Origin of the sequence: Streptomyces sp. NPDC005925 (genome assembly GCF_040638805.1) — a bacterium.
In the GTDB taxonomy this organism is placed as follows: Bacteria; Actinomycetota; Actinomycetes; order Streptomycetales; family Streptomycetaceae; genus Streptomyces.
In genome coordinates this window covers 172897-229615 of record NZ_JBEXVL010000003.1, presented here as the reverse complement: position 1 = coordinate 229615, position 56719 = coordinate 172897, and the positions used below count along the sequence as shown (strand labels likewise).

General features: G+C 72.2%; 47 protein-coding genes, 4 tRNA genes and 4 pseudogenes (2 of these 55 running past the window's edge). 20 read left to right on the top strand and 35 right to left on the bottom strand.

What is annotated here, in order from left to right:
* Positions 1-205, bottom strand: partial view of an SEC-C domain-containing protein gene (locus tag ABZ354_RS06270; RefSeq protein WP_358653509.1) — the beginning only. It extends 806 nt beyond the left edge of the window; only the first 205 of its 1011 coding nucleotides appear in the window; the start codon lies at positions 203-205; its stop codon lies beyond the left edge, outside the window.
* A gap of 359 nt (positions 206-564) precedes the next feature.
* Between ABZ354_RS06270 and ABZ354_RS06265 the strand changes: the two genes are divergently transcribed.
* Together ABZ354_RS06265 and ABZ354_RS06260 are read left to right on the top strand one after the other, a co-directional pair.
* Complete coding sequence (locus ABZ354_RS06265; RefSeq protein WP_358653507.1) at positions 565-795, top strand: hypothetical protein; 231 nt, start codon at positions 565-567, stop codon at positions 793-795.
* Between the two features lie 201 nt (positions 796-996).
* Positions 997-1857, top strand: a complete 861-nt coding sequence (locus ABZ354_RS06260) for a fumarylacetoacetate hydrolase family protein (RefSeq protein ID WP_358653505.1) — start codon at positions 997-999, stop codon at positions 1855-1857.
* A 29-nt stretch (positions 1858-1886) separates the two neighbouring features.
* Here the strand turns inward: ABZ354_RS06260 and ABZ354_RS06255 are convergent, their stop codons facing one another.
* From ABZ354_RS06255 to ABZ354_RS06245, 3 genes are all read right to left on the bottom strand, one after another.
* Complete coding sequence (locus ABZ354_RS06255; RefSeq protein ID WP_358653503.1) at positions 1887-2855, bottom strand: LLM class F420-dependent oxidoreductase; 969 nt, start codon at positions 2853-2855, stop codon at positions 1887-1889.
* A gap of 193 nt (positions 2856-3048) precedes the next feature.
* Positions 3049-3552 carry a heme-degrading domain-containing protein gene (locus ABZ354_RS06250; protein WP_358653501.1) on the bottom strand — a complete coding sequence of 168 codons (504 nt, stop codon included), beginning with the start codon at positions 3550-3552 and terminating at the stop codon, positions 3049-3051.
* A complete protein-coding gene (locus ABZ354_RS06245) occupies positions 3549-4658 on the bottom strand; it encodes a Gfo/Idh/MocA family oxidoreductase (protein ID WP_358653499.1) in 1110 nt (369 codons plus the stop codon). Before ABZ354_RS06245 ends, ABZ354_RS06250 begins: the two co-directional genes overlap by 4 nt.
* A 55-nt stretch (positions 4659-4713) precedes the next feature.
* Between ABZ354_RS06245 and ABZ354_RS06240 the strand changes: the two genes are divergently transcribed.
* The 6 genes from ABZ354_RS06240 to ABZ354_RS06215 all read left to right on the top strand — a co-directional run bounded on the left by ABZ354_RS06240 (position 4714) and on the right by ABZ354_RS06215 (position 10681).
* Positions 4714-5814: an ROK family transcriptional regulator gene (locus ABZ354_RS06240; protein ID WP_358653497.1), complete on the top strand. Its 1101-nt coding sequence runs from the start codon at positions 4714-4716 to the stop codon at positions 5812-5814.
* A gap of 346 nt (positions 5815-6160) precedes the next feature.
* Complete coding sequence (locus ABZ354_RS06235) at positions 6161-7012, top strand: hypothetical protein (protein WP_358653495.1); 852 nt, start codon at positions 6161-6163, stop codon at positions 7010-7012.
* A gap of 164 nt (positions 7013-7176) precedes the next feature.
* Positions 7177-7956 carry an HAD-IIA family hydrolase gene (locus ABZ354_RS06230; protein ID WP_358653493.1) on the top strand — a complete coding sequence of 260 codons (780 nt, stop codon included), beginning with the start codon at positions 7177-7179 and terminating at the stop codon, positions 7954-7956.
* Positions 7957-8100: 144 nt separating this feature from the next.
* Positions 8101-8871: a hypothetical protein gene (locus ABZ354_RS06225; RefSeq protein WP_358653491.1), complete on the top strand. Its 771-nt coding sequence runs from the start codon at positions 8101-8103 to the stop codon at positions 8869-8871.
* Positions 8872-8873: 2 nt separating this feature from the next.
* Positions 8874-9545, top strand: coding sequence for a class F sortase (locus ABZ354_RS06220; protein ID WP_358653489.1), 672 nt, complete (start codon positions 8874-8876; stop codon positions 9543-9545).
* Between the two features lie 101 nt (positions 9546-9646).
* Positions 9647-10681 carry a glycoside hydrolase family 6 protein gene (locus tag ABZ354_RS06215; RefSeq protein ID WP_358653487.1) on the top strand — a complete coding sequence of 345 codons (1035 nt, stop codon included), beginning with the start codon at positions 9647-9649 and terminating at the stop codon, positions 10679-10681.
* 42 nt (positions 10682-10723) lie between these two features.
* Here the strand turns inward: ABZ354_RS06215 and ABZ354_RS06210 are convergent, their stop codons facing one another.
* From ABZ354_RS06210 to ABZ354_RS06200, 3 genes are all read right to left on the bottom strand, one after another.
* Positions 10724-12661 carry a kelch motif-containing protein gene (locus ABZ354_RS06210; protein WP_358653485.1) on the bottom strand — a complete coding sequence of 646 codons (1938 nt, stop codon included), beginning with the start codon at positions 12659-12661 and terminating at the stop codon, positions 10724-10726.
* Positions 12658-14685 carry a cellulose synthase catalytic subunit gene (locus ABZ354_RS06205; protein ID WP_358653483.1) on the bottom strand — a complete coding sequence of 676 codons (2028 nt, stop codon included), beginning with the start codon at positions 14683-14685 and terminating at the stop codon, positions 12658-12660. Before ABZ354_RS06205 ends, ABZ354_RS06210 begins: the two co-directional genes overlap by 4 nt.
* Before the next feature lie 536 nt (positions 14686-15221).
* Positions 15222-15295, bottom strand: a tRNA-Lys gene (locus ABZ354_RS06200).
* A 577-nt stretch (positions 15296-15872) separates the two neighbouring features.
* On the opposite strand from ABZ354_RS06200, the pseudogene ABZ354_RS06195 reads away from it, so the two are divergent.
* From ABZ354_RS06195 to ABZ354_RS06185, 3 genes and pseudogenes are all read left to right on the top strand, one after another.
* Positions 15873-16031 (top strand): annotated as a pseudogene (locus ABZ354_RS06195) (peptidoglycan-binding protein); the annotation flags it as partial.
* Positions 16032-16104: 73 nt separating this feature from the next.
* Positions 16105-17220: an SPFH domain-containing protein gene (locus tag ABZ354_RS06190; RefSeq protein ID WP_358653481.1), complete on the top strand. Its 1116-nt coding sequence runs from the start codon at positions 16105-16107 to the stop codon at positions 17218-17220.
* Positions 17221-17314: 94 nt separating this feature from the next.
* Positions 17315-17920, top strand: coding sequence for a lytic polysaccharide monooxygenase (locus ABZ354_RS06185; protein ID WP_358653479.1), 606 nt, complete (start codon positions 17315-17317; stop codon positions 17918-17920).
* 187 nt (positions 17921-18107) lie between these two features.
* Here the strand turns inward: ABZ354_RS06185 and ABZ354_RS06180 are convergent.
* The 8 genes and pseudogenes from ABZ354_RS06180 to ABZ354_RS06145 all read right to left on the bottom strand — a co-directional run bounded on the left by ABZ354_RS06180 (position 18108) and on the right by ABZ354_RS06145 (position 25233).
* Positions 18108-18181 (bottom strand) — tRNA-Lys (locus tag ABZ354_RS06180).
* Between the two features lie 144 nt (positions 18182-18325).
* Positions 18326-18574 (bottom strand): annotated as a pseudogene (locus ABZ354_RS06175) (IclR family transcriptional regulator); the annotation flags it as partial.
* A 361-nt stretch (positions 18575-18935) separates the two neighbouring features.
* Positions 18936-19712 carry an ectoine/hydroxyectoine ABC transporter ATP-binding protein EhuA gene (gene ehuA, locus ABZ354_RS06170; RefSeq protein ID WP_358653477.1) on the bottom strand — a complete coding sequence of 259 codons (777 nt, stop codon included), beginning with the start codon at positions 19710-19712 and terminating at the stop codon, positions 18936-18938.
* A 10-nt stretch (positions 19713-19722) separates the two neighbouring features.
* On the bottom strand, positions 19723-20373 hold the full coding sequence (gene ehuD, locus ABZ354_RS06165) for an ectoine/hydroxyectoine ABC transporter permease subunit EhuD (RefSeq protein ID WP_358653475.1): 651 nt from the start codon (positions 20371-20373) through the stop codon (positions 19723-19725).
* The gene (gene ehuC / locus ABZ354_RS06160) at positions 20370-21071 is read right to left on the bottom strand and encodes an ectoine/hydroxyectoine ABC transporter permease subunit EhuC (RefSeq protein WP_358653473.1); all 702 of its coding nucleotides are present in this window, start codon (positions 21069-21071) and stop codon (positions 20370-20372) included. The genes ehuD and ehuC overlap by 4 nt, the downstream gene beginning before the upstream one ends.
* Positions 21071-21991: an ectoine/hydroxyectoine ABC transporter substrate-binding protein EhuB gene (gene ehuB, locus ABZ354_RS06155; protein ID WP_358653471.1), complete on the bottom strand. Its 921-nt coding sequence runs from the start codon at positions 21989-21991 to the stop codon at positions 21071-21073. Before ehuB ends, ehuC begins: the two co-directional genes overlap by 1 nt.
* A 312-nt stretch (positions 21992-22303) precedes the next feature.
* Positions 22304-23035: a decarboxylase gene (locus ABZ354_RS06150; protein ID WP_358653469.1), complete on the bottom strand. Its 732-nt coding sequence runs from the start codon at positions 23033-23035 to the stop codon at positions 22304-22306.
* Positions 23036-23397: 362 nt separating this feature from the next.
* Complete coding sequence (locus ABZ354_RS06145; RefSeq protein ID WP_358653467.1) at positions 23398-25233, bottom strand: EAL domain-containing protein; 1836 nt, start codon at positions 25231-25233, stop codon at positions 23398-23400.
* Positions 25234-25525: 292 nt separating this feature from the next.
* On the opposite strand from ABZ354_RS06145, the gene ABZ354_RS06140 reads away from it, so the two are divergent.
* Entirely contained in the window at positions 25526-26875 is a 1350-nt protein-coding gene (locus ABZ354_RS06140) for a M6 family metalloprotease domain-containing protein (RefSeq protein WP_358653465.1), read from the top strand.
* Positions 26876-26904: 29 nt separating this feature from the next.
* Here ABZ354_RS06140 and ABZ354_RS06135 read toward each other — a convergent pair whose 3' ends face one another.
* On the bottom strand, positions 26905-27717 hold the full coding sequence (locus tag ABZ354_RS06135; RefSeq protein WP_358653463.1) for a uracil-DNA glycosylase family protein: 813 nt from the start codon (positions 27715-27717) through the stop codon (positions 26905-26907).
* Positions 27718-27850: 133 nt separating this feature from the next.
* Here ABZ354_RS06135 and ABZ354_RS06130 point away from each other — a divergent pair, with 133 nt between their 5' ends.
* Together ABZ354_RS06130 and ABZ354_RS06125 are read left to right on the top strand one after the other, a co-directional pair.
* Complete coding sequence (locus ABZ354_RS06130; RefSeq protein WP_358653462.1) at positions 27851-29488, top strand: amidohydrolase family protein; 1638 nt, start codon at positions 27851-27853, stop codon at positions 29486-29488.
* 213 nt (positions 29489-29701) lie between these two features.
* Complete coding sequence (locus tag ABZ354_RS06125; RefSeq protein WP_358653460.1) at positions 29702-32689, top strand: hypothetical protein; 2988 nt, start codon at positions 29702-29704, stop codon at positions 32687-32689.
* A gap of 240 nt (positions 32690-32929) precedes the next feature.
* Here ABZ354_RS06125 and ABZ354_RS06120 read toward each other — a convergent pair.
* The 7 genes from ABZ354_RS06120 to ABZ354_RS06090 all read right to left on the bottom strand — a co-directional run bounded on the left by ABZ354_RS06120 (position 32930) and on the right by ABZ354_RS06090 (position 39293).
* Positions 32930-33006: transfer RNA gene (locus tag ABZ354_RS06120), tRNA-Lys, on the bottom strand.
* Positions 32997-33599 carry a hypothetical protein gene (locus ABZ354_RS06115; protein ID WP_358653458.1) on the bottom strand — a complete coding sequence of 201 codons (603 nt, stop codon included), beginning with the start codon at positions 33597-33599 and terminating at the stop codon, positions 32997-32999. The genes ABZ354_RS06120 and ABZ354_RS06115 overlap by 10 nt, the downstream gene beginning before the upstream one ends.
* 119 nt (positions 33600-33718) lie before the next feature.
* Positions 33719-34084 (bottom strand): hypothetical protein, encoded by a 366-nt coding sequence (locus ABZ354_RS06110; protein WP_358653456.1) that lies wholly within the window; start codon positions 34082-34084, stop codon positions 33719-33721.
* A 140-nt stretch (positions 34085-34224) separates the two neighbouring features.
* Positions 34225-35565 carry an AAA family ATPase gene (locus tag ABZ354_RS06105; RefSeq protein ID WP_358653454.1) on the bottom strand — a complete coding sequence of 447 codons (1341 nt, stop codon included), beginning with the start codon at positions 35563-35565 and terminating at the stop codon, positions 34225-34227.
* The gene (locus ABZ354_RS06100; RefSeq protein WP_358653453.1) at positions 35562-37193 is read right to left on the bottom strand and encodes a hypothetical protein; all 1632 of its coding nucleotides are present in this window, start codon (positions 37191-37193) and stop codon (positions 35562-35564) included. Before ABZ354_RS06100 ends, ABZ354_RS06105 begins: the two co-directional genes overlap by 4 nt.
* Entirely contained in the window at positions 37184-38353 is a 1170-nt protein-coding gene (locus tag ABZ354_RS06095; protein ID WP_358653451.1) for a hypothetical protein, read from the bottom strand. The genes ABZ354_RS06100 and ABZ354_RS06095 overlap by 10 nt, the downstream gene beginning before the upstream one ends.
* Positions 38304-39293 (bottom strand): phosphatase PAP2 family protein, encoded by a 990-nt coding sequence (locus ABZ354_RS06090; protein ID WP_358653449.1) that lies wholly within the window; start codon positions 39291-39293, stop codon positions 38304-38306. Before ABZ354_RS06090 ends, ABZ354_RS06095 begins: the two co-directional genes overlap by 50 nt.
* A 189-nt stretch (positions 39294-39482) precedes the next feature.
* Here ABZ354_RS06090 and ABZ354_RS06085 point away from each other — a divergent pair, with 189 nt between their 5' ends.
* Complete coding sequence (locus tag ABZ354_RS06085; protein ID WP_358653447.1) at positions 39483-40076, top strand: histidine phosphatase family protein; 594 nt, start codon at positions 39483-39485, stop codon at positions 40074-40076.
* Between the two features lie 36 nt (positions 40077-40112).
* Here ABZ354_RS06085 and ABZ354_RS06080 read toward each other — a convergent pair whose 3' ends face one another.
* A complete protein-coding gene (locus ABZ354_RS06080; protein WP_358653445.1) occupies positions 40113-41603 on the bottom strand; it encodes a hypothetical protein in 1491 nt (496 codons plus the stop codon).
* 296 nt (positions 41604-41899) lie between these two features.
* On the opposite strand from ABZ354_RS06080, the gene ABZ354_RS06075 reads away from it, so the two are divergent.
* Positions 41900-42337 (top strand): hypothetical protein, encoded by a 438-nt coding sequence (locus tag ABZ354_RS06075; RefSeq protein WP_358653443.1) that lies wholly within the window; start codon positions 41900-41902, stop codon positions 42335-42337.
* A gap of 96 nt (positions 42338-42433) precedes the next feature.
* Positions 42434-43303 (top strand): fused MFS/spermidine synthase, encoded by an 870-nt coding sequence (locus ABZ354_RS06070; RefSeq protein ID WP_358653441.1) that lies wholly within the window; start codon positions 42434-42436, stop codon positions 43301-43303.
* A gap of 45 nt (positions 43304-43348) precedes the next feature.
* Here the strand turns inward: ABZ354_RS06070 and ABZ354_RS06065 are convergent, their stop codons facing one another.
* From ABZ354_RS06065 to ABZ354_RS06045, 5 genes are all read right to left on the bottom strand, one after another.
* Complete coding sequence (locus tag ABZ354_RS06065; protein WP_358653770.1) at positions 43349-43528, bottom strand: hypothetical protein; 180 nt, start codon at positions 43526-43528, stop codon at positions 43349-43351.
* A 99-nt stretch (positions 43529-43627) separates the two neighbouring features.
* The gene (locus tag ABZ354_RS06060) at positions 43628-45112 is read right to left on the bottom strand and encodes a GH1 family beta-glucosidase (protein ID WP_358653439.1); all 1485 of its coding nucleotides are present in this window, start codon (positions 45110-45112) and stop codon (positions 43628-43630) included.
* Positions 45113-45219: 107 nt separating this feature from the next.
* Positions 45220-46128, bottom strand: coding sequence for a carbohydrate ABC transporter permease (locus ABZ354_RS06055; RefSeq protein ID WP_358653437.1), 909 nt, complete (start codon positions 46126-46128; stop codon positions 45220-45222).
* Between the two features lie 12 nt (positions 46129-46140).
* Positions 46141-47172 carry a sugar ABC transporter permease gene (locus tag ABZ354_RS06050; protein WP_358653435.1) on the bottom strand — a complete coding sequence of 344 codons (1032 nt, stop codon included), beginning with the start codon at positions 47170-47172 and terminating at the stop codon, positions 46141-46143.
* Between the two features lie 5 nt (positions 47173-47177).
* Positions 47178-48497: an extracellular solute-binding protein gene (locus tag ABZ354_RS06045; RefSeq protein WP_358653433.1), complete on the bottom strand. Its 1320-nt coding sequence runs from the start codon at positions 48495-48497 to the stop codon at positions 47178-47180.
* A 385-nt stretch (positions 48498-48882) separates the two neighbouring features.
* Here ABZ354_RS06045 and ABZ354_RS06040 point away from each other — a divergent pair, with 385 nt between their 5' ends.
* Positions 48883-49938 carry a LacI family DNA-binding transcriptional regulator gene (locus ABZ354_RS06040; protein WP_358653431.1) on the top strand — a complete coding sequence of 352 codons (1056 nt, stop codon included), beginning with the start codon at positions 48883-48885 and terminating at the stop codon, positions 49936-49938.
* Between the two features lie 213 nt (positions 49939-50151).
* Here ABZ354_RS06040 and ABZ354_RS06035 read toward each other — a convergent pair.
* The 4 genes and pseudogenes from ABZ354_RS06035 to ABZ354_RS06020 all read right to left on the bottom strand — a co-directional run.
* A tRNA-His gene (locus ABZ354_RS06035) sits at positions 50152-50224 on the bottom strand.
* 114 nt (positions 50225-50338) lie between these two features.
* Positions 50339-50941, bottom strand: coding sequence for an oligoribonuclease (gene orn, locus ABZ354_RS06030; protein WP_358653429.1), 603 nt, complete (start codon positions 50939-50941; stop codon positions 50339-50341).
* A 136-nt stretch (positions 50942-51077) separates the two neighbouring features.
* Positions 51078-52353, bottom strand: a pseudogene (locus tag ABZ354_RS06025) (helix-turn-helix domain-containing protein).
* Between the two features lie 423 nt (positions 52354-52776).
* Positions 52777-53013 (bottom strand): annotated as a pseudogene (locus ABZ354_RS06020) (hypothetical protein); the annotation flags it as partial.
* 306 nt (positions 53014-53319) lie between these two features.
* On the opposite strand from ABZ354_RS06020, the gene ABZ354_RS06015 reads away from it, so the two are divergent.
* Positions 53320-53847, top strand: a complete 528-nt coding sequence (locus ABZ354_RS06015; protein WP_358653427.1) for a universal stress protein — start codon at positions 53320-53322, stop codon at positions 53845-53847.
* 69 nt (positions 53848-53916) lie between these two features.
* On the opposite strand, the gene glmS is transcribed toward ABZ354_RS06015, so the two are convergent.
* Both glmS and ABZ354_RS06005 read right to left on the bottom strand, forming a co-directional pair.
* On the bottom strand, positions 53917-55734 hold the full coding sequence (glmS, locus tag ABZ354_RS06010; RefSeq protein ID WP_358653425.1) for a glutamine--fructose-6-phosphate transaminase (isomerizing): 1818 nt from the start codon (positions 55732-55734) through the stop codon (positions 53917-53919).
* A 13-nt stretch (positions 55735-55747) separates the two neighbouring features.
* Positions 55748-56005, bottom strand: coding sequence for a hypothetical protein (locus tag ABZ354_RS06005; protein WP_358653423.1), 258 nt, complete (start codon positions 56003-56005; stop codon positions 55748-55750).
* A gap of 179 nt (positions 56006-56184) precedes the next feature.
* On the opposite strand from ABZ354_RS06005, the gene ABZ354_RS06000 reads away from it, so the two are divergent.
* Positions 56185-56719: the beginning of a beta-N-acetylhexosaminidase gene (locus ABZ354_RS06000; protein WP_358653421.1), read on the top strand. 1037 nt of this gene lie beyond the right edge of the window; the window shows 535 of its 1572 coding nt (coding positions 1-535); its start codon is at positions 56185-56187; its stop codon lies beyond the right edge, outside the window.

Below are 56719 nucleotides of genomic sequence, written 5' to 3'. Positions count from 1 at the left end.
GGACCGGGTTCTCCAGGGTGTCCGACGACGACAGCAGGCGGTCGTAGAGCGCGGTCGCCGCCGGGCGGTCGCCGGCCAGCTCCAGGTGGGCCGCGGCCCGCAGCAGCAGGGCCTCGGCGTCCTCCGGGTGCAGGCCGACGGTTCGCTCCAGGCGGGCCGCTTCGGCGGAGTGGTCGACGTTCTCGGCAGGCGTGTCGGGGCGCATGGGTGACACCGTACTGCCGCCCGGTGACATACGTGAGGTATCCGCAGGCCGGCCGCCCTCCGCGACCGACTCGGAGACCTGCCTCCACCGCCTCGCCATCGCCTCGCCACGACGTCGTCACCGCGCTGCCACCACCCCACTGCGCCGCTCGACTGCTCCTCTGCGCTACGCCGGGTCCTCGCGACCCCGCGGCCCTGCGCTCCGCGGCCCTGCGGCTCTGAGGCCTCGCGCGACGCCGGGTCCTCGCGGCCTCGCGGGCCGCTGTTCGGCGCCGGTGCCGCCGCTGCCGCGATCACCGGCCGTCCGCCGCGACCACTGGCGGGCCGGGGCGGCGGGCGGACGCGGTCAGGGGCGGCGGGGTGTTCGGGGCCGCCGGGCTCGTCCACGTCGCGCTGTTCGTGTTCGTCGCGGTCGTCGCCGCCTTCCGGTACGGCCGCACCAGGCGGACGACGGCCGCCGCCCCGGCCGTGCCGGCGGCGGGCGGGGAGCGGATGCTGGGGCTCGGCGCGGTGGGCCGGGTGGGGCCGTCCATGTCCTCCTTCAGCCGTCGGGCTGCGCTGCCGTACCGCCGGCCGCCGCACCGTACGTGATCACCGGCGCGACGTGGAGCGCCGTCGAGCGTGCCGTGCTGTACCCGTGCGCACCGTGCCGGGGCGTGGTCCAGCCCGTGAACAGGGCGTTGCGGGCCGGACGCGTCTCTTGAAGGATCGGCCGGGTCTGCCGACGGCCGCGCCCGCCGCACCGGGTCGTACGTCGCCGGCGGGCGACCGCGATCGAGGGAGATGGTGCTCATGAAGCTGCTGCGAGTCGGTACGGCGGGGCAGGAGCGGCCCGCGCTGCTCGACGACGGGGGCACTCTGCGCGACCTGTCCGGGCTGGTACCGGACATCGACGGCGCGTTGCTCGCGGACGGCGCGGCGCTGGAGCGGATCCGCGGCGCGGCCGACGCCGGTGAGCTGCCCGTACTGGACGGCACCGGGGTGCGGACCGGGCCGCCGCTGGCGCGCATCGGCAAGATCGTGTGCATCGGGCTGAACTACCACGACCACGCCCGCGAGGCCGGCGCCGAGCCGCCCGCCGAGCCCGTGATCTTCCTGAAGGCGCCGGACACGGTGGTCGGGCCGTACGACACGGTGCTCGTGCCGCGCGGCTCGGCGAAGATTGACTGGGAGGTCGAACTCGCGGTCGTCGTCGGCCGTACGGCCCGCTGCCTAGGCTCGGCGGAGGAAGCGCTCGCGCACGTCGCCGGGTACGCGGTCGCGCACGACGTGTCCGAGCGGGAGTTCCAGATGGAGCGGGGCGGGACCTGGGACAAGGGTAAGAACTGCGAGACCTTCAACCCGCTCGGGCCGTGGCTCGTGACCGCCGACGAGGTGCCCGACCCGCAGTCTCTCGCGCTGCGGCTGTGGGTCAACGGGGAGCTGAAGCAGGACGGTACGACGGCCTCGCAGATCTTCCCCGTCGGCGAAGTCGTGCGGTACGTCAGCCGGTTCATGACGCTGTATCCGGGTGACGTCATCAACACCGGTACGCCGGCCGGGGTCGCGATGGGGCATCCGGAGCCGAAGCCCTACCTGCGGGCCGGGGACGTCGTCGAGCTGGAGGTCTCGGGGCTGGGGCGGCAGCGGCAGGAGGTGAGGGACGCGTCGTAGGGCCCGCGGCGCCTGCCGACGCCGAGGTCTCAGGCCAGGAGCGACGCCAGCCTGCGCCATTCCTCCCTCGGGAGGGACTGGCGTGAGGCCTCGTTGATCACCTGGAGCGCGACGTGGTCGGCGCCCGCCGCGTGGAACGTGGCGATGCGGTCCCGGACACGGGACTCGCCGCCCCACGCGAACACCGCGTCCACCAGGCGGTCGCTGCCGCCGCCGGTCAGGTCGTCCTCGGTGAAGCCGAGCCGCAAAAGGTTGTTCGTGTAGTTCGGCAGGGCCAGGTACAGAGCCAGCACGTCACGGGCCAGGGCGCGGGCGCGGCCCGCATCCGGGTCCAGGATCACCTTCAGCTCGGGGGCGAGCAGTGGGCCGTCGCCCAGGATGCCGCGGGCCCGCGCCGTGTGCTCGGGCGTGACCAGGTACGGGAGCGCGCCGGCCGCCCGGTCCCGGGACAGCTCCAGCGTCCTCGGGCCGAGGGCGGCCAGCGCCCGGCGGTCCGCGGGCACCCCGGCGCCGTCCAGCGCGTCGAGGTACGCGACCAGGGCCGAGTACGGGCGGCGGTACTGCTCGGCCAGCTTGGCGTGGCTCACACCCAGGCCCAGCACGAAGCGGCCCGGGTGGGTCGCCTCCAGTTCCGCGAAGGCCGCCGCGGTCGTGTCGGGGCCGTACTGCCAGATGCTCTGGATGCTGGTGCCGACGACGATGCGCGAGGTCGCGTCGAGGAGCGGGCGCGCGTTCCCGGTGGAGCTGCTGCCGCCGAGCCATACGGCGCCGAAGCCGAGGTCTTCCAGCTCGGCGACGGCGTCGGCACGCTCGGCGCGCCCCTCCGCGTCCTCGGCGCGCAGGCCGGCACTCCAGATGCCGTGGCGTCCGACCGTCTCCTTCAGGCCCGTTTCCTTCAGACCCGTTTCCTTCGGACCCGTTTCCTCCGGGCCCGTGGTGCCGGGAGTCCGGGCCGGGGTTCGGGCCGGGGTTCCTGAGGTGCCCGTGGTGCCGTTCATCGGTGCCGATCCCTCCGGTGGGGTGCAGTGCCGCCGTGTCCGGCGAGCGCCGTGTCCGGCAGCCGCCGTACGCCGTGACCGACGGTCGTCGTCCACCACGTCCCAACCGGAGGGCGGCGCCGGATAATCCCGCCGGTCCCCGTCCCTTCCCGGTCCCCGTCCCTTCCCGGTCCCCGTCCCTTCCCGGTCCCCGTCACTTCCTGTGGAGGAACCGCTCCAGTGCCTCCACGACGAGGCGGTGGTCCTCCAGCTGCGGCAGACCGGACACCGTCACCGCGCCGATCACGCCCACGTTCTCGACGGTGATCGGGAAGGAACCGCCGTGCGCCGCGTACCTGTCGGGGTCGAGCCGCGAGGACTCCTCGAACGTCGTGCCCTTGGCCCGGTACCGGGCACCGACCAGGTACGACGCGCTGCCGTAGCGTTCCACCACCCGGCGTTTGCGGGCGATCCAGGCGTCGTTGTCCGGGGTGGAGCCGGGCAGGGCGGCGTGGAAGAGCTGCTGGCCGGCGCGGTGGATGTCGACAGCCACCGGGGCCTGCCGCTCCCGGGCCGTCTCCACCAGCAGCGAGCCGAGCGCCCAGGCGTCGTCGTGGGTGAACCGCCGGAAGACCAGACGGTGTTCCTGCGCCTCCAGTTCGCCCAGGGTCGGGACGGTCTCGGTGCCGGGGCTGCGCACATCGCGGTCGCGGGTCACAGCGTCACCACCCGCTGCTCGCGGGCCGAACGGCGGGCCGCCTCCAGTACGTCGAGCGTCGCCGCGGCCTCCCCGGCGGTCACCGGGTTGGGGCCGCCGGCGCGGAGGGCGTGCGCCACGGCCGCGTAGTAGGCGGGGTAGTCGCCCGGCAGGGTCGGTTCGGCGCGTCCACCGCCGGTCGGCGGGGATTCGCCGGCGCCGACGCGGCCCCACAGCGACTCGGGCTCGGTGCCCCAGCCCTCCTCCCCGTCACGCCCCGGGCGCCGGCCCTCGCGCAGGGCGGCCTCCTGCGGGTCGAGGCCGTACTTGACGTAGCCCGCCTGTGAGCCGAGCACCCGGAAGCGCGGGCCGAGCTGCGCGGTCGTCGACGAGACGTGCAGGTGGGAGCGGACGCCACCGACGTGCGTCAGCGCGATGAACGTGTCGTCGTCCGTCTCCGCCCCCTCCCGCCGGACCACCGTCTCCGCGTACACGGACGCCACGGGGCCGAACAGGACCAGCGCCTGGTCGACGACGTGGCTGCCGAGGTCGTACAGCAGACCGCCGATCTCCGCAGGGTCGCCGGACTCGCGCCAGCCGCCCTTGAGCCGCGGGCGCCACCGCTCGAACCGCGACTCGAACCGCCATACGTCGCCCAGCCCGCCGTCGGCCAGCAGCTTGCGCAGGGTCAGGAAGTCGTTGTCCCAGCGGCGGTTCTGGAAGACCGACAGGAGCAGCCCCCGGTCCTCGGCGAGGGCGGCCAGCTCGCGCGCCTCGGCCGCCGTGCCCGCGACCGGCTTGTCCACGACGACCGGCAGACCGGCCTTCAGGGCGGTGGTGGCGAGCGGGACGTGCGTCTTGTTCGGGGACGCGACCACGATCAGGTCGAGATCGCCGGCGCGGGCGAACAGCTCGTCCGGCGACGCGGTCACGCGCACGTCCGGGAACTCGGCTCGTGCCCGCTGCTGCCGCTCGGGGTTCGAGGTGACCACCGTGTCCAGGGCCAGGCCCTCGGTGGCGGCGATCAGCGGCGCGTGGAACACGGAGCCCGCGAGGCCGTAGCCGACCAGGCCGACGCGCAGGGGGCCGCCGGGATGCCGGGGGGTGCCGGGGGGAGTACCAGTCATGCGACCACTTTGGCAACCGTGTTGCCAAAGTGCAAGCAGGGCCGAGAATGGGTGGGTGAACAGGACGAACGACGGCGGCCACCCGCTCGCCCCGCGCAGCCACAATGCCGCGCTCGTGCTCGACCTGCTGCGCGCGGCGGGCACCGGGGGCATCAGCCGGCTGGAACTGGCCGAGCGGACCGGCCTCACCCCGCAGGCCGTCAGCAAGATCACGGCGCGGCTGCGGGAGGACGGCCTGGTGGCGCGGGCCGGACAGCGGGCCTCCACGGGCGGCAAACCGCGCACGGTGCTGCGGCTGGTGCCGGACGCCGGGCACGCGGTGGGGCTGCATCTCGACCGCGACGAACTGCGGGCGGTGCTCGTGGATCTCGACGGCGCGGTGGTGGGCCGACGGCGGCGGCCACTGGACCTGGGGGGCGGGGCGGACGCCGTGGTGGGCGAGGCGGCCCGCGAGACCGAGGCGCTGACCGGCGGCGCGGGCCGGCCCCCGGTGCTCGGCGTGGGCGTCGCCCTTCCCGGGCCGCTCGATCATGTGCGGGGTGTGACGCAACGGGTGACCGGGTTCCCCGAGTGGGACGGCTTCCCCCTGCGGGACGCGCTGGCACGGCGGCTCGGGGTGCCGGCCGTCGTGGACAAGGACACCAACGCCGCGGCACTGGGGCTCGCGGCCGGGGGAGAGGGCGGGGGCGGTTCCTCCTTCGCCTACCTGCATCTCGGTACGGGGCTCGGTGCCGGTCTGGTGATCGGCGGGACCCTGCACCGGGGGGCGCGGACCGGGGCCGGGGAGTTCGGGCACCAGGTCATTCAGCTGGACGGGCCGCTGTGCGGGTGCGGGGAGCGGGGGTGCGTCGAGGCGCTGTGCCTGGCCGCCGTGGCGCGGGGCGAGACGGGGGAGGCGGCGCGGGTCCTGGGCGCCGGGGCCGCCAACCTCGTCGGACTGCTCGACATCGACCTCGTCCTGCTCGGCGGGCGGACGGTGGCGGGGGCGCCGGGGGAGTTCGTGCGGGGCGTGGGGGCGGTGCTGGAGGCCCGGGCCCGCAGGGAGGGGCGGGCGGAGGGCGCGGTGCCGGTGAGGGTCGCCGGCGGCGGGGAGTGGGGGGTCGCGGAGGGGGCGGCGCAGCTGGTGCTGGCGCCGGTGTTCGGGCGGGGGGCGTGACGCGCCGGGGGCGTGCGCGGGTTGGGGGACGTGCGCGGGCTCGGTGGCGTGACGCTCCGGGAGCGTGGGCCCCCACGCGTCACCCCCTCGCCCCACACCCCGACCCGTCCGCCGGTCCACCCCTGACCTGTCCGTCCCTGACCCGTCCGCCGGTCCGCCCTGACCTGTCCGCCGGTCCACCCCTGACCCGTCCAACGGTCCGCCCCGCCCCGTCCGGACATCCGCCCCGCCCCGAAGACGCACCGCCCACCCGGTGTACGCGCGCGTCCGCCGATCGGGCGCACCTCGGCCCGGCCCCGGAGCGGCGCCGGGCCACGACTCCCGGGGTCGGCAGACTCACCTGTTCATGCGATTGTCGACGTTTCTGCGCCTCGTTCTCGCCGCGGCCACCCTCGTCCCGCCCGTGGCCGCGGCCGTGGCCGGAACCCACGCCCCGCCGCGTGACCCCGGCGCGTCCTGCGCGGCCGACGGCCGAACCTTCCCGCTCACCACCCGCATCCACGGCGGCCCCCGGTCCTACGAGGCGGGCGGCCGCCCCGGCACCTGGTTCCTGGACCTGACGAACACCACCGGCCGGACCTGCGAGGACGTCCACCCCGTCGTCGTACTCGTCGACGCCAAGCGTGCCCTGCGCGCCTCCCAGGCACGGCTGGAGTTCTACGCCGGGGGACGCCCGCGTGCCGTACGGCTCGAAGCGACCGACCGGGACGAACTCGTCGGTGCCTTCGCCACCGGCGCCGCCCCCGGCCTCACCGTCGGCCCCCGCCAGACCCGCACCGTGACCGTCCGGCTGTCCGTCACCTCGGACGCCGTCGCGAACGACGTCACCGCCACCGCCGCCGTGGTGCAGCGCCGAGGCGACGACGGCGACTGGATCGGACAGTCCGGCGACTACCGCTTCCGCATCGTCCGCGCGGGCACGCCGCCCCTCCCCGACGCGACCGCGACCGGGACCGAGTCCCGCGACGACGGGGGCGTCGACGTCGGGCCCGACGCCAGTGGACTCCCGCCACGCGGGGACGAGTCCGCTCCGCCCACCGCCCCCGGGGTCCTGCCGGGCCGCCGGCCGCCGGCCGACGAGCTCGCCCTCACCAGCGGCACCCGCCTCTCCCGGGCCCGTACCACCCTGGCGGTCGCCGCGCTGCTCGCCGCCCTGGGCTGCACGTTCGTATACCTCCGCGGACGGCTACGGCGCTGACGCACGGCCGTGGCCGGTCCCCGGCGGGAGCCCCGGGGCCCGTCGGACTCGGTCTGATTAGGCTGGGGCACCGGCGCGCCGGTACGCCGTGGTCCCGGTGCCCGACGCCCGCCCTGTCCGTACGAAGGGACGAACGCACGCCCGCACGCCAGGAGTCGGAACACATGGCAGACCGCAAGCCCATCGCGTCGTGGCTCACCGACATGGACGGGGTGCTCATCCACGAGGGTGTGCCGATCCCCGGCGCCGACGCCTTCCTCAGGAAACTCAAGGACGCCGAACGGCCCTTCCTGGTCCTCACCAACAACTCCATCTACACGCCCCGCGACCTGCACGCCCGCCTGCGCCGCATGGGCCTGGACGTGCCGATCGAGAACATCTGGACGTCGGCGCTGGCCACCGCGCAGTTCCTGGACGACCAGCGGCCGGGCGGCTCGGCGTACGTCATCGGCGAGGCCGGGCTCACCACGGCGCTGCACGACATCGGCTACATCCTCACCGACCACGAGCCCGACTACGTGGTCCTCGGAGAGACCCGCACGTACTCCTTCGAGGCCATGACCAAGGCCGTACGGCTCATCAACGGCGGCGCCCGCTTCATCTGCACCAACCCCGACGAGACGGGCCCGTCCGCCGAGGGCCCGCTCCCGGCGACGGGCGCGGTGGCCGCCCTCATCACCAGGGCGACCGGCAGGCAGCCGTACTTCGCGGGCAAGCCGAACCCGCTGATGATGCGCACCGGCCTCAACACCATCGGCGCGCACTCCGAGTCCAGCGCGATGATCGGCGACCGGATGGACACGGACGTACTGGCCGGCATGGAGGCCGGGATGCAGACGTTCCTGGTGCTGACCGGGCTGACCCGGCCCGAACAGGTCGACGCGTTCCCGTACCGGCCCTCGGAGGTCGTGGAATCGATCGCGGACCTGGTGGACCGCGTCTGAACTCTCAGGCGGTCCTCCCGCCTCACAGCGGGCCCGCCGAAACCTGTCCCCCGGCATGCACCACCCACATGGCGCAGCCCCCGGCCCCGCCGGGATGCGGGGCCGGTCCGCCGGGAGGAACCTCCAGATATCTGGAGGTTGACGATGGGTTCTCTGAAAGTCACGTTCTGTACGGGGCTCCTGGCGGCCGCCGCTCTCACCCCGGCGGCGTCCCCGGCGTACGCGGCCTCCCCGGCCCTGGTCTCCCCGGCGCTCGCGAACGACGACGCGTCGGGTCTGACCGTGACCCCCAGGTCACCGGAGCCCGGCTCCGACGTCAGGCTCCGCGTGGCGGACTGCGCGGAACGCACCGCGATCGTCGTCTCGACGGTGTTCGTGGCGGACGTCCGGCTCACCGCCTCCGAGGGCGGACTCACCGGTGAGAGCCGCATCCGCTCCACGGTCGGGGCCGGCACCTACGACGTGCGGGTGGCCTGCGGCGGCAGCGGCCGCATCGGCACGATCACCGTCGGGAAAGCGCGCGAACGGCAGCCACGACAGCAACCCGACCCCGTACGCCCGCCGAAGCCCGAGAAGCCTCCCCAGCCCGAGAAGCCGCCCGCGCCCGAGAAGCCGCCCGGGCTCGACAAGCCGCCCAAGCCCGAGGAGCCGGCGAAAACCGAGCAGCCGGCGAAGTCCGCGGCACCCGCACACCCCGACCCCGCACGCCCCGTGCGTTCCGGTGTCCCCGCGTCCCCCGTCGCCCCCGTGGAAGCGGGCGGTGGCGGCACGGCGAGGCTCGCCGCCGCCAAGTCCCATGAGGACAGGACCGGCCCCGGCACGGTCCACGTGGTGACCGGCCTCGTCCTCGCGTCGGTCGCCGCGGGGGCTGTCGCGCTCGGCGGTGTACGCCGCCGGAGCCGCAGACCGGACTGACCATGTCCGACCACGACCACGAGCATTCCGCCGGCGGCGGCCGGCTGCTGACCGGCCTCGCCTGGGCGGTGCTGCTGCTCGCCCTGTGGCTGTGGGGCCGCGAGGCGACGGAGGTCCGGCAGGGCGCGCCCGGGACGGCCACCGGAGACATGGCGGCGGTGGGCCGCCCGCCGGGTTCCGGACTGCCCCGTGGCGCCCAGCCGTTGGCCGGAGCGCTGCCGCAACGCCTCGACATCCCCTACCTGGGCGTGCGCGCGCCGGTCGTGGCTTCCGGCATCGACAGCCGGGGCGCACTGCGAGCACCGCCGTTCGACCGCCCCGGCGTCGTCGGCTGGTACGCGGCCGGTGTCACCCCCGGCGAGGCCGGCACGGCGCTGCTGGTCGGCCACGTCGACACCGAGACCAGGCCCGCCGTCTTCTACAAGGTCAGCGCGCTGAAGCCGGGCGCGCGGATCCGCGTGGTCCGTGACGACGCCCGGGTCGCCGAGTTCACCGTCGACGACGTGCGGGTTCTCCCCCGGGACCGCTTCGACGCCCGGCAGGCGTACGGGCCGCGGAGTGCGGGGCGGGCCGAGCTGCGGCTGATCACCTGCGGCGGCGGCTTCGACCGGGCGAGCCGCAGGTACACGGCGAACGTGGTCGTCTCGGCGTACCTCACCGGCCCGGTCCGGTGACCGGGTGCCGCAGGGTACCCACGGCCCCGTGACGGTCCGGCGGACGGTGCGCGGCCGTGTGCCAGGATGGGAATTCGGGATGGTGCACCAAGGGGGAACGGATGTACGGCGGCAGGGGGGGAATCGCCACGGGCGGCACGCGGGCGGCCGCGCTGGCGCTGGGGGCGGCACTGCTGGTGGCGGGTTGTTCCGGCGGCGACAAGGGCGGGGCGCAGGACGAGACCGGCGCGGCCGGTATCACCCAGAGGCCCGCGGGAACCAGCCCGTTCTGGGTCAACCCGGACGGTACGGCGGCCCGTCAGGTCGCCGGCTACGAGAAGGCCGGCAAGCAGGCCGAGGCCGACAAGGTCCGGGAGATCGCCGAGCAGCCGGTCGCCGAGTGGGTCGGCGCGGAGCGGCCCGAGCAGGAGGCCCGCGGCTTCACCGGGGCCGCCGCGAAGGCGGGCCGTACCGCGCTCCTCGTCCTCTACAACATCCCGCACCGCGACTGCGGCCAGTACTCGCGGGGCGGCGCCGCCGACGGCAACGCCTACCGGGCCTGGACCGACGCCGTGGCCAGGGGCATCGGGGACCGCCCGGCGACGGTCGTCCTCGAACCGGACGCGGTCCTGCACCTGGTGGACGGCTGCACCCCGGGCGAGTACCACGAGGAGCGCTACGACCTCCTCAAGGACGCGGTCACCAAGCTCACGGCCCTGAAGAACACGAAGGTCTACCTGGACGCGGGCAATGCCGGCTGGGGCAACCCCGACCAGATCTTCGAGCCGCTGAAGTGGGCGGGCATCGACCGGGCCGACGGCTTCGCGGTGAACGTCTCGAACTTCTACGGCACCGACGAGTCCGTCGCGTACGGCAGGAAGCTGTCCGCGAAGGTCGGGCGCAAGCACTTCGTCGTCGACACCAGCCGCAACGGCAACGGTCCGTACACCGAGGGCGACCCGGGCGAACGCTGGTGCAACCCGCCGGGCCGGGCCCTCGGCGAGACCCCGACGACGAAGACGGCGGACCCGCTGGTCGACGCGTACCTGTGGGTCAAGCGGCCGGGCGAGTCCGACGGCGAGTGCAAGGGCGGCCCGAAGGCGGGCCAGTGGTGGCCCGCCTACGCGCTGGCACTGGCGGAGGCTTCACCGTCCTAGAGGCTCCCCGAGGGTTCCGAGGGCGCCCCGAGCAGCACACGCCTAAGGCACCCGCACCCACTGAGCCCTGCTCGGCACACCCTGCCCGTCCGTCACGAACAGCATGTACCAGCCCGACGGGACGAGGTTCCGGTTCGTCGGCACGGTGACCGTCACCTTGTCCCCGGACACCCGGAAGTCCAGCGCGACGGACCGCTGGTCGACGTCGGTGACATGGGTGGAGGCGCTGGGCCGGATCAGCCGCGCCTGCCGCACCGACGATGCCTGCGCCGAGCTGAACGTGCCCGTCCCGCCCCGCGCGACGGTCCGCGGCCCGCCGGACAGCGACGGCCGCTGCCCCCGGTAGAGGTACGGCGGCGTGTAGATCTCGATGCGCTGGTCGAACTCGCCCGGCTTGGTGTCGGCCTCGTCCGCGTACAGCGGGTCGGAGCCGAAGAACATCACGCGCCCGTCGGGCAGCAGCACGGACCCGGAGTGGTAGTTGCGGCCCACCAGCGGATCGGCGACGCGCTCGAACGCGTTCCGCTTCGTGTCGTACAGCCGCGCCTGAAGGATGTCGGAGCCGCCGCGGCCCCGGTAGTCCTCCGAGCCGCCGGACACCAGCACCGAGTCGTCGGGCAGCACCGACACCTGCGGGTAGCGGGTGCCCTTCTCCAGCGACGGCCCGTCCACGAACTCCGGTGCGTCCGCCGCGAGATCGACGATCCGCGTCTTCTCACTCGACCGCTGGGACTCGCCGACCCCGCCCCCGCCGATCACCATGTACGTCTGCTTCTGCGCGGGCGGCAGCAGCACCGTGCCGGACGTCTCCAGCAACGCCGGATCGCTCAGCCCGGGAATCTTCCGGAACGTGTTGGTGCCCACGTCCCACACGCCCGGGTCGCGGCCCACATTGTCCGGCCCGTAGCCCGCGTTGGACCCCGAGTAGAACAGCTTGCCGTTCTGCGTCAGGAACAGCGCCGGGTACGTGGGGAACTGCCGTAGCTTGTCGGTGTACTCCCACGTCCGGGTCTTCGGGTCGAACACCTCGTTCTTGCCGGGGACCAGCTGGCCGATGTCGTCCAGACCGGAGACGCTGAGAACGCGGCCGTCGCTCAGGGTGGTGAGCGTCGGATACCAGCGGGCCTCCTTCATCGGGTCGACCTTGATGTACTTCTCCGCCACCGGGTCGAATTCGTAGGCGTCCCGGATCCCCTGGAAATCCTTCTTGTCCAGGGCGAGCTTCTGCGCCATCCCGTACGTGTTGCGCGCGTCGGCGCCGGACAGGCCCTGGATCCGGTAGTTGTCCTGGGTGCCCGTCTCGTGCCGGGCGCCCTCCTGCTGCGCCTCGACGTAGATCCGGCCGAGCCCGGGGTCGTTGCGCACGAACACGCCGGTCACCGGGTCGAAGACCTTCTTCGCGCGCGGCACGAGCACCGGGTCCTTCGACACGAAGGTCTTGCCGTTCCGCTTGCCGGTGAACTTGGTGCCCGCGGGCAGCGTGATCGGCCTGTCCGGATTCTCGTTGTGGACGATCATCAGGCCGCCGGCCTTCTCCACGTCGCCCTTGAGTTTCTCGTACCGCTTGGTGCCGCCCGCGATCAGCAGATTGCCGTTCGCCAGCTGGGTGTGGCCGGTGCAGAACAGGTCGGTCGGCGTCGGCACCTTCTTGACGGTGCCCTTGACGGGGTCCCAGATCCGGGTGTCGTACCGCTTCGCGTCGAAGTTGTCCTGGTTGTTGCCCGAACCCGCCACGAGCAGCACCTTCCCGGTGCGAAGCAGCGCCGCGTGGATGGTGTTCTGCCGGTATTCCTCCGGGAATTCGACGATGTCCCAGTGGCCGTTCTCGGCTTTGTACTCGGCCTTGTTGATCTGGTACTGGTGGTATTTCTCGGAGCCGAAGCGGTAGAGCCACGGCCCGTTCGTCCCGGCCAGCGCGACTACCACCGCGGTGCCTATCGCGAAACGACGGGCCCTGCGGCGGCCGGCACGGTCTTTCATTCCTTACGTCCCCCAAGTCCGTCCAGGGTGATCTGCATGGTCTGTTCGGACGGCGCCGGGTCCGGCGCGGCACGCACGGACCGCTGCTGCGGCATCTGCGGCGCGGACGTCCGGGGCGGCTGCGGCCCCTGCGGCGTGTGCGCGGCGTGGGCGGCCGGCCGCTTCTTCCCCCGCCGCGCCCCCCTGCGCTCCTTCCGCAGCCCGTGCCGCCAGACGAGGACCGGCGTCGCGGTGATCAGCAGGGCGAACGTCGCCCAGATGATCATGGCGGGGTGTGCGTGGCCGTAGACGAGACCGGCGGCGATCGAGCCGCCGAAGACGGCGACGAAGTACCAGTGGTAGCGGAACGTCGCGAACCACCGGTCCGGGCTCGCCGAGTCGCCCTTGGGCGTGACCACGAACTTGCTCTTGCGGCGCAGCGCGGAGTCGATCAGCGCCTTCGCGTACAGCGGGGCGGACAGCGCGGACATCACCATGCCGGCGACCCCGCCGGAGCCCTCCGGCTCGTGCGGCGAGACGTTGTGGCGGCGGTTCCAGACGTACAGGCCGATCTGGAGGGCGGAGGCGTTGCCGTAGAGCATCAGCCAGACCGCCGGGTCGATGTTCACGCCCGACGCACCGAGCCCCAGGAACAGTGCGCAGCTCAGCGCGGCCAGGATCCAGTTCAGGGCCGACATCGGATAGAAGATGATCATCATCGTGTAGTTGAAGAGCTTGCCCGGCGGCAGCGAGTACCAGCCCTTCCAGTACTGCTTGAGGATCGTCTCGTACGTCCCTCGTGACCAGCGCATCTGCTGGGTGAAGAAGTCCGTCCAGGCGCTGGGGCCCTCGCCGACGGCGAGCACGTCCGGGGTGTAGACCGAGCGCCACTTCTTCCCCGTCGCCGGATTCTTGTGGCGGTGGATCTCGAAGCCGGTGGCCATGTCCTCGGTGATCGAGTCGTACAGCCCGCCGATCTGTTTCAGGGCCGGGATGCGTACGGCGTTGGAGGTGCCGACGAACATGGGCGCGCCGTACTTGTTGCCGGCCCGCTGGATCAGCGCGTGGAAGAGGAACTGCTGCGACTCGGCGGCCTTGGTGACGAAGTTGTCGTAGTTGCCGTAGACCTGCGGGCCGATGACGAAGCCGACGTCCGGGTCGCGGAAGTAGCCGAGCATCCGCTCCAGGTAGTTCGGCAGCGGCACGTGGTCGGTGTCGACGGAGGCGAAGAAGTCGTAGGCGTCGCCGTGCGCGTCGAGCCAGGCGTTGTAGTTGCCGTGCTTGGTCCTGGCCCGGTGCGGGCCCTTGGCCTGGTTCCACTTCGCGACTCCCTTGCGGGAGAAGTGGTGCACGCCCAGCCGCGCGCAGACCTCCTTCACCCCCGGGTCGTCGCCCTCGTCGAGGAGCCAGACGTGCACGAGGCCCCGGTGCCGGATCTTCACCGCGGCCTCCAGGGTCTTCGTCACCATCTCCAGCGGCTCCTTGCCGGGCACGAAGGAGGTGAGGAAGGCGACGCGCGTGCCGGTCTCGGGCACCACCGGGACCGGGTCGCGGGCGACGAGGGTGGCGTGCGCGTTGGACAGGACGTTCATGCACCGGAAGAACTCGATCAGGCCGATCGACACGAGCATCACGACGTCGAGGGCGGGCAGCCAGTCGAACGCGGGATAGTCGCGCTCGGTCCAGTGCGCGGGCTGCAGCAGCCAGAACAGCAGCACCAGGGAGAGCACCGGGGCGGCGGCCAGCATCAGCGCGACGCGGATGCGGTGCGGCTCCTGGGAAATCAGCGAGCGGTACTGCACCCGGTACGGCGTGCCCGGGCCGGGCTGGGTGAGGGGCCCCGCGAGCCGGCTGTAGTGCTCGTAGTCGTAGCGGGGCAGGGCCTTCCTGATCCTGCGGAACGTCCCGGTGTTCCCGCCGCTGCCGCTGCCGCTGCCGCTGCCGCTGCTGTCTGCGTGGTCTCCGCCGCGGTGCCAGGGCACCCGGAGCTGGGTGGTCGGGGACGGATCGTGGTCCGGTCCACCGCCCGCCGGTGTCGGCGTCATGAGTCATCCCCCCACACGCGGGTCAGTGCGTGTATCGGTCGCTTCCACGCGGGTCAGTGCGTGTATCGGTCGCTTCCTGCCGCCCGCGCCGAGCACCCCTCGACCCTTCACAGACGTATCGGTGGTGGGCCGCTGTCACCACGTCATCGACACATTTTATAGACATGGCAAAGCTACCTTCCGGTTGCATGATGCCCGTCTCGGCATCCGGCCGGAAACAGGGCTTCTCGCCCCGTGGCCTCACCCGGCAACCGGCTGTCCGTCCCCAATCGCCGCGGCCCCGCGGCGTCGTGAGGGGCCAGGTTTCTACGGTGTCCGTCTTGATCACAAGGGCGGATCGCGGTGCCGGTCGGTTCCGGTGGAGCAGGCGTGTCCGGGCGCGGCTCGCTCTTTCTTACGGGCGGCCGGCGCGTCCGGTTCAACGAGGCCCGGCTCGGGAACGCGCCCGGCGGCCGTGCTCTCCCGTGCCGTGGCGCGAACATAGCCGGTCACACGACGGCGGGCCCCTCGTTCGCACGAGGGGCCCGCCGTATCGGTGCGCCGCCAGGGACTCGAACCCCGGACCCGCTGATTAAGAGTCAGCTGCTCTAACCAACTGAGCTAGCGGCGCGTGACGAGAGAACTCTACCGGACGCCGACGGGTGCTCCGCACCGCGCGCACGCGCGAGGGGCGACCGGAACCCCGCTCTCCTGGACCCGGTTGCCGCGGGGAGCGCGCGCCGGCGCCCGAGCGGGGCGAAAGGGGCCGGGGCACGGCCGCGGAACGGGCGTCGCGTCCATCGTTCGGACCGTCAGCATGCGCGTCGGGAGGACGGTTGCGAAACTGATCACGTGCATCCGCAGGGACATTTCCCATGGACATGTGAAGGTCATCGCATGGAGGCTCCGGCATTCGAGGAATTCGATCCGGCGAACGACTGCGACTGCCCCGGTTGTGTTGTCCGGCGGTGTGTTCCGCCGTATGTCCCGGACGGACGCGCCACCGGTCGCCCGGCGGTGCGGCGGACCGCCGAGGCGGCCGCCGCGTCCGCCACGGCACCCGGCGCGGGTCACGCGGCACCCGCCCTGGCCGCCGAGACCGTCCTGCCCCCGAAGGAACTCCAGCCCGGCGACATTCTCCTCTTTCACCACGCGCCCGACCCCGAGGACGGCTCACATGTCGTCATCTTCGGCGGCTGGACGGACCACAGAAGGGGTTCGGCAGGCACTGCACGAGAGGTCCGGGCTCTCGCTGGACCGAGGCCGGCCGGCGCAACGTCGAGGCGTTCCAGCGCGCCCAGGGCCGGCACGGTGGAGCGGCGGACGGCTACCCGGGCCCGGAAACCTGGCGCCGCCTGTTCGCCTGACTCATCCCACCCCCTTCCTCACCACCCCCTCATCCCTGTTGTGACGCATCTGGCGCGGAGGCTGGAAGCACGCATGAGCACGACCACGTCACGGACGCCCGAGCCCGACGGCTTCGCCGAGGGGCCGGTACGGGCCGCCCGGCTCATCCAGAACGAGTCGACCACCGAGATCCCGGTCCACCTGCTGTTCCGCGACGAACCCGACCAGACGCCGGTGCCCGTCGAGACCACCGTCGTGGCACGCCGGTACGGCACCGGGGAACAGCCGCGGACACGGGCCCACGGGCCGGCGCGGCCGGTGCCCGGGACGGACCCCGGCCTCACGGAACACCCGGCCCGGGTGCTGCCGGGTGCCGCCGGGGTGCTCGCCGGGGCGGGCGGGCTGGCCGGGGGAGCGGTCACCGCGTGGTGGGCGGGAGCACTGCCGGCCCTCGCGGTGCGGGCGCTGGGGCTGCCGGCGCAGGTGGGCGCCGGGCTCGGCCCCGCGCAGTGGGCGGCGTTCGCGGGCGCCGGGGCGCTGGGCCTGGTCGGCTTCGGCGGCCTGGCCCGGGGCCTTACCGGGCGGGCGTGGGTGCTCGGCCTGTTCGGCCGGTACCGGGGGACCGTACGGCGGACCGGACTGATGTGGGTCAACCCGCTGCTGCTGCGCCGCCGGGTGGACGTACGGCTGCGGCACTGGCGCGGACATCCGATGCCGGCGGCGGACGGCGACGGGGTCGCGTTGCGCGTGGTGACGCTGGTGGTGTGGCGGGTGCGGGACACCGCGCGGGCCACGCTGGGCGTCGAGGACCACGAGGCGTATCTGCGCGAGTGCGTCGAGGCGGCGCTCGCCCGGGTGCCGGTGCAGCCGCCGGGTGGCGCGCGGGGCGGGCCGGACGCGGCCGGGGAGGCGCTGACGCGGCTGGTGGCGGCGGAGACGGCGCCGGTCGGCCTGGAGGTGTTCTCGGTACGGCCGGTCCGGGTGGAGTACGCGCCCGAGGTGGCCGCCGTCATGCACCGGCGCCGGCTCGCGGAGCTGGACGCGCGGCAGCGGGCGAGTGTCCTCGGTTCGGTGGTGGACTCGGTGGAGGACACGGTGACCCGGCTGACCTTGCGCGGACTGGTCGACCTGGACGACTACGAGCGCAAGGTACTGGTGAAGGACCTCACGGTGGCGTTCTGCTCGGGGCGTGGCGAAACCGGCCCGTGATTGGTATGGACATGTTCAACTCTCGGCAATAATCTGAACTTGGTCTAGACCTGCACGGCTCATGACATCCCCCACGTTCACCTGGAGCGGCAGCATGCGCACACGGACCAAGTTGTACGCAGCCGCGGTGGGACTGGCCACGACCGGAGCGCTCGTGCTCTCCTCCGGTGGTGCCAGCGGCCACGGCTACACCGATCTCCCCCTCAGCAGGCAGAAGATGTGCCAGAACGGCATGGTCACCAACTGCGGCAACATCCAGTGGGAGCCGCAGAGCGTCGAGGGCCCGAAGGGCTTCCCGTCGGCAGGACCGGCCGACGGCAGGCTCTGCTCGGCGGGCAACGCGCCGTTCGCCCAGCTCGACAGCCCGCGGACGCCCTCGGGCGGCGCCTGGCCCACCACCCGCGTCACGGGCGGCCAGAACTACACCTTCCGCTGGCAGTTCACCGCGATGCACTCCACGACCGACTTCAAGTACTTCGTCACGAAGCCGGGCTGGAACCAGGACCACGCGCTGTCCCGCTCGGACCTCAACCTCACCCCGTTCCTGACGGTGCCCTACGGCGGTCAGCGTCCGCCGCAGACCCTCTCCCACAGCGGACAGCTGCCGTCCGGGCTGAGCGGGCACCACGTCATCCTCGCGGTGTGGACGATCGCCGACACGGCCAACGCGTTCTACGCCTGCTCCGACGTCACGTTCTGAACGCCCGTCGGACACGGTCCGCCGATCCGGGGAGGGTCACAGCATCCGGACCCCGGCCCGGCAGGGACGCGGCGGTGACCACCCACGGGTTGCTCGTCGCCGGAGTTCCCTCCACCACTGGCTGACCACGCCCGGCCCGTGAGAAACGCCGAGGGGCCTCTCGCTCCCACGAGAGGCCCCTCACCGGTGCGCCGCCAGGGACTCGAACCCCGGACCCGCTGATTAAGAGTCAGCTGCTCTAACCAACTGAGCTAGCGGCGCATGACTCCCGCCGTCCGCTCAAAGCGGTGGGCGACGACCAAAATAATACCTGGTCCCCCGGGGTGCTCCTGACCGCCGGGGGTGAGGGCCGAGGGCGGTCCACCGGGGCGGGCCGCCCGGATCGGGCGGGGCGGGCGACGTGGGTCACAGTGCCAGGGACAGCAGTACGGGCGCCGCGTTGCGGTGGAGGGTGACCGCCGCGTCGCGCAGCCGGTGGAGGTGTCGCAGCGGCAGCGACACCGCCAGGCAGCCCGCGGCCGATCCGGTCGAACCGGCCGGCAGGGGCACGGCCGCGCACACCGTGCCGACCGCGTACTCCTGGATGTCCAGCGTCGGCGCCGTCGCCGGGCGTGACTCCAGGCGGGACAGCAGCAACGGGCCGTCGGTGATCGTGCCCAGGACGCGCCGGGTGTCCTGGACCGAGTGGTGCGGCACGATCGGCTCGTTCTCCCGCGCCACGGTTCCCCCTGCGCTCGATCGGTGCCGTGCGATCACCGCCCCCGTCGGGGAGCGGCTTTCGTCCCTTCGGTCCCGCTCCACCGTAACGGGCAGGAGGCCCGCGAAGACCGGCACCGGCCGATGTCCGCGAGCCACCGACCGGGTCGCGCCACCCCGGCACATGCCGCTGTCATGCCCCGTATCATCCTCACGTCCCGGCGCCACCCTCACGTCCCGGCGCCGGCCTCCGGGACGGGGCGGCCACCTGGGGAGGGTGTGGTCGCTGGGGGCGGCGCGTTCGCTCACCGTCATGCGCTCACAGCACGGCGCTGAGGAACTCCCGCGTCCGGTCGTGCTCGGGTTCGCTGAAGATCTTCTCCGGGGAACCCGCCTCGATGACCCGGCCCGCGTCGAACATGAGGACCTGGTCGGAGATGTCCCGCGCGAAGTTCATCTCGTGCGTCACACAGAGCATCGTGATGTCCGTGGAACGGGCGATGTCCCGCAGCACGTCCAGCACGCCCGCGACCAGCTCCGGGTCCAGTGCGGAGGTCACCTCGTCCAGCAGCAGCACCTGCGGCCGCATCGCCAGCGCCCGTGCGATCGCCACCCGCTGCTGCTGACCGCCGGACAGCTGCGCGGGGTGCTTGTCGACGTGCTCGGTCAGGCCGACCAGCTCCAGCAGCTCGCGGGCACGCTCGTCGGCCTCGTCCCTCGACATGCCGAGGACGGTGACCGGGGCCTCCGTGATGTTCCGCAGGACGGTCATGTTCGGGAACAGGTTGAACTGCTGGAACACCATCCCGATCTTCTTGCGTATCTCGCGGACCTGCTTCTCGGGCGCCGGGAACAGCTGCTCGCCGTCCACGGTGATTCTGCCCTCGTCGGGCTTGAGCAGCGTCATCAGCAGCCGCAGGATCGTCGTCTTGCCGGAGCCGGACGGGCCGATCAGCGTGACGTGCTTGCCGGCGTCCACGGAGAAGTCCAGGTTGTCCAGGACCGTGTGGTCGCCGAACCGCTTGGTGACCCGCTCCAGACGGATCAGCTCGGTGCCGGCGCTGCGGCCGGGCCCGGCGGGATTCTTCTCGGGCATGAGGGGGGCGTCAGTGGACAAGGCGTCGCTCCAGGGATCGCAGGGCAAGGGAAGCCAGGTAGGAGATCACGATGAAGGCCACGCCGATCACCGTGACGGGCTCGGTGAACCGGAAGGTCTGCTGCGAGAACAGCCGTGCCTCGCCGAGCATCTCGAGGACGGTGATCGCCATCAGCATCGGCGTGTCCTTGAGCATCGAGATCACGTAGTTGCCGAGCGCCGGCACCACGCGGCGTACCGCCTGCGGCAGGATCACCGCGGTCCAGGTCCGCCGCAGCGGCAGGTTCAGCGCGGTGGCGGCCTCCCACTGGCCGACCGGCACGGCCTCGATGCCGGCCCGGTAGACCTGCATCGTGTACGTCGAGTAGTGCAGCCCGATCGCGAAGACGCCGGTCATCAGCGCCGAGAAGGTCAGACCCCACTCGGGCAGCACGTAGAACAGGAAGAACAGCTGCACCAGCAGCGGCGTGTTGCGCACGAACTCCGTGACGGCGCCCACCGGCCAGCGCACCCAGCGGCTCGGCGCCCGCATCAGCAGCGCCCACACCAGGCCCAGCGCGAACGAGATCAGCGAGCCGAGCACCAGCGCCTGCAGCGTGACCAGCAGACCGTCCCAGAAGTACGGCATGAAGTCGGAGACCGCGCTCCAGTCCCAGTTCACGAGACACCACTTCCCTCGGGGACGCGCACGGCGGCGGTCTTCTTCTTCGGCGCCTTGCCGACCCGCGCCTTCAGGCTCTTCTCCAGGCCGCGCATCAGCCGCGTCAGCAGGAAGGCGATCACGAAGTAGATCAGCAGGATGTACGTGTAGATCTCCGCGCTCTCCTGGAGCGCCAGGCGCACCAGGTTGCCGCTGAACGTCAGGTCGCCCATGCCCATGACCGACACCAGCGCGGTGCCCTTGAGCAGCTCGACCAGCAGGTTCGAGAACGGCGGGATCATCTCCGGCACGGCCTGCGGCAGCAGGATCAGCTTCATCCGCTGCCAGGGCGAGAAGCTGAGGGCGATGCCGCCCTCCCGCTGCGCCGGGTCGACGGCGCTCAGGGCGCCGCGCACGATCTCGGAGCCGTACGCGCCGTACGTCAGGCCGAGGGCGAGGGTGCCCGCCCACAGCGGCACCAGCTGCCAGCCGAAGGCGATCGGCAGCACGAAGAACACCCAGAAGATCATGACCAGGGCGGAGGTGCCGCGGAACACCTCGGTGTAGAGACCCGCGAGGAAGCGGACGATCCACAGCCGGTGGGTGCGCGCGACGCCGACCACGAAGGACACCGCGGCGCCCAGCAGCGCGCTGAACACCAGCAGCTGGATCGTGACCCAGACGCCCTTCAGTACGAGTTCCCAGAGTCCTGACGTCATCAGCCGCAGAGCTCCTTCGCGGTCAGATCCGTCATCTCGTCCTTGGTGAAGCCGAAGGGCTCGAGGACGCGGAGCAGCTCGCCGCTCTTCTTCATCCTCCGCAGCTCGACGTTGAACGCGTCGCGCAGTCTCGTCTCGGTCGGGCGGAAGGCGAAGGCGCCCCCGTCGACGTGCGGCTTGCCGTCGACGGTCGGCTTGAAGGGTTCGGTGACCTCGGCCTTCGAGGACTTCCTCACCACTTCGCGGGTGGTGAGCGCGGTACCGGCGAAGACGTCGACCCGGCCGGCCTCCACGGCGTTCAGCCCGGCGACCTGGTCCGGCACGATCAGGATGTCGCTCTCCTTGTAGCCGGCGTCGACCGCGTACTGGATCTCCGCATAGCCGGTACCCGTGGCGAATTTCGCGCCCTTCTTCACGACGTCCTGGTAGTTGTGCAAACCTTTCGGGTTGCCCTTCCGGACGATGAAGGCATCGAGCATCTGATAGTCCGGGTCGGAGAAGATGACCTGCTCGCAGCGCTCGGGGTTGACGTACATCCCGGCGGCCACGACGTCGAACTGCTGCGAGTTCAGGCCGGGGATGAGCGAGCCGAACTCGGTCGGCACGGGTTGCACCCGGTCGACCCCGAGCCGCTTGAAAATGGCCCTCGCCAGTTCCGGAGCCTCGCCGGTCAGCCTGCCGTCCGTGTCGATGTAGCCGAAGGGAATCTCGCCGGCGATGCCCAGGCGTACGACGCCCGCGCCTCGCAGCCGGTCGAGCAGATCGCCGCCGTCCGTGCCGCTCGCAGTGGCCACCCGGCTGCAGCCCGCGGCGCCCAGCGCGCCGAGCGCCGCGACCCCCGCGAGCAGCGACCGGCGTGTCGGTCCCGGAGGACCCGCAATGTTCTCGCCAATTTTTGATGCTCTGTGTGGTGGAGCCATGGGCGCGCGACTACCCCGGGGCACGCGTTCCATTCATACCGGCCACGAGGAGCCGCGCGACCGGGCGACGGGCGGGGTCTCATCGGCCCAACGCGGCGTGCGAGGCGCGGGGAGACCGCGGAACCTCGCGCCCCGCACACCCGCGCCGCGGTCCGGGAGGCCCTGCCGCCGTCCGGAGACGTCTACTTCGGCCCGTACGACCGAAGCGACATCTGTGCTCTTTTCCCGCCTTTTACGGAATGAGAACCGTCACTGAGAAAACCTGTGGTCGCGCCCATCGGCAGACCGCAGGCCGTTCCCCATTTGGCGGGCTCACGCCTGGACCAGTGGCTCCCGGGTGAAGAGTGTGCCCAGGGCCGGAGCGTTCACGCGGCGGTCCGCGAGGCGGAGGGCTTCCCAGGCCGTGACCTGGTGGGCCGTGAGGACCGGTTTGCCGAGGTGTTTCTCCAGGGCCGGGAGGTGCGCCGCCGTGTGCAGGGCCGTGTCGGGGAGCAGGATCGCCTGCGCCTCGGGGTGGTCGGCCCCGCGGGCCAGCGCCAACAGCTCCTTCTCGCCCCAGGTGGCGGCCTCAGCCGCCGTGACGGCACCGGAGCCGTGCACCCCGGTCACCTCCAGGCCGCCCGCCCGCAGGAACTCCGCGAACAGGCCGGCCACGTCCGGCGGGTACGTCGCGCCCACCGCGACCCGCCGTACGCCCAGCTCCCGTGCCGCGTGCACGAAGGCGAACGACGTCGACGACGCGGGCATCCCGGCGGCCCGCGCCAGCGCCCGGACCTGCTCGTGGGCGCCGTCCCAGCCGTACACGAAGCTGCCGTCGGCGCAGGCCCACACCACGGCCTCGGCACCGGCCAGCCGCAGTTGCTCCACGCCCGCCGCGAGCCGCGTGTCCGAGCCCATCTCACGCAGCGCGTCCTGTTCGCGCGCGCCCGTGCCGGTGTCCGTGTGCACCAGGTCCACCCGGATGTCGCTCCCCAGCAGCTGTTCGATGCGTGGATAGTCGTCCTCGGCGAAGTGACCGGGATGGAGGAGTCCGAGTGCGGTCATGACCAGCCTTCCTGCTGCTTCTCTGCGGACAGTCGCGGCAGTACCGGACCGGCGCCGGGCCCCGCGGACCGGGACCGGCACGGGACCGGTCTGGGCCCGCGGGAACGACCAGCGCCTGGTACGGCCCACGGCCCCGGGTACCCAGTCGGGGCAGAGCAGCCCACCTCGTCGCGTGCCGACCGAGATCACCCGCAGCCGCAGCTCGGCCGCCCGCCGTGGGATCTTCGCGCCGAAACCCACCTGCGGCGGCTCCGCCGTACCCGGCGACCTGCGCAAACGCGTCGGCGCCGACCAGCTGATGATCACGGGCGACGCCCACGGCGGCGACGTACGGCCGAGCTCCCGTGGACTCGTCGCGACGCCTACGGCGTGCCGGCGACGTCCGTCCGGACGCCCGGACTGCCCAGCAGCTCGGAGATGCGGTCCGGCGGCACCGGCCGTGAGTAGAGCCAGCCCTGCCCGGTGTCGCAGCCGATCCCGCGCAGCCGCGAGGCCTGCGCCGAGGTCTCCACGCACTCCGCGGTGACCGTGAGACCGAGCCGGTGCGCGAGCTGGATCATCGCCTCCACGATGACCTCGTCGGCGGGGCTCGGCCGGTCGGCGTCCCGCTCCTCGTACTGGAAGCCCCGGACGAAGGAGCCGTCCAGCTTCAGCACGTTCACCGGCAGGCGGCTGAGGTAGGCGAGGTTGGAGTAGCCGGTGCCGAAGTCGTCGATGGCGATGCGCACGCCCATGTCACTGAGCGCCTGCAGGGCCTGCAACGGGCGCCCCGCCGAGCCCATCACCGCCGACTCGGTGAGCTCCAGTTGCAGCAGGTGCGGGGCGAGCCCGGTGTCGGCGAGCGACTCTGCGACGTCGGTCACGAGGTCGGAGTCCCAGACCTGGCGGACCGCCACGTTCACGCTGACGAAGATCGGCGGCTCGTCCGGATGGTCCAGCTGCCAGCGGCGGGCCTGCCGGCACGCGGTACGCAGCACCCAGCGCCCGAGCTGCACGATGGAGCCGTCCTCCTCCGCCAGCCCGATGAACCGATTCGGCGTCAATGTGCCGAACTGCGGGTGATTCCACCGCACCAGCGCCTCGACGCCGCTCAGTGTGCCGTCCGCCATGCCCACCAGCGGCTGGTACTCCAGCGTGAACTCGTCGCGTTCGATCGCGGGGCGGAGCGTGGACGCGAGGGCCTGCCGGGTGATGCGGTGGGCGTTGCGCTCGGGGTCGAACAGCGTCCAGCGGGACTTGCCGTCGGCCTTCGCCCAGTACAGCGTCGTATCGGCGGCCTGCATCAGCGCCGTCGGGGTCGTCCCCGCGGCGTGCCGTTCCACGACACCGATCGACGCCGACACCGACAGGCGCCGGCCGGAGAGGTCGAACGGCCCCTGGAGCGCCGTCAGGACGGACTCGGCGAGGTCGGCCAGCTGCTCGGTGCCGGTGGAGTGCTCGACCAGCAGCGCGAACTCGTCGCCGCCGAGCCGGGCCACCAGCGGCGTGTTCGCGCGGGCGTAACCGGCCTCGTCGGCGCAGCGCGTCAGCCGGTCGGCGACGGCGGTCAGCAGCCGGTCGCCGATGCGGTGGCCGTGGGTGTCGTTGACGGCCTTGAAACCGTCCAGGCCGAGGTAGCACAGGCCGATCCGGCCGGTGCCGCCGCGCTCGTAGGACTCGGCGTCCAGCGCGGCCGTCAGACGCTCGAAGAACAGGGTGCGGTTGGGCAGCCGGGTCACCGGGTCGTGCATCTGCAAGTGCCGGAGTCTGGCCTGGAGTTCGCGCCGCGTGGTGATGTCGGACACGGACAGCAGGACGCCGCGCCCCTCGCCGGGCAGCGGAACGACCGTGACCTGCGCCCACACCGAATGGCCCTCGGGGTGCTTGAGCCGGCGGGTGCAGCGCAGCCGGGCCTGACGGCCGCCGAGCACCTCGCGGTAGGAGTGCCAGGACCGCGCGTCGGACGTGAGCTCCATGAGATCGGCGGCGACCGAACCGGCCAGCTTCTCGGCGGGCGTGCCGAGGAGCGCGCCGAACGTGGCGTTGGCGCTGACGACGAGCCCCTCCGGGTCGACGACGGCCATCGCGAGGGGGGCCGCCGCGAACACGGAGCGGTACGGCAGTGGCTCGGCACACGGAGGCGCGTCGAGGTCACTGTGTGTGATGACCGCCCGGTTGAGGTCGGCCGCGGGCGTGGGCCCTTCGGACGTTCCGCTCACCGCTCGCTCCCGCAGTGCACTCGATCTCTGTCCGTGCAGGAAATGGTCAGGAAAGTGTGCCGATCATAGAGGCTGCCTCCCGGCCCTTCCAGCTACCGGCCAGTGTCCCTGACGGATCGATCACGCCGGCGGACCGCTTCTGACCGTCCCTGGGCGGGTTCTCGAGGCTTCCGATCGGTTGTGACGTTCCGTGAGTGCCCCGGGGTGTCGGATCCGTCGGCCTACGGCCCGCTCACCCGTCCGGTGCAGGCGAACAGGGCGTCAGGCAGCAAATCGTATGAATCTGGGTGCGGTGTCCCGCGAACCGCTCCTGGAGGTCCCTGTGCCGCGCCGGCTTCCCCTGAGGCGACTCGCGTCCGACGCCGTCCAGAGGCTGGCCCGCGCGGCCGCCCCGGTCCGACTGCGCAAACCGGCCGCCGTGTTCACCACCATGGCGGCGCTCGCCGCCACCTCCCTGATCACCGCGCACTCGGGCGCGGCACCGTTCTCGCCCACGCCCTGCGCCCTCGAACGCACCGACGCACACCATTCGGAAGGCCTCGACACCTGGAACGCCGCCTACCCCCGGCCGACCCGCACCCTGGACGCCGTCATGGTGTTCCTGTCGTTCCCCGACTCCCACCCCCTCACCACCCCCGCGGAACTCACCGCCGACCACTTCCCCCGTACCAGCGACTACTTCGAGCGCGCCTCCTACGGCCGCTTCACCCTCCGCCCGCACCCGCTGCGCCACTGGATCCCCATGCCGCAGCCGTCGACGGCGTACGTCATACAGCGCGACTGGCCCGCCGAGCACCGCGCCGCCTACCTCCGCGACGCGCTCGCCGCGAGCGACGCCCACGTCGACTTCTCCCGCTACGACGTCGTGTACATCGTCGCCGACCCGGACGCCCCCGGCGTGAACTCGGACGCGACGAAGGTCGTCAACCTCGACACCCCGCTGCGCGCCGACGGCACGGACATCCGCCGCGTCGTCACGGTCTTCGAGAAGCATCCGCCGGACCGCCTGGTGCTGGCCCACGAGACCGGTCACGTCTTCGACCTGCCCGATCTGTACCACCGGCCCGTGGACGGCAAGGGAGACTGGGACACCCACGTCGGCGACTGGGACCTGATGGGCAGCCAGTTCGGCCTGGCGCCCGACCTGTTCGGCTGGCACAAGTGGAAGCTGGGCTGGCTGCGCCCGCGGCAGGTGACGTGCGTCCGGGGCTCCACCCCCACGAGGCTCACCCTGGAGCCGCTGGGCGCGGGCCCGGGCGTGCCGGTGACGGGCGCCGCGGGCGCGCCGGCCTTCGGGCTCGGGCGGGGCACCAAGCTGGCGGTGGTGCGCACCGGCACCGACACGGCCCTCGCCTTCGAGGCGCGCGGGCAGGCCGGCAACGACGTGGACGCCTGCCGCTCGGGCGTGCTCGTGTACCGGGTGCGGGGCGGGACGCAGTCGGGCGGCGGTCCCGTCGAGGTGGTCGACGCGCACCCGGACACCGCCGCCTGCTGGGAGAACTCCGTCTACCCGCCCCTCGCGGACGCCCCGGTCGCCCTCGGCGAAAGCTTCACGGTGCCGGGGGAGGACGTACGGGTGGAGGTCACGAGCCGGAATGCCTCGGGGGCGTGGAACGTGAAGATCACGGCGGACGCGACGTAGCCCGTGTGTTCGAGCGGACGCCGCCCCGTTCAGAAGGGCCGTTGGCTTTCCGGTACTCGCACGGCGATGGTGGCGCGCTTCTCGGCGGGTGTGTCGCCCCGGCGGGCGGCCCAGGGTTCGCCGGAGCGCATCCACGCCGGCAGCCCCGGTGGCAGGTCGAGCTCGGGGATGGTGCCGAGGTCGGCAGCCGCGAGGGCATCGCCGTACGGGGTGAAGGGGCGCTCGGTGTCGGGGGTGACCGTGCTGCGCAGGGCGGTCAGCGCGGTGTTCCAGTTGGTCGTGAGCTGCTTCATCACGGTCGCGGCGTCGGCACCGGAGGCCGCTGCGCTGTCGGGGTAGGTGGGGTGCAGGACATGCTCGTAGGTTCCGTCGTAGGGAGCGCTTCCCGGGTCCTTCCGCCAGGTGCGGAACGCGGTGTCCGCCAGGCCGCCCAGAGCGATGATCGCCTCGATGTGGTTGTGGGTGACCAGGGCGTCGAGCCAGCGGTGGCGGTAGTGGGCGATGGCGGGGTCTGTGGCGTGGGCGTTGCCGGCGTGCTGGCCGTAGACGCTGTACAGGTAGGTGTTGATCAGCACGTAGCTGGTGTCGATGCCGAGTTTGCCCAGGAAGCCCTGGAAGCGGCGGCCGGCGGTGCCGACCAGGATGCGGCGGGTGACGGCTTCGTGGGCGGCCGGGTCCTGGCCGAGGACGAGGACGCGGGCGCTGCCGTCGAGCCGGCCGCGGTGGAAGACCGGGCCCCACTCGACACGGAAGTCCTTGGCCGGGTACGTCTCGGGGCCCGGGTGGTCGCCGACAAGAGCGGCGTACGGGGCGTGAGCGTAGCCGGGGTCGAATGCATGCATACCGGGCTCCTGGTCCACACGAGCGATCGTCGATGACTCACGGTAGTCAGTCGGTGACTTTACGGCATTTCGCCTGTTAGGTGGCGTTCACCGGTCAACGAACCCTGGCAGAGGTCGGGTGAGGGGACGCCAGATGCCGCGTGGAACCGACGAACCGACCAAGCGTTTCGCGCTGCGGGGCCGCCTGGTCACCCTGGACAGCCGCGACGAAGTCATCGACGACGGTGTCCTGTACGTCGACGACAGCCGTATCGCCGCCGTGCTCCCCGCCGACGCTCCCGCCCCGGCAGGCCTCGAAGACGTCGTGCCGATCACCACCGGCGGCACGGTGTACCCGGGACTGATCGAGCTGCACAACCATCTGCCCTACGGCGTCCTGCCGTTGTGGGCGGTGCCCAGGAAGTACGGCAACCGCTCACAGTGGGGCGGCAGCAGAAACCCCGCCTACCACACGCTGGTGACCGGCCCGATGACCGTGCTGGGCAAGGACCCCGAGCTGATGCCCGCCGTGGTGCGGTATGTCGAGGCCAAGGCGCTGGTGAACGGCACGACGACCACACAGGGGATCGCCCTGTTCAGCAACGCCGGGGCCCGCCGGATGTACCGGGGGATCGTCCGCAACGTGGAGGAGACCGACGATTCCGACTTCCCGGAGGCCGCCTCCCGCATCGCCGACGTGGAGGCCGGGGACGCCGGGAAGTTCCTGGCCCGTCTCCAGCAGCCGCACCGGCTGCTGCTCCACCTTTCGGAAGGCACGGACCAGGCGGCCCGGGACCATTTCCTGGCGCTCAACATCGCAGACGACCGCTGGGCGATCAACGAGAACCTGGTGGGCATTCACTGCACCGGGCTGACCGCCGAGGACTTTCAGGTCCTGGCCGGCCACGGTGGCTCGATGGTGTGGTCGCCGTTGTCGAACCTGCTGCTGTACGGCCGGACCGCCGACCTCGCCGCGGCACGCCGGGCCGGTGTGCTCATCGGGCTGGGCTCGGACTGGTCGGTCTCCGGCAGCAAGGGGCTGCTGGGTGAACTCAAGGCCGCACGACTGGCCGCCGATGCCGGCGAAGTGGAGCTAGGCGACCGCGACCTGGTGGCCATGGCCACCAGGGACGCGGCGCGGATTCTGCGCTGGGAACACGCCGTGGGTTCGCTGCGGGCCGGGTTGCGCGCCGACCTGCTTGTCACCACCGCCACCGCCACCGCCGGCGACCCGTACACGGCGCTTGTCCGGGCCGCGGACACCGACATCCGCCTGGTCGTCATCGACGGCGTGCCCCGCTACGGCACGCACGATCTCGTCCGGGCGATCGTCCCGCGTGCGACCGTGGAGAAGGTGCCGTCGGCAGGAGCGGTCGAGCGCGTCGTCCACCTGCACGATGCGACCACCGATCCGATCGTGGCCCGGCTTTCCTTGGCCGAGGCGACCCGGCGGCTGGCCACGGCCCTGGCCGACCTCCCCGCGCTCGCTGCTCGCGCCGGGGTGCCCTCCCTCCTGACGGGTGCTGAGGCGGACGGCGTGCGCTGGCAGTTGGCCCTCGACGAGCTCGCTCCCACCGGAGCCGAACTGCGGCCGCGCCTGCCCCTGCTCGCCGCCGGAAGGGCACGTCCGACCGGACCGGAGGTCGCCTATGCCGCGGCAGCGACGCCTCCGGTTCCCGTCGTACTGGACGGTCTGACCGCCGGCGACGACCCCACCTTCCTCTCCGTGCTGGCAGACGAGATCAACCTGCCCGCCGACTACGGCACCCACCTGTCGCGACTACTGACCTGAACGCTGCGCGCTCCCAGCGCCCCGGGGAGGCTCTTGGGCCGGACGACGAGCCCTGAGTTCCCGTGCACGGGCGGTGTGCGCCACCGGCGCTCGTGCCGCTGTGATCGCGCTCCACGCGGGCGTCGCCCCATGAACCCCCCGCGCCGGTGTCGTCCCGCCGACCGCACAGCCACGCGTCACCCCCAGCACGTCCACCTTCAAGGAGCGGCGCGTATGCCCTCGACGAAGCACACAAGGCGCCGGATCACGGCAGTCACGGCGTTTGCCTGGGCCCTCGGCGCTCCGCTGCCCTCGGCCCTCGGCCTGTGGTACTTCCTGGCCCATGCACCTCGGGTGGGCCTGCCCCGGCTGCAACTGGCCGGTTCGGCCGACGCGGCTTTCGCCCTCTGTGAAGGACGTCTGTCCTCCTGCCAAGACGCGCTCACGACGTACTTCGCCCTCGGCGCGGGCTGCGCGATCAGTCTCCTGCTGATCTTCTGGCTGAGCCGTTTCGCCTTCCCCAGCGAGCGCGGACGACACGTGGCCGTGCTGGCGATGATCTTGACGGGAGTGGGCGCTCTGTGCGGCGTCCTGGAGAACTGCCTGGTCAAACATGGCCTGGGCCTGGGCCGGATGCGCGCGGGGGACGGCTGGTTCGCCGTGGCGGCCGGCCTGGCGACGCTCAAGTGGCTGATCGCCGTCCTGGCCGTCCTGGCCCTCCTGCAGTGGCTGACCGCCGTGTCGCGTGCCGGACGCGTAGCCCTGCTGATCGCGTGGCGATGGCTGCGCCGCCGACCCCCCGCAGACCGGACGACCTCGGCCACCACGTGCGGCAAAGTCCACACGAACAGTGATCCAGCCGTGGTTCCGGCCTTCCCCGTGGCCCTGGGACCGGCCGGAACACTCTGGCCGGGCATCGCTCCCGAGAACGACACGTACGCAGCCGCCCAGGAGACACCCTCGCACTGGCGCTATGAGGGCACGACAGCCCCCGGACGGGACAACGCGGAAACCGGCATCTGCGTCTCCGGAGGAGGCATCCGGTCCGCCTGCGTGACGCTGGGTGCCCTCCAGTCCCTGCGGGCCACCCTGAACAAGGCCGGCTATCTGGTGTCGGTGTCCGGCGGCGGCTACACGGTCGGTGCCATGCAACTGGCGCTGTCCGACGGGACGGCCGGGGCGGCGGGCCCGTCGGCAAGGACCGTCTTCGAACCCGGATCAGTCGAGGAAGACCATCTGCGCCGGCACTCCAAGTACGTCGCCGACGGGGCCGGGGAGTGGCTCGTCGCGCTCGGCGTGCTGCTGCGCGGCCTGCTCGCCTCCCTGTTCCTGCTGGGCACCACCATCGCCCTGCTGGGCCTCGGTATGAGTTGGGCCTACCACCTCGTACCGGTCACCAACCTGGACGATCTGGCCTCCGCCGGCACCCACTTCTGCTCGGACCACTGCGCCTCGCCGACCCGGCCCGCCGTCCGGCCTCCGGCCGTGTGGGCCGTTCTCGCCCTGTTCGCCGCCGCCGCCGTCACCTGGCTGACCTGGCTCTTCACTGCCACGTGGTCACGCAAGGAAAAGCTCGGCCTCCTCCTCGCCAACGCATTCCGTCTTCTGGTGGTGCTCGCCGTAGCGCTGGCCACCACGGTGATCCTCGTACCGCTGCTGGCCTGGTGGACCGTCCACCTCCAGCTCCAGCTCGACGTCAGCCGCCCCGGGACCGGCGTGGGCATCAGCGCCACCGTCCTCACCAGCTACGCGATCGCGCTCATCACCACCCTGTGGAGGCGGCGTCAGACGCTACGCGGCGGCCTGTCCAGAATCAGCGATCTGCTCCGCGGCAAACCCGGGCTGGCCAGAGCCGTCCCCAACGGGTTCACCCAGTACCTCCTGCTCTGGGCCGTCCTCGCCCTGCTGGCAGCCGTCTTCCTGCTTCTGCTGGGATGGTCCACCGCAACCGGACGGTCATGGCCGGCGTGGGCACAGATCACCGTCCCCGGGGTCCTGCTGCTCCTCGGCTCCAGCCTCGACCAGACCTGGATCAGCCTGCACCCCTTCTACCGCCGGCGCCTCGCTTCCTGCTTCGCCGTCCGCCGCGGCGAAGACCCCGCCCGACCGGGGATCCAGATCGCCGAGCCCTACGACTTCGACACCGAAACCACCACGCTCAGCGCCTACGGCGGGAGGCGCCCGGAGTTCCCCCAGGTCATCTTCGCCGCCGCGGCGAACCTCTCGGGGGCTGGCCGTACGCCTCCTGGCCGGCGAGCTGTGTCCTTCACCTTCTCCCGTGACTACGTCGGAAGCCCCGATGTCGGCTATGTCTGCACGGCGTGCTTGGAGGAGCGCACCAAGAGGCACATTGCCCGAGACCTGACCGTCCAGTCGGCCATGGCCATCTCCGGCGCCGCCTTCGCGTCCGCCATGGGCGGGCAGGCCCGCGCCTTCCAGACCTTCTTCGCCCTCTCCAACGCCCGCCTCGGCAGCTGGCTGCCGAACCCGTCCGCGCTGGCCGAGAAGTGGGCACATGACGCCCCCTGGGAGCTGCCACCTCCCCCCGCCATCCGTCGACTGCCCTACCTGCTGCGCGAGATCTTTGGCCGCTACCCGATGGACGACCGCCTGCTCCTCGTCACCGACGGCGGCCACTACGAAAACCTGGGCCTGGTCGAACTGCTGCGCCAGGGTGTCCGGACAGCCGTCTGTATCGACGCCAGCGGCGATATGCCGCCCTTCGCCACCACTCTCGCCGAAGCCATCACCCTGGCACGCGAAGAACTCGGCGTCACCATCGACCTGGACCAGCCGGAGACGCTCATCCCCGGCAGCGGCGAACCGCTGTCTCCCCCGAGTGTCCTGTCGACCGTCAATGCGCGGCTGTCGAAGGCCGCCGTCATCACGGGAAAGATCACCTATCCCAAGGACTTGGAGATCAGAAACGGGCAAGGCCGGACCACGTGGACCGGCAGGGAGGGCAGGCTGATCGTCGCCCGTGCCACGCTGACCGGCGACCTGCCGTACCCCTTGCTCTCCTATGCGGCAGCCCACCCGGTCTTCCCCCACGACAGCACCAGCGACCAGTGGTTCGATCACCAGCAGTTCGACGCCTACCAGACCCTCGGGCGCTGTATCGGCGCGCAGGTCCAGAGCCTGCTGGATGCGCCGCCCCCGGCAGCCGGTGCACCGGTGATGCGCCGGCTGCGCGGATCGCGAGCAGCGCGCAAGCGCGACTGACGAGCTCCAGAAACGTGCGACGGACGGGGTGCGGGACAGCCGTGCCGCCGGGTTGCTCACGGCCGGGTACCTGCGCCCCGGGGCTGCCGGAGATCGCCCGTCCGGGCCGCGGGATGCGCCCCGCCCTCGTTCCACAGCGCCCACCGTGCGGCCGGACAACGGCGGCGTCGGCCTCTTGTCGTGCGACCCCGACAACGACCAAGGGCGTTCTCCTCAAGAGGAGAACGCCCAGATCGCAGATGGTGCGCCGCCAGGGACTCGAACCCCGGACCCGCTGATTAAGAGTCAGCTGCTCTAACCAACTGAGCTAGCGGCGCCTGCTGACGTCGTAGACCTTAGCACCCTGCTCGGCGGGAGGAAAAATCGATATCCGCACGGCCGCGCGGGCCGCCCGGACCGCCGCCCAGAGCACGATTTCGGGGCCCGGCAGCCAGGGATGCCGGGTGTCCGGCGCGACGAGCCAGCGGGCGCCGGTCGGCTCGGGGCGGTCCCCGCAGAGCAGCGCCGGCACGGTCACGGCGTCCCCGGTGCCGTGGCACAGCAGCGGCGGAATCGCGCCCGTCCGGCCGCCCTCCCGGCCGCGGTCGCCCCACTCCTCCCAGTGCAGCAGCGAGGGGAGCCGCTGGGCCGTGCCCGGCGCGGCGAACAGCAGCGTGCGGCCCCGGTACTCGGCGACGGGGCCCGACCCGGGGCCCTCCTCCCACAGCCGGTCCAGCATCCGCCGGCCGAACATCGCCGTGACGCTGACCACATCGAATGCGTAGCCGCACGGCAGCACGAGAGGCGCGTCCGGCCGCTCCTCCCAGTACGCGAGCGTGCTGCGCGGATACGTTCCTGCCGAGGCGAGCCAGGCGGCACCTTCGGCAGTGACGCCTGAGACGTCGGACTGTTCGTTCCCTTCGCGGCACATGCCACTAGAACTACCGCGTGTGAGCACCCGATTCCCGTGAGTTGCCCGAATTCGGGACGCGAACGGGTGAGAAGGAGTATCTTCCGCCCGGCACCCGGCATATGCCCTCGGCGGATGCGTCACACCGGGTCGATGGGGCCCCGGCCCTCGCCGCCACGCATCAGATCGCGGCCGAACTCCACCATTCGCTTGGCGTAGTCCTCGGTCCAGTCGGCCCGCTCGGCGATGTCCGCGTGCGTCAGCCGGTCGAACCGCCGAGGGTTCGCCAACTGGGCCGCCGCCATCGCCTGGAACTCCACGGCCCGGTCCGCAGCCGCGCGGAACGCCAGCGTCAGTTCGGTCGCGCGGGCCAGCAACGCCCGCGGGTCGTCGATCGACTCCAGGTCGAAGAAGTGCTCGGGGTCGGAGGTCGCTTCCGCCGGCTCGAAGAGCAGTGGCGCGGGGCGTAGCCGCGGTTCGTTCCGACGCGGCGTGGGCTCCGCCATGTCTTCCCCTCCTCGTACGTCACGGATGACCCTGGGAAGTGGGCCGACATCCATTGTCCCGCGCCCGCGCAAGAGGGCCGCAGGCCGTGTGGGGACGGCATCCGGCCCCATACGGCCTGTCGCCTTCCCCGGGCCCGGCCTCACGCCCGCCACGGCACGCGGTGCTCCGCCAGGTGGGCCAGCACGGCGTGGTTGGCCTCCCAGCCGTCCGGGAACTTCACGAGAGTGCCGAGCTGGACCGGTTCCGTCGACGGGTAGTCGTCCAGGAGGGCGTCCACGCCCGCACGGCAGACCACGATGCAGGCGTGCCGGTGGCGGGACGCCAGCACGCACAGACGGCCCGTCTCGAGGTGGAACGCCGTCGCGTCGGGCCGGCCGGACAGCGGGTGCAGGACCACCGTCACGTCGTACTCACGGCCCTGCAGCCGGTTCGCCGTGTCGACGGTGACCTCGGACACGCCCAGCTCGACGAGCGCCGCCCGGACCGCCGCGGCCTGGTCGCGGTGGGCCGTGCCGACCGCGATCCGGTCCGCGGTCAGCGGCACCGGGTCCGGGGCCCGCTCCGACGTCGCCGCGCCGCCCCGGTCCAGCAGGCGGCGTACGACCGCCGCCACCGCGCGGACCGCCTCGGGGTCCGTGCGCGGCGTGTGGCGCGGGGGCAGCTCCAGCAGGCCCCAGCCCGACTCGGCCGCCTCGTCGATCACCCGGTCCGGTCCTGAGCCGTCCGAGGCGACCGCGAAGGCGAGCCGACGGTCGTCATGGCCGGTGCCGCTGCGGAACGGCGTGTACGGGTAGAACGCGTCCGACACCAGCGGGGCCGCCGACGCCGGCAGCCGCCAGGACACCGGCAGGCGGTGCTGCGGCAGGTCCGGGTTGTGGGACAGCAGCGTCGTCACGGCGGACGCCGACGGGTCGTACGACAGGCCCGCCCACTGCTCCGCGCCGACGATCGAGAACGGGTCCAGCTGGCCCGGGTCCCCCACGAACAGAGCCCGCTCGAACAGCCCGGCCACCGCGAGCAGCGAGTCCGAGCGCATCTGGTACGCCTCGTCCACGATCGCGTGCCGCCACGGTTCGTCCGTCTTCACGTGCGCCCACTTGGCGGCCGTCGACAGCACCACCGGCAAACCCGTCAGGTCGGCGGCCTTCGCCGACGTGCGGACGTCGGGCAGGTCGTCCAGCGCCTTGTCGTAGGCGCCGGGGTCGCTGCTGTGCAGACGGCCCACCGGCAGGTCGGGGTTCTTCTCGGCGAGGCGCAGGACGAGGTCGTCGACCTGCGCGTTGGTCTGGGCGACCACCATCAGCGGGCGCCCGGCCTCCGCGAGCTCCAGCGCGGCCCGCACCACCAGCGTGGACTTGCCGGCGCCGGGCGGGGAGTCGACCACGACACCGCGCCGCGTGCCGTGCAACGTGTCGCGCAGGATCGCGTCCGTGGCACGTGTCGCGGCGGCACCGGGGTCGAAGACGGCCTCGGTCGTCACAGCACGTCCTCCTCGGTGACCGGGTCGGCGGCCTCGGGCACGCCCTCGCCGGGCGGCCCGCCGTGCGTCCACGGCGTCTCCTCCGCGTCGGGCAGCTTCGCGCCGCCCCGCTGCTCGTGCTCGAACAGCGTGAAGCACACCCGGTCGCCCTTCTCCGGCACCGACCCTGTCTCCGGCTCCTTGCCCCGGCCCATCCTGTCCACGATCCGCAGCAGCACCAGAAGCGATCCGTCGTCCTCGTCGCCCCCGTGCGTCCCGCCATTCTCGGCGGCCTCGTAACCGACGAACTCGGCCGCCTGCGGCCTGCCGCCCAGTGACCGGAACACCCTCGTGCGCTCCGCGAGGTGCGGCCGGTCGTCCGTACGGACCGTGACCAGCGGGCGCGGGCTGGGCCGCCTGCTCTCGCTGTACGCCATGACGACGCCCGTGACCTCGCCCGCGAACGCCTCCCCGGCCAGCCGCCTGCCCGCCATCACCAGCGGATCGTCCAGCGCCTCCTGGGCCTCCAGGCGGGACTGCTCGCGCTCGCGCGTGGCCAGCTTGTTCGCCGCGGTCACCGCGTCGTCGCGGCGCGGTTGCGGCGGCTCACCGGCCAGGACACGGTCGCGGTGCCCGGTGAACGACCAGCGGTCGCGCGTCCACCGTTCCCCGGCGTGCGTGCCCTCGGGCAGTTCCCGCAGCAGGTCGAGGCCGTGCCACACCGCGTCCCAGGTGGGCCGCGTGACGCTCTCGACCAGTGCGCGGATCTCCCGCTCGGCCGCGGCGACCTCCCCGAGCCGGTCGTCGGCCGCCGGGCCGTCCTCTGCGGCGGCGAGCGCCTTGCGGGCCCGGTCGTAGCCCTCGATCGCCGGGGCGAGCAGCCTGTTGTCGAACGCCGGGTCCGTCGCCGGGCCGGCCGGCGGACACGTCAGCTGCCCGCGCGCGTCCCGCTCCAGCTCGGCCCGCAGCGCCGCCTCCGCGCCCGTGCCGCCGTCGGGCGGGTCGATCCACGCGAGCAGCGCGCCCAGGTGCTGGTCCTCCAGGGTGGACTGCCCGGTCGCCCAGTGCCGCCCCAGGACGTCTGTCATGGCCAGCAGCAGCGACGAACCCGGCACCCGGGCCCGCTCCCCGAAGTGCGTCAGCCAGCGGCCCAGCAACGGGACCCGCGGCGGCGCCGGATGAGGCGCCTCCGGTTCCTGCTCCGCCGTGCGCCTGAACCGTGTGGAGCGGCCCAGCAGCCGTACGAGGTCGATGCCCGGGCGGCTCGGCACGATCAGCTGCGGGGCGTCCTCGCACAGCTCGACCTCGACCCTGACCCGCCTGCCGGTCTCCGGGTCGGTCTCGGTGCGCTCGGCGCTCTCCACGCAGGCGGCGTACGAATCGACGTACGGCAGGACGACGTCGGCGAGGTCGGCGAGGAACGCGAACCTCAGGTCGCGGTCGCGCGGCTGCGGCACCACCAGCAGGCGCGGCGCGTCCCGGTCGGTGCCGACCAGCGCACCCAGCGGGGCACCGGCCTCACCGGCGGTGGTCAGCGGCACGAACACCAGTGGACGGCCGGACAGGTGCCGGTGCCGGACGGTGGCGACGGGCCGGGCCCGGCCGGTGCTCACGGCCTCCAGCCGGGCCAGGGTGGTGATCAGGGACACGCGAGCACCTCCCCGCCGGCCAGACCGGCCGTGGCGCCGAGGGCCTCGGCCCGCAGCCGGGCCGCCCGGCGCAGCGCCGCCACCGCAGGGTCGTCCGGGTCCCCGGCCTCGCCGCGGGCCGCCGCCAGGACGTCCTCGACCGTGCTCAGGCCGCCCAGCTCGGCGCGCACCGCCCGCCCGAGCGACGTCACCGCACCGTCCTCGCGGGACCGCGCGCGGCAGTGGAAGGCCAGCTCGCACGCGGACAGGCACTCGGGCGCGTACGTCGCGGGAACCGACTCCACGGCGTCGGCGAGCCGGTCGGCGGGCAGCCCGGGGGAGAAGCAGGTGCCCTCGGGCAGGGCGCGGGCGATGTCCTCGATGCGGGTGAGCCGGGCCAGCTGACGCCGGGTCACCGCACGCTGTTTGCGCACGTCCACCGCCGACGCCGTCGGCAGGTTGGAGAAGTCCTTCGGGCAGACCAGCAGGATCCGGTGCCGCACCTCGGGCACCGGGTCCAGACGCGCGGCCACCTCTTCCAGCGCCAGCACGTACACCGCGGCCTGCCGGGCCGCCGCGCCCACCTTGGACGGGTCCGCCGAGCCGTCCAGCATCGGGAACGACTTGATCTCCACGACCGTCCAGCCGCCGTCCGGGTGCACCACCACCGCGTCCGGCTCCAGGAACGCGGGGGAGCCCGCCACGTCCAGCGCGAGCATCGGATGGTCGAGGAGCGTCCAGGCGCCGGGCGTGCCGGTGCCGGTAGCCGTTTCCGTGGCCTCGCGCAGGACCAGCGCCGTACGCGCCGTGCGGCCCTCCGGGCCGGTCGCCGTCAGGTCGGGCACACGCGCGTCGGCGGGCGGCTCGGCCGTCGGGTCCAGCTTCTCGTGCACGAGCCGCAGCAGCTCCGTGCCGCCGTCGGCCTTGACCTTCGCCTCGAAGGCGTTGCCCCGGACGAGGGCGAACTGCGACTGCCCGAAGGCCGACGGCGAGCCCAGCGCACCCGCCAGGGCCGCCTTGTCCACCCCGGCGCCGTCGAGGATCGCGCGCCGTCTGCAACCGGGGTTGGCGGCCAGGGCGGCCAGGGCGCGTGCGTCCAGCGCCTTGGCCGGCACGTCCGGACCGCGCAGCTCAGCGAGCCGGTGCCGCAGCCCCGTCCCCCGCGTCCTTGGACGAGGCACCGGGTTCGGCTCCGGATCCGGCCGGTGACTCGCGCTGCCGTGGAAATCGCTCACCCGGGGAAGTCTGGCATCCGTCACTGACATTGGGTGAACCCACGGGCAGAGCGAGGGCCGGTGACGTGCCGCCCGGGGCCCCCGCCGCGGGGGCCGCAGCGCGGCCCGGCAGCAGCCGTGCCCGGACCCGTACCCGGTCCGTGGCGCGCGTCAGGACCGGCGTCAGCAGCAGGCCGACGCCCATGACGGCGGCGCCCGCGACCGCGTCGAGGAAGTAGTGGTTCGCGGTGCCCATCACCACGATCGTCGTCAGCAGCGGGTAGGCCACGCCGAACACCTTCGCGGTGACCGTGCCGCCGTGGCGCCACAGGAGCACGCCGCACCACAGCGCCCAGCCGACATGCAGGCTCGGCATCGCCGCGTACTGGTTGGTCATGCCGCCCAGCCCGCGCGGGGCGCTCGCCTCGCCGCCCCACCAGCCGTACGAGCTGTACTGGGCCATCGTGTCGACGAAGCCGTGTCCGGCGGACAGCAGCCGGGGCGGGCAGGTCGGCAGCGTCGTGAAGCCGATCAGTCCGATGAACGTCGACGCCAGGAGCCAGGTGCGCGCGGCCCGGTAGTGCTCCCGGCGGGACCGGAAGAGCCACACCAGGAGCGCGGGCGTGACCACGTAGTGCAGCGACGCGTACATGAAGTCCGCCGGCACGCCCAGCCACGGCTCGCGCGTGAACAGCCGGTTGAGCGGGTGCTCGGCGTTGAGGTACAGGGCCTTCTCGACGCGCAGGAGCGCCAGGCCGTGGTCCACGGCCGTGGTGACGTCGCCCCGCGCGAGCAGCCGGCCCGCCGAATAGCAGGCGTACACCAGGAGGATCAGCGGAAGCTCGGACCACCAGCGCAGCCGGGTCGCCGGGGCCGCCTCGCTGCCCGGTGTCTCGGTGTGCGGCATCCGATCGCCCTCGCTCCATGTCTCGCGCGGCCCCCAGTGGGCGGCCGTGTCACTGTAACGGTGCGCGCGGACACCGCCTCGCGGGGCGTTCCCCGGCCCTGGTAGACGCAGACACCGCCCACCGGGTTGCCCGGGGAGCGGGTGAGCCATGATGGAGGGGTAGCGCCGCAGTCACCCGAAAGGCCCGTCATGGCACCGCGCATCCTGCTGGCCCGGCACGGACAGACGCAGTGGTCGCTGTCCGGCAGACACACGGGCCGGACCGATGTGCCGCTCCTCGACGAGGGCCGTGGCGGCGCGAAGCTGCTCGGCGAGCGCCTGCACCGGGCGCCGCTCGGCGGGCTGCCCGGCACCGAGGTGCGCACCAGCCCGCTGGCACGCGCGCGTGAGACGTGCGACATCGCCGGGTTCGGCGACCGCGCCGAGACATGGGACACACTCATGGAGTGGGACTACGGCGCCTACGAGGGCATGACCCCGGCCGGCATCCAGGCCGTGCGGCCCGGCTGGCTCATCTGGCGCGACGGTGTCCCCGGGGGCGAGACCCTCGCCGAGGTGACGGCCCGCGCGGACGAGGTCGTCGCCTGGGCCCGCTCCGCCGACCGTGACGTGCTGGTCTTCGCACACGGCCACATCCTGCGCGCGATCGGCGCCCGCTGGCTCGGCCTGCCGATCGACTTCGCGTCCCGGATACGCCTGAACCCGACGTCCCTGTCCGTCCTGGGCTGGGCGTACGGCGAGGCGGCGATCGAGACGTGGAACGACGTGGGCCACCTGCCGTGACCGGCGCCCCGCGCGCGGGCACCGGTCGAGCGGGCGTCAGGCGGGCCGGGGCAGTTCGGAGTGGCGCTCCAGGAAGGCCGAGACGCCGTACGCCCGCCGGTGCGGCAGCAGCACCCGGGCCGTCCCGGCCAGCATCGTCTGCACGCGCGAGGACTGCACCTCGCCCAGCAGATCCAGCACCCGCAGCCCCGCGACGGCGGCCTCGTCCGGCCGGCCGCCCCGCGCGAGGTCGTCCGCGAGCTCCGCCGTGTACAGCGCGATGTTCCGCGTGAAGTGCGGATCCTGCAGCTCGGCGGCGCGCCGGGCATGCCGTGCCGCCCGCGGCCAGTGGCCCAGCGTGGACCAGCACTGCGCCTCGAGGCCCTCCAGTTCGGCAGCGCCGTAGAAGCTCATCCACTCGGGGTCGGCGTCCGAGGGACCCCGCTCGAAGAGGGCCTTGGCACGGGTCAGGGCCTGTTCGCAGGCGACGCGGTCGGCGAGCCCGGCCCAGCCGCCCGCCTCGCGCAGCGAGAGCAGCGACATCAGCAGGCCGGAGCCGAGCGGCCGGGCGGCGCGCTGCGCGGCCTGCGCCGCCCGCACCGCCTCACGGGGCCGCCCGGTGTCCCGCGCGAGGAACGCCGTGTTGCAGAAGGCGTGTGCCTCCAGTGCCTCGTCGCCGTTCATGCGGGCGGTCGCGAGGGCCTCCGCGTAGTGCGAGCGGGCGTCGTCGAAGCGTCCGGAGTCGTGGGCCAGCCAGCCCACGGAGATGGCCAGTTCGCCGGCGCCCGAGTACAGCCGGTCCACCGTCGCCCGCCGCGACGTCACGGTGTCGAGGAGCCCGTACGCGGCGCGCAGCGGGGCCGCGGCACGCCGGTAGAGGCCGTCGGCGCCGTGCCGGTCGTCGAGCAGCCGGATCCTGCGGACGGCATCCTCCAGGGCGCCCGCCTCGCTCGTCCCCGCGCGGCGCACCGGGCGTGCGGCCGGGCGCGGGGCCGGTCCCGGGGCCGCCGAGGCGGCCGGTGCGAGGGCGACGGGGCCCAGGGCGGCGGCCACGGTGGCGCCCCCGCCGGTCATGAATGCGCGACGCTGCACGTCGCTCTCCTCGTAGTTGTCGTACGTCGTGGTCTGGTCCGGCGCGTCATACGGCTCGCGCACCCCGTGCGCCGCACCGGTGGCGTCGGTGGCGTCAGCGGTGTCGGTGGCCCGCGCCGGGTCGGCGGCGTGCGGCACGGACGCGTCGTCCTCGGCGGCGGGCGTCCGGCGTCCCCGTACGGACGAGCGGGGCGCGAAGCCGAGGTCGGTGAGGGTACGGCCGGGGAACATGTGCAGGAACACCCGTTCGTACGCGTAGTTCGGACACCGGATCTCGCCCGCCTCGACCCTGCCTATGTAGCGCGCGTCGCAGCTGACCCGCTCGCCGATCCCGTGGGCCGCCCGGCGCACAGCAGCGGCGAACTCGGCCGGCGAGCGCGGTCCGCGCAACTGCCGGAACACGAGATTCGGCTCCGGCCGGTCCGGCCCTGATGAGGTCGATGCTGACGACGCCATGGCCGGGTCCTCCCGTGCGAACCGTCGAACCATGCCGGGCGCGGGGCGAGTAACTCGCCCGGTCGCTGTGTGACGTCCTGTGCCCGGCGGGCAAGAACGTACCGTCTGTCCCGGTGCCGTCACGGCGAGTTTGACAACAAAGCGGATATCCGCTCCATGATCTGCCATGAAGTGCCACCCTTCATGGCTGACACGTGCCGTAGCCGTTGACGTCCTGACGCGTTGAACCTCGGGGACCGGGAGCCCGTGTTCCCCGGTAGCTCGCCAGATTCAGGGGTTCCGTCGTGGAGGCCGGGATGGAGACGCACCAGAGCAACGTTCCGCGTACGCCGACGACCGTGGGCGGTGCGCCGGGCGGGACGTGCGGCACACCGACGTCCGGAGGAGCCGCGTGCGACGTCGTCACCGTGCCGGCCCGGCAGGGACTCGAGGCGGTCGACATCCTGCGCCGCGCGGCCGCCGAAGCGGTCGGCCCCGTCCTGCACGACGGCGGTGGCACGCTGGGCTTCCTGGTGCCGCCCGGGACGGCCGCGGCGTGGGACCTGCCCGGCAGCACCTGTACGGAGACCGACGGCCGGGGCCCGGTCCTCGCCGTCCCCGAACCGCCCGCGGCGGCGGACTCCGGCTGGCTGCTGCCGCCCGGCGACGCCGACCCGGCGACGGACCCGGCGGTGCTGCGCGCGGCGCTGGGCGAGGCGGCCCGGCTGATCGAGGCGGCGGACAGCTGCCGGTGAGCGGCGTGCCCGTTCCGGCTGCCGTCCCCCGAGCCTTCCGACCGGCGCCGCGACCTGTGCGGGCGGTGCCCCCGTCGGGTCCTCGATAATGAGCCAATGGGAAAGTCCAGGAGTCCCCGGCGGCGGCAGGCCGGGGCCGAGACCGTCGTGGAGAACGTCGACGGCGGCAGCGCGCAGCTCATACCCGACCGGGACCGGCCGCGGGCCTGGACGCTCCTCATCGACGGCGCCCCGCAGTCGCACGTCGACCTCGACGACCCGGGCCATCTCGCCTTCGACTACCAGCGCCGCCTCGGCCACGTCATCGACCTGGCCGCCCCGCCCGGCAGGCCGGTGCACGCCGTGCACCTCGGCGGCGGCGCCTTCACCCTGGCCCGCTACGTCGCGGCCACCCGCCCCCGCTCCACCCAGCAGGTCGTCGAGCGGGACGCGGCCCTCGTCCAACTGGTCCGCCGCGCACTGCCGCTGGACCCCGGTGCCCGCATCCGGGTGCGGTCGGTGGACGCGCGCGAGGGGCTCGCGAAAGTGCCGGACGGCTGGGCGGACCTCGTCGTCGCGGACGTCTTCAGCGGGGCCCGTACCCCGGCCCATCTGACCTCGGCGGAGTTCCTCGACGAGGTCCGCAGGGCGCTGAAGCCCGGCGGGGTCTTCGCGGCCAACCTCGCCGACGGGCCGCCGCTCGCGCACCTGCGCGGGCAGATCGCCACCGCCGCCGCCCGGTTCGCGGAACTCGCGCTGGTCGCCGACGCGGCCGTGCTGCGCGGCAAACGGTTCGGCAACGCGATCCTGGCAGCCTGCGACCACCCGCTGCCGCTCGCCGAACTCACCCGCCGCGCCGCCTCCGACCCGCACCCCGGCCGCGTCGAACACGGCAGGACGCTGACCGACTTCACGGGCGGCGCCCTGCCCGTGACGGACGCGACGGCGGTGGCGTCACCGGCTCCGCCCGCATCCGTGTTCCACTGACCGGCACCCGGGCGGCGACGAGGGACGCCGGGCCGACGAGAAGCGTCAGTAGGTGGTGACGCCGACCCGAGGCGGGCCGTCGTGCCACGTGCGGAACACCGTGACCCGGTCCACGCCCGCGGTGAACTCCACGCGGATCCACTTCTGGGCCCGGCGGCCCACGATCCGCCGCGCGCCCTGCCCATCACCGCGGCCGGGGGTGAGCAGGGCCTTCGCCGCCGGCAACTGACCCGGACCGCACGGCAGCGGCCCGCCCCGCGGCACACGGACCCCGGCCGCACGGCGGTACGACCGGGAACCACGACGATCCGGGAAAACGGGGAATCACGCCCCGGCCGGCTCACCCCCCGTCCGTCTGGGTCGTGCCGCGTCCTCCAGGGCGTCGGTCTCGGGCAGCGCCCCCGCCCGGGCCGCCCGGCCGTACCAGTGCGCGCTCGACTTCGGCGTACGGACCTGGGTGGCGTAGTCGACGTAGACCGCGCCGAAGCGCTTCTCGTAGCCGTAGGCCCACTCGAAGTTGTCCATCAGGGACCACAGGTAGTAGCCGCGGACGTCCGCGCCGTCCGTGAGGGCGCGGCGCACCGCCGACAGGTGCGCGTGCAGGTAGGCGACGCGCTCCGGGTCGTGGACGCGGCCGTCGGCGTCGGGCTTGTCGTCGTACGCGGCGCCGTTCTCCGTGATGTACAGCGGCAGGCCGGGCGCTTCGCGGGTGTAGCGCATGATCAGCTCGTGCAGGCCGGTCGCGTCGACGGTCCAGCCCATCTCCGTGCGGTCGCCCGGCGGCTGGTGGAACATCACGTCGTCCGCCGCCGGCCACGGCGAGTGGTCGCTCGCGCCGTGCCCGTCGGCGCGCGGAGCGGTCGCGTTCGGGTCGGCAGCCGACACCAGCGTCGGCGTGTAGTAGTTGAGGCCCAGGGCGTCCAGCGGCTGGTTGATCGCGGTGAGGTCGCCGTCCTGGACGAACGACCAGTCGGTGAGCGACGACGTGGCCCGCAGCAGCGTCTTCGGGTAGGCGCCGTGCAGGATCGGGCCGTGGAAGATGCCGCTGGACAGGTCGTCGATCTGCCGGGCTGCCGCCAGGTCCGCCGGGTCGTTCGTGACCGGGCGCACCACCGACGAGTTGAGGCTGAGGGCCACCGTGTTGCGTGACGGCATGACCGACCGCAGCGCCGTCGAGCCGAGCCCGTGCGCCAGGTTCAGGTGGTGGGCGGCCCTCAGCGAGGCGACCGGGTCCGTACGGCCCGGGGCGTGCACACCGGAGGCGTAGCCCAGGAAGGCGCTGCACCACGGCTCGTTGAGCGTGATCCACTGCTCCACGCGGTCGCCGAGCGCCTCGCCGACGAGCTGCGCGTACTCCGCGAACCGGTACGCCGTGTCGCGCTCCGGCCAGCCGCCCGCGTCCTCCAGCTCCTGCGGCAGGTCCCAGTGGTAGAGGGTCACCGCGGGCTTGATGCCGTGCGCGAGGAGTTCGTCGACCAGCCGGCGGTAGAAGTCCAGGCCGACCTGGACGGCCGGGCCGCGGCCCGTCGGCTGCACCCGCGACCAGGAGACGGAGAAGCGGTACGCGTTCAGGCCCAGGTCGGCCATCATCGCCACGTCGTCGCGGTAGCGGTGGTAGTGGTCGACGGCGACGTCACCGGTCTCCCCACCGGCGGTCTTGCCCGGCGTGTGGCTGAAGGTGTCCCAGATCGAGGGGGTGCGGCCGTCCTCCCGTACCGCCCCCTCTATCTGGTACGCGGAGGTGGCTGCGCCCCAGAGGAAGGCGGGAGGAAAGGTCACCGGGGTCACCGGCTGTGCGGAGTCAGGCATGGAAGCGCTCCCATAGGAGGTCGTGGAGACCGACGGGTAGGAGGGTGGATGAAAAGGGGCGGAAGGGGCCGAGGTGGCGGAGGCCCGGCCCCGTGGGCGCGGCGCTGTCAGCCCTTCACCGCGCCCTGCATGATGCCGCCCACGATCTGCTTGCCGAAGATCGCGAAGACGATCAGCAGCGGCAGCGTGCCGAGCAGCGCGCCGGCCATGATCAGGGACTGGTCGGGGGTGTAGCCGCGGCCCAGGCCCGCGACCGCGACCTGCACGGTCGGGTTGCCGTTCTGCGTCAGCACCAGGAACGGCCACAGGAAGTCGTTCCAGGTCTGCACGAACATCAGCATGCCCAGCACGGCCATGGCGGGCCGCGCGGCCGGGAACACCACGTGCCACACCACGCGCCAGCTGCTCGCGCCGTCGACCCGGGCGGCCTCGATGATCTCGTCCGGCAGCGCCTGCGTCAGGTACTGCCGCATGAAGAACACGCCGAACGCGCTGACCAGCGAGGGCAGGATGACCGCCTGGAGTTGGTCGGACCAGTCGAGCTTGGCCACCATCATGTACAGCGGGATCACGCTGAGCTGCGGCGGCACCATCATCGTGCCGACCACGATCAGCATCATGGCGTTGCGGCCCTTGAACCTCAGCTTGGCGAAGGCGAAGCCGGCGATCGTGGACAGGAACACGATGGTGCCCGCCGAGATGCCGGCCACGATCGTGGTGTTCAGGAACGCCTCGCCCAGGTTGGCGTCCGTCCAGGCGATCTCCAGGTTGTCGAACAGGTTGGAGCCGAACCAGAACGGCGGCGGCGTCTCGGCGAGCCGCTGGTTGTCGCGCGAGGCGGCGATCGCCGTCCACACCAGCGGGAACAGCGAGCCGATGGTGAACAGCGCGAGAACCAGGTACGCGAACGGGCCCGCGTGCAGTTGTCCGCCCGCGCGGGCCGCCTTGGTCCGCAGGAGGCGCCGGGACTGCTTCGGCGCCGCGTCGTCGGGGCTCTTCGTCAGGGTCGTCGTCACGGCCGGTTCTCCTTAACCACTGGCGCGCAGCCGGCGCGAGATGACGTAGTTGATGATCCCGGTCACGATGAGGATCAGGAACATCGCCCAGGCGATCGCGGAAGCCCGGCCCAGGTGCTGGTTCACCCAGCCCTGCTCGTACAGGTACAGGCCGAGCGTCTGGAACTGGTGCTGAGAGCCGCCGGATGCCCCCTTGTTCGCGTCGAACAGCAGCGGCTCACCGAACACCTGCGAGGCGCCGATGGTCGACACGACGACGGTGAACAGGATCGTCGGGCGCAGCGACGGCAGTGTGACGTGCAGGAACTGCTTCCAGCGGCTGGCGCCGTCGAGCGCCGCCGACTCGTACAGGTCCTGCGGGATCGCCTGCATCGCCGCCAGGTAGATCAGCGCGTTGTAGCCGGTCCAGCGCCAGATGACGATCGTCGACACGGCGGCCTGGGAGGCCCAGGTCTCGTTCTGCCAGTCGATGTTGTCGACGCCGATCATGCCGAGCGCCCAGTTGATCATTCCGTAGTCACGGCCGAACAGCAGCACGAAGACCAGGGAGGCCGCCGCGATGGACGTCGCGTACGGGGCGAGTATCGCGACCCGGTAGAAGGTCGAGGCGCGCAGCCTGTAGTTGAGGATGTGGGCGATGCCCATGGCCATCAGCAGCTGCGGAACGGTGGAGATGATGCCGATGGTCAGGGTGTTGCGCGCCGCGTTCCAGAAGAAGTCGTCGTCGAAGATCCGGGTGTAGTTCTTCAGGCCCACCCACGTCATGTCCGTGGGCGCGGTCAGCTCGACCTGGTGCAGCGACGCCCAGCCGGTATAGACCAGTGGGAACAGACCGAAGGCCAGGAACAGCAGGAAGAACGGCGAGACGAACGCGTACGGACTCCAGCGCATGTCCCGCTGCCAGCGGCGGGACAGCTTCGCGCGCCGCTTCTCGTCGGGCTGCGAAGAGCCCTGGGAGGAGTCCTCCGAGGGTTCCTTCGCCGGGCGGCCCGGGGCCGCGCCCCCCTCCAGGGGGGACGCGGCGGTGTCGTGCCTGGTTGCCATCCCGGTCACTGGTCCAGGTTGTTGTCGATGGTCTTGGTGGCCGTCTCCCACGCCTCCTCGGGCGACTTGCCCTGGGCGACGAGGATGACGCCGTTGTCGGTCAGACCCTGCTGGATGATCTGGTCCTTCGGGCCGATCACCTGCACGGGGCTGTCCTTGGCCGCCGCCGCGAAGATCTCACCGATCGGCGCGTCACCGGTCATGTCGTTCTTGGCGCCCTTGACCGCGGCCGACTCGTACGCCGGCGGGGTGCTCGGGAAGCTGCCCTGCTTGGCGAACAGCTTGGCCTGCTGCTCCGGCGCGGTCAGCCACGCGGCGAGCTTCGCGGCCTCCTCGGTGTTCTTGCCGGACTTCGGCACGGCCAGGAAGGAGCCGCCCCAGTTGCCGGACTTCGGCGCCGCGGCCACGTCCCACTTGCCGGCCGACTCGGGCTTCGACTTGCCCTTGATGTAGCCGAGCATCCACGGCGGGCAGCTCATCGCGGCGAACTTGCTCTTCGCGATGGTGGTGTCCCAGGACGGCTGGAACTGGGTCTGGTTGCCGACCAGCTTGTCCTGCGCGGCCTTCGCCGTCAGGTCGAACGCCTTCTTGACGGCCGGGTTCTTCTTGTAGACGACGTCGCCGGACTTGTCGTAGAAGCGCTCGGTCTCGCTGCTCAGGATGGCGTTGATCAGGCCGCCGGGGGAGTCCAGGAAGGTGGTGCCCGCGGGCGCCTTCTTCTTGTAGTCCCGGCCGACCTCGACGAACTTGTCCCAGTTGCCCGCCCAGAGCTTGCCGACCTCCTCGCGGTCGGTCGGCAGGCCGGCCTTCTCGAAGAGGTCCTTGCGGTAGCAGATGGCCATGGGGCCCACGTCGGTGCCCAGACCGACGGTCAGGCCGTCACCCGTGGTGGCCTGGGCCCACTTCCACTCCAGGTAGTCGCTCTTCTTGCCGTACTTGGCGAGGTCGACCAGCTTGCCGGACTGGGTGGCGACGATCTCGGCGATGTTGCCGACCTCGACACCCTGGATGTCCTGAAGGCCGCTGTTGGTGGTGAGATGGTTGACGAGCGCGGGGTAGTAGTTCTCGTTCCGCTCGACCACCGTCTGCTGGATGTCGATGCCGGGGTGGAGCTTCTCGTACTCCGCGTACAGACCGGCTTCCTCGAAACCGAACGTGCCGAAGAGTCCCAGGCTGATCTTGGTCTTGCCGCCGCCGCCCTCCGAGGACGACCCGGAGCTGTCGTCGCCGTCGTCGGCACAGCCGGCCAGCAGCCCGGCGCCCAGCGACGCGACGGCCGCGAGGACCAGCGCCTTGCGCGCGGTTCGAGAGGGTGCTGCTCGCATTGCTCCTCCTGTTGCCCTGACGTGCCGACCCCCCGGCCAACGGCGTTGTCGGGCCCGTTAGTTTTCAGCTGCGGCTCGGGCGGGGAACGTGCGGGATGTGTAAGTGCCAGGTACTGTGGGAGCGCTCCCACATGTGATGTATTGAAGGTTCGTCTGTCCGGGCGGGGGTGTCAAGGGACCGGACGCGAGGAGATGTCTTCAGTTATCGGGCTGTTAACTGGACCGCGAAGGTTCCGTTTCGGCCACCCCCGGACGGCCGCGAAACCGGGCCTTCGCGCGTGGACCGGGGCCGGGGCGGACGGGCGCGGGAGGTCATCGTGTCCGAGCGGGCTGTTAAATTCCAGGCCAGCCGCAGATCGCGGGGTGTCGACGGGAGGCGGAGCCAATGGCAGGCCACGGAGCGCGGGGCCGGAGCGGCGGTCGGCCGACCCTGGAAGAGGTCGCCGCGCGCGCCGGAGTGGGACGCGGCACCGTTTCGCGGGTGATCAACGGCTCGCCGAGGGTCAGCGACGCGACGCGCGCCGCCGTGGAGGCGGCAGTGGCCGAACTGGGCTACGTCCCCAACACGGCCGCCCGCGCGCTGGCCGCCAACCGCACGGACGCGATCGCCCTCGTCGTCCCCGAGCCGGAGACCCGCTTCTTCGCCGAGCCGTACTTCTCCGACATGCTCAAGGGCGTCGGCGCGGAACTGTCCGAAACGGAGATGCAGTTGCTGCTGATCTTCGCGGGCAACGACCGGGAGCGTCAGCGCCTGGCCCAGTACCTGGCGGCCCACCGGGTGGACGGCGTCCTGCTGGTCTCGGTCCACGCCGACGACCCCCTGCCGGACCTGCTCTCCCAGCTGGAGATTCCGGCGGTGATCAGCGGCCCGAGATCGGCCGGGGAAACCCTCCCGTCGGTCGACTCCGACAACTACGGCGGCGCCCGCTCGGCCGTGGAGCACCTGCTGGCCCGCGGCTGCGGCCGGATAGCCCACATCACGGGCCGCCTCGACGTCTACGGCGCGCAGCGCCGCATCGACGGCTACCGGGACGCGCTGCGTGACGCGGGACACGAGGTGGACGAACTCCTCATCGAGCCCGGCGACTTCTCCGAGGGGGGCGGCCGCCGCGCCATGTCCGTGCTCCTGGAGCGCCACCCCGACCTGGACGCGGTCTTCGCCGCCTCCGACGTGACCGCGGCGGGCGCCCGCCAGACCCTGCGCGACGCGGGCCGGCGCATCCCCGACGACGTGGCCCTGGTCGGCTACGACGACTCGGCCATCGCCCGCCACATGGACCCGCCCCTGACCAGCGTCCGCCAGCCCATCGAGGAAATGGGCCGCCGGATGATCGACCTCCTCCTCACGGAGATCGCCGACCGCCGCCCCTCGGCCTCCCGAGGCCTGGAACGCCGCCGGGTGGTCCTGGCGACGAAACTGGTACCGCGCCTGTCGGCGTGACGCGCCACGCGCGTGGGCGGCCCGGCGTCGCGGGGGCACATCTTCCGGAGACCGGCCGCCGTACGACGGGAGCAGGAGGCGGGGCGGGGAGTGGCGCGGGGTTCGTGGGGCCGCGCCCGCGGAGTCGCCCCACCCGGCCCTCCACGACCTGCGGCGCCGCCGAGAATGACGAAGGGCCGGTCCGTCGTGACGGACCAGCCCTTGATCATTGAGGGTGAGTGACGGGACTCGAACCCGCGGCATCCTGGACCACAACCAGGTGCTCTACCAGCTGAGCTACACCCACCATGACCGGCGTGGGAAACAGTGATTCTCCCGACCGGCCGAGAAAAAGTGTACAGGGTCCGAAGGGGTGCTCGCGCACGTGTTTCGCGGCTCCCCTCCGGCGGCCCGGGCGGGTCTACTCGGCCGACGACACGTGCTTCGCGGCGATCGTCCTGACGGTGTCCGTGTCCGGGCCCGGCTGGGGGACGAAGACGGCCTCGCGGTAGTAGCGCAGTTCCGCGATGGACTCGCGGATGTCGGCGAGGGCGCGGTGGTTGCCGTTCTTCTCGGGGCTGTTGAAGTACGCCCGCGGGTACCAGCGCCGGGCCAGCTCCTTGACCGACGACACGTCCACGATCCGGTAGTGCAGGAAGCTCTCCAGCGTGGGCATGTCCCGCAGCAGGAAGGCGCGGTCGGTGCCGACGGAGTTGCCGCACAACGGGGCCTTGCGGGGCTCCTTCACGTACTCCTTGATGTACGCGAGGACGCGCTCCTCGGCGTCCGCCAGTGTCGTACCGCCGGGGAGCTCCTCGAGCAGCCCGGACGCGGTGTGCATCTGGTGGACCACGTCCGGCATCGTCTCCAGCGCCTGCTCCGGCGGGCGGATGACGATGTTCACACCCTCGCCGAGCACGTTCAGCTCGGAGTCGGTGACGAGGGCGGCCACCTCTATGAGCGCGTCGTCGGACAGCGAGAGGCCGGTCATCTCGCAGTCGATCCACACCATGCGATCGTTCATGGGGCAACCCTACGGCCCGGCTGGGCGATTCTGTGCCGTCCTGGTGGGACCGGTGGGGGCGCGAGACGCCGGGGGACGGGAAGAGCCCGCGGGAAGCCTTGCTTCCCGCGGGCCCCTCATGCGCGCATGGTGTCCGTCACATACCGCCGCGCTGTCCCGGAAGACTCGCCCGGCTCTGCAGGTACGCCTCACGGCCGTGGTCGGACGCCGCCGCCGACAGGGGCCCCGAGCCCCCTATGGCGCTCGCCGCCGTACGCCGCGACTGCATCGGGACCGCGCTGTCCGGATGCATACCGGAGTTCCCCGCCGGGCCGAGCGTGCCCGGATGGCCCATCGGGGCCGGCTGCCCCGGCGAGTGCGCGCCGGTGTCGGCGTCCGGCTGCCTTTCGCCCTGTGGCCTGCGGGCCCGGTAGGCCGCCCGGTAGGCGGCGGGCGAGGACCCGAGCTGGCGGCGGAAGTGCCCGCGCAGCGCGACCGGTGACCGGAAGCCGCAGCGGCCGGCGACTTCGTCCACGGAGTAGTCGGACGTCTCCAGCAGCCGCTGTGCCTGGAGCACCCGCTGGGTGATCAGCCACTGCAGTGGGGCGGAGCCGGTCAGGGACCTGAAGCGGCGGTCGAAGGTGCGGCGGCTCATGTAGGCGCGTGCCGCCAGTGTCTCCACGTCGAACTGCTCGTGGAGGTGCTCCAGCGCCCAGGCGACGACTTCGGCGAGCGGGTCGGCGCCGATCTCCTCTGGTAAAGACCTGTCGAGGTAGCGCTCCTGGCCGCCGGAGCGGCGCGGTGGGACCACCAGGCGGCGGGCCAGCGCGCCGGCCGCTTCGTTGCCGTGGTCCGTGCGCACGATGTGGAGGCACAGGCTCGATCCCGGCGGCGGTGCCGGCGGAGGTGAGGACGTCGCCGTCGTCGACGAACAGCTCTCGCGGGTCGACGTGCACCGACGGATAGCGTTTGGCCAGTGTCGGCGCGTACATCCAGTGTGTGGTCGCGGGGCGGCCGTCCAGCAGGCCCGCCGCCGCGAGGACGAAGGCGCCGGTGCACAGGCCGACGATGCGGGCGCCTTCCTCGTGTGCCCGGCGGAGCGCGTCGAGCGCCTCTTCCGGGGGCGGTGAGGTGATCGAGCGCCAGGCGGGCACCACGACGGTGCCTGCCCGGGAGATCGCCTCCAGGCCATGTGGCGCGGTGAGTTCAAGCCCGCCGGTGGTTCGCAGTGGGCCGTCCTCTCCCGCGCACACCAGTAGCCGGTAGCGCGGAACGCCGGCGTCCTGGCGGTCGATTCCGAACACCGACAACGGTATGGAACTCTCGAAGATGGGGCCGCCGCTGAAAAGCAGCACCGCGACGATCTCCTTGCGGCGTCGCCCGGCCAATCTCCGGGCCGCCGTCTCCGGCGCGGCAGTGGAGTCGTGGCTCATACTGCTAAGCCCCCCTCGGTGGTCGCGGCTCCTCGGTTGTGTCGCACCTGCACGTTTCCCCTCGGTCCTGCACGAGTCCCCCGCCGTAGAAAATCAAGATCGAATCTACTGTGTCGCGTGGTGTTGACGTGACCCGGTTCAGCACCGGGCTCATTGTCGACTTGGCAACTTGGCGTAAAGCATTCGATCACGAAGCGTTGCACTCGGGGAGGGTGCAGGGAAGTGCGCCTTCTCGCAGTGGCCAATCCGCGTACGGTGCGCGGGGCCCTTGAGACCCTTTCCGTGCAGGTGGAACGGGGGTTGGGGGGTCCCAGAAGGGGGGGATGTGCACATTCCAGAAGTTGGCTGAAAACAGGCGTCGAGGTGAATGGAAACCGGTCAACCGGCCGGTGTACGCCCCTCAGTGTGCCTGTTGTCGTCGCGCGCGCCCCGCTCGGACTGTCGCAGCAGGACGCGGCAGACGCCCGTGACGGCCGCGAGTCCGAGTGCCGTGCCCGCGGTGCCGGCCAGGGAGGTGCCGTACCAAAGCAGGACGACGGGGACGAGGACGCAGCTGAAGGCCGCCCAGCGGACCACGTCGCTCACGCTGTCCGGCCGGCGCTCGGGGAGGGACGGCCCGGCCGCGTCCGATGCCTCGGATGGGTGACGGGGACCGGACATGCGTACTCCCTGGGATCTGGCTCTCGGGGTTCAACGCGTGCTCGATCACTCGGTCACGCGTAACCGACCGTATGGGCACAGGTGCGTGGGTCCCGCGCAAACAGGCTGTACGGGGCAGCGGCCGTTGCGTGGTGGGCGCACCCTCGTGCATGCTCCCTGGAACCCGTCCGGACCCCGTGCGAGAACTGGGGAAAGCGAGGAGTGGCGCCGTAGCCTTGGGGGTATGGGGTGGGGACAATGTTCCCGGACACGGCCCCGCGCACCGTGTTCGTCCCATCCATAAAGGATCAAAACGCCGAGACAGCCATGGCCGGTCACGAATTCTTCGAACCCGCGGACCGCAAGCGGCCGGTCGCCGATCCGACGGCGGCCGATCCCCTGGCGGCGGAAGAGACACGTCACTCGTGTGATCCCGCCTTCAAGCACGGCGTCGTCGTCGGCTTCGACGGCTCCACCTCCAGCGAGCGTGCCCTGGCCTACGCGATCGGCATGGCGCACCGCTCCCGCGCGGGTCTGATCATCGTCCACGTCGCCAACCGGCTGCCCACCACGGTGTGGGCCGGCTGCGAGCCGCCGGTCTTCGTCGACGTGCCCGACCACCGCACCGAGGTGCTGGGCCTGGAGCTCGCCTGCGCCGAGTACCTGGCCGAGGTGCCCTGGATCCTGGTCGAGCGCGGCGGCGACATCTGCCACGAACTCGAAGAGGTGGGGCAGGAGTACGAGGCGGACGCGATCGTGGTGGGTTCCACGCACGGCCTCGTGGGGCGCATGTTCGGGTCCGTCGCCGGCCGTCTCGCCAAGCGGGCGAAGCGGCCCGTCGTCGTCATTCCGTAGTCCTCCGCCACGCCTCGGCGAGGTGAGCGGGCCCGCGTCCCTCTCGGGGCACGGGCCCGTCCGCTGCCGCTACTCGACCGTGACCGACTTCGCGAGGTTCCTCGGCTTGTCGATGTCGCGGCCCAGGGTCAGGGCGGTGTGGTAGGCGAGGAGCTGGAGGGGGATGCCCATCAGGATCGGGTCCAGCTCGTCCTCGTTCTTCGGGACGACGATGGTGTGGTCGGCCTTGGCCTGGTGCTGGTGGGCGACCGCGACGATGCGGCCGCTGCGGGCCTTGATCTCCTCCATCGCGGCGCGGTTCTTCTCCAGCAGGTCGTCGTCCGGGACGATCGCGACCGTGGGCAGGGCCGGCTCGATCAGGGCGAGCGGACCGTGCTTCAGCTCGGAGGCCGGGTAGGCCTCGGCGTGGATGTAGGAGACCTCCTTGAGCTTCAGGGAGGCCTCGCGGGCGACCGGGTAGCCCCGGACGCGGCCGATGAAGAGCATGGAGCGTGCCTCGGCGAACTGCTCGGCCAGCTTCTTGATCTCCTCCTCCTGCTCCAGCATCTCGGCGATCTGAGCGGGCAGCTTGCGCAGCCCCTCGATGATCCGCCTGCCGTCCCGCACGGAGAGGTCGCGGGTGCGGCCCAGGTGCAGGGCGAGCAGCGCGAAGGCGACCGTGGTGTTCGTGAAGCACTTGGTGGAGACCACGCAGACCTCGGGGCCCGCGTGCACGTAGACGCCGCCGTCGGCTTCGCGGGCGATGGCCGAACCGACCACGTTGACCACGCCGAGGACCCGCGCGCCCTTGCGCTTCAGCTCCTGGACGGCCGCCAGGACGTCGTACGTCTCGCCGGACTGGGAGACCGCGATGTAGAGGGTGTCGGGGTCCACGACCGCGTTGCGGTAGCGGAACTCCGAGGCCGGTTCGGCGTCGGCGGGGATGCGGGCCAGCTCCTCGATCATCTGCGCGCCGATCATGCCCGCGTGGTACGAGGTGCCGCAGCCGAGGATCTTCACGCGGCGGATCCGGCGGGCCTCGCGGGCGTCCAGGTTGAGGCCGCCGAGGTGCACGGTGGAGAAGCGGTCGTCGATCCGGCCGCGCAGCACACGGTCCACGGCCTCGGCCTGCTCGTGGATCTCCTTGTGCATGTAGGTGTCGTGGCCGCCCATGTCGTACGAGGCGGCCTCCCACTCGACGGTGGTGGGCTCGGCGGTGGTGCGGGTGCCCTCGGTGGTGTACGTGCGGAAGTCGTCCGCCTTGAGGGTGGCCATCTCGCCGTCGTCCAGGGTGACGACCTGGCGGGTGTGGGCGACCAGCGCGGCGATGTCCGAGGCGACGAACATCTCCTTCTCGCCGATACCGAGGACGACCGGGGAGCCGTTGCGGGCGACGACGATGCGGTCGGGGAAGTCGGCGTGCAGCACGGCGATGCCGTACGTGCCCTCGATGAGCCGGACCGTCTCGCGGACCTTGTCCTCCAGTTTCTCCGCCCGTGAGCGGGCGATGAGGTGGACGAGGACCTCGGTGTCGGTCTCGGAGAGGAACTCGACGCCGTCCGCCTCCAGCTTGCGGCGCAGGTCGGAGGCGTTGTCGATGATGCCGTTGTGGACGACGGCGACCTTGCCGCCGGCGTCCAGGTGCGGGTGGGCGTTCACGTCGGAGGGGGCGCCGTGGGTGGCCCAGCGGGTGTGGGCGATGCCCGTGGTGCCCTTGAAGCGCGCCGGGACCTTCGCCTCCAGGTCACGGACCCGGCCCTTGGCCTTGACCATCTTCAGGCCGGCCGCCTTCGGGGAGGTCACGACGATGCCCGCCGAGTCGTAGCCGCGGTACTCCAGCCGCTGCAGGCCCTCCAGCAGCAGGGGAGCGACGTCACGCTTGCCGATGTATCCGACGATTCCGCACATGTAGGGGTGTTCCTCAGCCGTAGACGATGCGCCGCAGCTGCCTGAGCGAGAGCTCGGGCGGGGCCACCGCGCGGTAGGTCAGATCCGCCGCGATCCGTTCGAAGATCTCCGCGTTCACCAGGCCCTGGGCCCGCAGTTCGCGGTGGCGGCGACGGACGAACTGTTCGCTCGTCTCGTCGAAGTAGGCGAGCACGTCCTGGACCACGCGCAGTGCCTCGCCCCGGCTCAGGGGCGTGGACCGCGTCAGATGATCGACCAGTTCGTCGTGCACCCGGTCGATCCTGAGGGACCGCGTGCGCTTTCGCAAGAAATCTGCCCGATATCGGGCAGGAGTAGTTGTGTGCCGAGCATCGACGCCCGCGGGGTTCTGCGGGAGAGTGGTCTCTACCAATTTCGAAGGGAGCGCATGTGACACGGCACCACAGATCGACGCCCCGCACGTCCCCGCGTATGACCCGGCTGCTCGGTTCTCTGCTGCTGGTGGCGGCCGCCGGGGCCTTCTCCGTCGGAGCCGCGCCGGCACCCGGCCCGGGAGCAGCCGCCACCCCGCTGGACCGCGTCGTCCCGGCCCCGGCCGCCGCCGAGCCCGGCGGAACCCCGTACCGCATCACGGCCGGTACGCACATCCGGGCCGACTCCGGGGCCGCCCGCGAGGTCGGGCAGTACCTCGCGGACGTCCTGCGCCCGTCGACCGGCTACCGCCTGCCGGTCACCGACCACGGCAGCGGCGGCATCCGGCTGCGCCTGGCCGAGGGATCATTCGGCGAGGAGGGCTACCGGCTGGACAGCGGCAGCGCCGGGGTCACCATCACCGCCCGGGGCCCGGCCGGGCTCTTCCACGGTGTGCAGACGCTGCGGCAGCTCCTCCCGGCCGCCGTCGAGAAGGACTCCGTGCAGCCCGGGCCCTGGCTGGTCGCGGGCGGCACCATCCGCGACACTCCGCGCTTCGGCTGGCGGGGCGCCATGCTCGACGTGTCCCGGCACT

Bases quoted from the DNA above. Each gene is read 5' to 3' on its own strand.
- ABZ354_RS06150 (WP_358653469.1), bottom strand. From the start codon at position 23,035: ATGACCGCACTCGGACTCCTCCATCCCGGTCACTTCGCCGAGGACGAC.
- ABZ354_RS06045 (WP_358653433.1), bottom strand. From the start codon at position 48,497: ATGCGAGCAGCACCCTCTCGAACCGCGCGCAAGGCGCTGGTCCTCGCG.
- ABZ354_RS06135 (WP_358653463.1), bottom strand. From the start codon at position 27,717: ATGCATGCATTCGACCCCGGCTACGCTCACGCCCCGTACGCCGCTCTT.
- orn (WP_358653429.1), bottom strand. From the start codon at position 50,941: ATGAACGATCGCATGGTGTGGATCGACTGCGAGATGACCGGCCTCTCG.
- ABZ354_RS06245 (WP_358653499.1), bottom strand. From the start codon at position 4,658: ATGACTGGTACTCCCCCCGGCACCCCCCGGCATCCCGGCGGCCCCCTG.
- ABZ354_RS06015 (WP_358653427.1), top strand. From the start codon at position 53,320: ATGGCCGGTCACGAATTCTTCGAACCCGCGGACCGCAAGCGGCCGGTC.
- ABZ354_RS06085 (WP_358653447.1), top strand. From the start codon at position 39,483: ATGGCACCGCGCATCCTGCTGGCCCGGCACGGACAGACGCAGTGGTCG.
- ABZ354_RS06220 (WP_358653489.1), top strand. From the start codon at position 8,874: ATGTCCGACCACGACCACGAGCATTCCGCCGGCGGCGGCCGGCTGCTG.
- ABZ354_RS06215 (WP_358653487.1), top strand. From the start codon at position 9,647: ATGTACGGCGGCAGGGGGGGAATCGCCACGGGCGGCACGCGGGCGGCC.
- ABZ354_RS06235 (WP_358653495.1), top strand. From the start codon at position 6,161: ATGCGATTGTCGACGTTTCTGCGCCTCGTTCTCGCCGCGGCCACCCTC.
- ABZ354_RS06080 (WP_358653445.1), bottom strand. From the start codon at position 41,603: ATGGCGTCGTCAGCATCGACCTCATCAGGGCCGGACCGGCCGGAGCCG.
- ABZ354_RS06260 (WP_358653505.1), top strand. From the start codon at position 997: ATGAAGCTGCTGCGAGTCGGTACGGCGGGGCAGGAGCGGCCCGCGCTG.
- ABZ354_RS06115 (WP_358653458.1), bottom strand. From the start codon at position 33,599: ATGTGCCGCGAAGGGAACGAACAGTCCGACGTCTCAGGCGTCACTGCC.
- ABZ354_RS06070 (WP_358653441.1), top strand. From the start codon at position 42,434: ATGGGAAAGTCCAGGAGTCCCCGGCGGCGGCAGGCCGGGGCCGAGACC.
- ABZ354_RS06090 (WP_358653449.1), bottom strand. From the start codon at position 39,293: ATGCCGCACACCGAGACACCGGGCAGCGAGGCGGCCCCGGCGACCCGG.
- ehuC (WP_358653473.1), bottom strand. From the start codon at position 21,071: ATGACGTCAGGACTCTGGGAACTCGTACTGAAGGGCGTCTGGGTCACG.
- glmS (WP_358653425.1), bottom strand. From the start codon at position 55,734: ATGTGCGGAATCGTCGGATACATCGGCAAGCGTGACGTCGCTCCCCTG.
- ABZ354_RS06075 (WP_358653443.1), top strand. From the start codon at position 41,900: ATGGAGACGCACCAGAGCAACGTTCCGCGTACGCCGACGACCGTGGGC.
- ABZ354_RS06230 (WP_358653493.1), top strand. From the start codon at position 7,177: ATGGCAGACCGCAAGCCCATCGCGTCGTGGCTCACCGACATGGACGGG.
- ABZ354_RS06050 (WP_358653435.1), bottom strand. From the start codon at position 47,172: ATGGCAACCAGGCACGACACCGCCGCGTCCCCCCTGGAGGGGGGCGCG.
- ABZ354_RS06185 (WP_358653479.1), top strand. From the start codon at position 17,315: ATGCGCACACGGACCAAGTTGTACGCAGCCGCGGTGGGACTGGCCACG.
- ABZ354_RS06040 (WP_358653431.1), top strand. From the start codon at position 48,883: ATGGCAGGCCACGGAGCGCGGGGCCGGAGCGGCGGTCGGCCGACCCTG.
- ehuA (WP_358653477.1), bottom strand. From the start codon at position 19,712: ATGCCCGAGAAGAATCCCGCCGGGCCCGGCCGCAGCGCCGGCACCGAG.
- ABZ354_RS06225 (WP_358653491.1), top strand. From the start codon at position 8,101: ATGGGTTCTCTGAAAGTCACGTTCTGTACGGGGCTCCTGGCGGCCGCC.
- ABZ354_RS06060 (WP_358653439.1), bottom strand. From the start codon at position 45,112: ATGCCTGACTCCGCACAGCCGGTGACCCCGGTGACCTTTCCTCCCGCC.
- ABZ354_RS06190 (WP_358653481.1), top strand. From the start codon at position 16,105: ATGAGCACGACCACGTCACGGACGCCCGAGCCCGACGGCTTCGCCGAG.
- ABZ354_RS06205 (WP_358653483.1), bottom strand. From the start codon at position 14,685: ATGACGCCGACACCGGCGGGCGGTGGACCGGACCACGATCCGTCCCCG.
- ABZ354_RS06125 (WP_358653460.1), top strand. From the start codon at position 29,702: ATGCCCTCGACGAAGCACACAAGGCGCCGGATCACGGCAGTCACGGCG.
- ABZ354_RS06110 (WP_358653456.1), bottom strand. From the start codon at position 34,084: ATGGCGGAGCCCACGCCGCGTCGGAACGAACCGCGGCTACGCCCCGCG.
- ABZ354_RS06255 (WP_358653503.1), bottom strand. From the start codon at position 2,855: ATGAACGGCACCACGGGCACCTCAGGAACCCCGGCCCGAACCCCGGCC.
- ABZ354_RS06130 (WP_358653462.1), top strand. From the start codon at position 27,851: ATGCCGCGTGGAACCGACGAACCGACCAAGCGTTTCGCGCTGCGGGGC.
- ABZ354_RS06210 (WP_358653485.1), bottom strand. From the start codon at position 12,661: ATGAAAGACCGTGCCGGCCGCCGCAGGGCCCGTCGTTTCGCGATAGGC.
- ehuB (WP_358653471.1), bottom strand. From the start codon at position 21,991: ATGGCTCCACCACACAGAGCATCAAAAATTGGCGAGAACATTGCGGGT.